The organism is Streptomyces panacea, assembly GCF_040560175.1.
Classification (GTDB): Bacteria; Actinomycetota; Actinomycetes; order Streptomycetales; family Streptomycetaceae; genus Streptomyces; species Streptomyces panacea.
In genome coordinates, this window is record NZ_JARJHW010000045.1 from 1 (window position 1) to 44846 (window position 44846).

General features: G+C 70.6%; 34 protein-coding genes. 14 read left to right on the top strand and 20 right to left on the bottom strand.

Annotation, left to right across the window (positions count from 1 at the left end; all coding sequences use genetic code 11):
• The 4 genes from P3L51_RS13710 to P3L51_RS13725 all read right to left on the bottom strand — a co-directional run.
• The coding region (locus P3L51_RS13710) for a SpoIIE family protein phosphatase (RefSeq protein WP_354605456.1) at positions 1 to 1941 on the bottom strand (1941 nt) is incomplete at its 3' end.
• Between the two features lie 78 nt (positions 1942 to 2019).
• Positions 2020 to 3267 carry a DUF6777 domain-containing protein gene (locus tag P3L51_RS13715; RefSeq protein ID WP_354605457.1) on the bottom strand — a complete coding sequence of 416 codons (1248 nt, stop codon included), beginning with the start codon at positions 3265 to 3267 and terminating at the stop codon, positions 2020 to 2022.
• A gap of 374 nt (positions 3268 to 3641) precedes the next feature.
• Positions 3642 to 3815, bottom strand: coding sequence for a hypothetical protein (locus tag P3L51_RS13720; RefSeq protein WP_354605458.1), 174 nt, complete (start codon positions 3813 to 3815; stop codon positions 3642 to 3644).
• Positions 3816 to 4128: 313 nt separating this feature from the next.
• Positions 4129 to 5610, bottom strand: a complete 1482-nt coding sequence (locus P3L51_RS13725) for an SDR family NAD(P)-dependent oxidoreductase (protein ID WP_354605459.1) — start codon at positions 5608 to 5610, stop codon at positions 4129 to 4131.
• 226 nt (positions 5611 to 5836) lie between these two features.
• On the opposite strand from P3L51_RS13725, the gene P3L51_RS13730 reads away from it, so the two are divergent.
• Positions 5837 to 6361, top strand: a complete 525-nt coding sequence (locus tag P3L51_RS13730; RefSeq protein WP_354605460.1) for an SPW repeat protein — start codon at positions 5837 to 5839, stop codon at positions 6359 to 6361.
• Between the two features lie 104 nt (positions 6362 to 6465).
• Here P3L51_RS13730 and P3L51_RS13735 read toward each other — a convergent pair whose 3' ends face one another.
• From P3L51_RS13735 to P3L51_RS13745, 3 genes are all read right to left on the bottom strand, one after another.
• Complete coding sequence (locus P3L51_RS13735; protein ID WP_354605461.1) at positions 6466 to 7212, bottom strand: GNAT family N-acetyltransferase; 747 nt, start codon at positions 7210 to 7212, stop codon at positions 6466 to 6468.
• On the bottom strand, positions 7209 to 8129 hold the full coding sequence (locus P3L51_RS13740) for an NADP-dependent oxidoreductase (protein WP_354605462.1): 921 nt from the start codon (positions 8127 to 8129) through the stop codon (positions 7209 to 7211). Before P3L51_RS13740 ends, P3L51_RS13735 begins: the two co-directional genes overlap by 4 nt.
• Positions 8130 to 8298: 169 nt before the next feature.
• Positions 8299 to 10995 (bottom strand): PA14 domain-containing protein, encoded by a 2697-nt coding sequence (locus P3L51_RS13745; protein WP_435594443.1) that lies wholly within the window; start codon positions 10993 to 10995, stop codon positions 8299 to 8301.
• Between the two features lie 119 nt (positions 10996 to 11114).
• Between P3L51_RS13745 and P3L51_RS13750 the strand changes: the two genes are divergently transcribed.
• From P3L51_RS13750 to P3L51_RS13770, 5 genes are all read left to right on the top strand, one after another.
• The gene (locus P3L51_RS13750; protein WP_354605464.1) at positions 11115 to 12149 is read left to right on the top strand and encodes a LacI family DNA-binding transcriptional regulator; all 1035 of its coding nucleotides are present in this window, start codon (positions 11115 to 11117) and stop codon (positions 12147 to 12149) included.
• A gap of 173 nt (positions 12150 to 12322) precedes the next feature.
• Entirely contained in the window at positions 12323 to 13411 is a 1089-nt protein-coding gene (locus P3L51_RS13755) for an ABC transporter substrate-binding protein (RefSeq protein ID WP_354605465.1), read from the top strand.
• A gap of 1 nt (position 13412) precedes the next feature.
• On the top strand, positions 13413 to 15074 hold the full coding sequence (locus P3L51_RS13760; protein ID WP_354605466.1) for a sugar ABC transporter ATP-binding protein: 1662 nt from the start codon (positions 13413 to 13415) through the stop codon (positions 15072 to 15074).
• Positions 15067 to 16029 (top strand): ABC transporter permease, encoded by a 963-nt coding sequence (locus P3L51_RS13765; protein WP_354605467.1) that lies wholly within the window; start codon positions 15067 to 15069, stop codon positions 16027 to 16029. The genes P3L51_RS13760 and P3L51_RS13765 overlap by 8 nt, the downstream gene beginning before the upstream one ends.
• Positions 16026 to 17087, top strand: coding sequence for an ABC transporter permease (locus P3L51_RS13770; protein WP_354605468.1), 1062 nt, complete (start codon positions 16026 to 16028; stop codon positions 17085 to 17087). The genes P3L51_RS13765 and P3L51_RS13770 overlap by 4 nt, the downstream gene beginning before the upstream one ends.
• Before the next feature lie 77 nt (positions 17088 to 17164).
• On the opposite strand, the gene glgC is transcribed toward P3L51_RS13770, so the two are convergent.
• The 3 genes from glgC to P3L51_RS13785 form a co-directional block, all read right to left on the bottom strand.
• Entirely contained in the window at positions 17165 to 18382 is a 1218-nt protein-coding gene (glgC, locus tag P3L51_RS13775) for a glucose-1-phosphate adenylyltransferase (protein ID WP_354605469.1), read from the bottom strand.
• Positions 18383 to 18465: 83 nt separating this feature from the next.
• On the bottom strand, positions 18466 to 19647 hold the full coding sequence (glgA, locus tag P3L51_RS13780; RefSeq protein ID WP_354605488.1) for a glycogen synthase: 1182 nt from the start codon (positions 19645 to 19647) through the stop codon (positions 18466 to 18468).
• Positions 19648 to 19702: 55 nt separating this feature from the next.
• Entirely contained in the window at positions 19703 to 20446 is a 744-nt protein-coding gene (locus P3L51_RS13785) for a (2Fe-2S)-binding protein (protein WP_354605470.1), read from the bottom strand.
• A gap of 224 nt (positions 20447 to 20670) precedes the next feature.
• On the opposite strand from P3L51_RS13785, the gene P3L51_RS13790 reads away from it, so the two are divergent.
• Positions 20671 to 21801, top strand: coding sequence for a DMT family transporter (locus P3L51_RS13790; protein WP_354605471.1), 1131 nt, complete (start codon positions 20671 to 20673; stop codon positions 21799 to 21801).
• Here the strand turns inward: P3L51_RS13790 and P3L51_RS13795 are convergent.
• Positions 21682 to 22965, bottom strand: coding sequence for a peptidoglycan DD-metalloendopeptidase family protein (locus tag P3L51_RS13795; RefSeq protein ID WP_354605472.1), 1284 nt, complete (start codon positions 22963 to 22965; stop codon positions 21682 to 21684). The two genes, P3L51_RS13790 and P3L51_RS13795, sit on opposite strands and share 120 nt — an antisense overlap.
• Positions 22966 to 23198: 233 nt before the next feature.
• Between P3L51_RS13795 and P3L51_RS13800 the strand changes: the two genes are divergently transcribed.
• Together P3L51_RS13800 and P3L51_RS13805 are read left to right on the top strand one after the other, a co-directional pair.
• A complete protein-coding gene (locus P3L51_RS13800; RefSeq protein ID WP_354605473.1) occupies positions 23199 to 25775 on the top strand; it encodes a glycoside hydrolase family 3 C-terminal domain-containing protein in 2577 nt (858 codons plus the stop codon).
• 16 nt (positions 25776 to 25791) lie between these two features.
• The gene (locus P3L51_RS13805; RefSeq protein ID WP_354605474.1) at positions 25792 to 26937 is read left to right on the top strand and encodes a LacI family DNA-binding transcriptional regulator; all 1146 of its coding nucleotides are present in this window, start codon (positions 25792 to 25794) and stop codon (positions 26935 to 26937) included.
• Positions 26938 to 27043: 106 nt separating this feature from the next.
• Here the strand turns inward: P3L51_RS13805 and P3L51_RS13810 are convergent, their stop codons facing one another.
• Positions 27044 to 28363, bottom strand: a complete 1320-nt coding sequence (locus tag P3L51_RS13810) for an ROK family transcriptional regulator (protein ID WP_354605475.1) — start codon at positions 28361 to 28363, stop codon at positions 27044 to 27046.
• Positions 28364 to 28502: 139 nt separating this feature from the next.
• Between P3L51_RS13810 and P3L51_RS13815 the strand changes: the two genes are divergently transcribed.
• The 4 genes from P3L51_RS13815 to P3L51_RS13830 all read left to right on the top strand — a co-directional run bounded on the left by P3L51_RS13815 (position 28503) and on the right by P3L51_RS13830 (position 33114).
• Positions 28503 to 29819 carry an ABC transporter substrate-binding protein gene (locus tag P3L51_RS13815; RefSeq protein ID WP_354605476.1) on the top strand — a complete coding sequence of 439 codons (1317 nt, stop codon included), beginning with the start codon at positions 28503 to 28505 and terminating at the stop codon, positions 29817 to 29819.
• Positions 29820 to 29829: 10 nt separating this feature from the next.
• Positions 29830 to 30840, top strand: a complete 1011-nt coding sequence (locus P3L51_RS13820; protein WP_354605477.1) for a carbohydrate ABC transporter permease — start codon at positions 29830 to 29832, stop codon at positions 30838 to 30840.
• The gene (locus P3L51_RS13825) at positions 30830 to 31696 is read left to right on the top strand and encodes a carbohydrate ABC transporter permease (RefSeq protein ID WP_354605478.1); all 867 of its coding nucleotides are present in this window, start codon (positions 30830 to 30832) and stop codon (positions 31694 to 31696) included. The genes P3L51_RS13820 and P3L51_RS13825 overlap by 11 nt, the downstream gene beginning before the upstream one ends.
• Positions 31697 to 31758: 62 nt before the next feature.
• The gene (locus tag P3L51_RS13830) at positions 31759 to 33114 is read left to right on the top strand and encodes a GH1 family beta-glucosidase (protein WP_354605479.1); all 1356 of its coding nucleotides are present in this window, start codon (positions 31759 to 31761) and stop codon (positions 33112 to 33114) included.
• A 76-nt stretch (positions 33115 to 33190) separates the two neighbouring features.
• On the opposite strand, the gene P3L51_RS13835 is transcribed toward P3L51_RS13830, so the two are convergent.
• The 8 genes from P3L51_RS13835 to P3L51_RS13870 all read right to left on the bottom strand — a co-directional run bounded on the left by P3L51_RS13835 (position 33191) and on the right by P3L51_RS13870 (position 42842).
• Positions 33191 to 34147 (bottom strand): PfkB family carbohydrate kinase, encoded by a 957-nt coding sequence (locus P3L51_RS13835; RefSeq protein ID WP_354605480.1) that lies wholly within the window; start codon positions 34145 to 34147, stop codon positions 33191 to 33193.
• On the bottom strand, positions 34144 to 35133 hold the full coding sequence (locus tag P3L51_RS13840) for a zinc-dependent alcohol dehydrogenase family protein (protein ID WP_354605481.1): 990 nt from the start codon (positions 35131 to 35133) through the stop codon (positions 34144 to 34146). The genes P3L51_RS13835 and P3L51_RS13840 overlap by 4 nt, the downstream gene beginning before the upstream one ends.
• A complete protein-coding gene (locus tag P3L51_RS13845; RefSeq protein WP_354605482.1) occupies positions 35130 to 36047 on the bottom strand; it encodes a carbohydrate ABC transporter permease in 918 nt (305 codons plus the stop codon). The genes P3L51_RS13840 and P3L51_RS13845 overlap by 4 nt, the downstream gene beginning before the upstream one ends.
• A complete protein-coding gene (locus tag P3L51_RS13850) occupies positions 36044 to 37027 on the bottom strand; it encodes a carbohydrate ABC transporter permease (protein WP_354605483.1) in 984 nt (327 codons plus the stop codon). Before P3L51_RS13850 ends, P3L51_RS13845 begins: the two co-directional genes overlap by 4 nt.
• Positions 37024 to 38382, bottom strand: a complete 1359-nt coding sequence (locus P3L51_RS13855) for an ABC transporter substrate-binding protein (RefSeq protein ID WP_354605484.1) — start codon at positions 38380 to 38382, stop codon at positions 37024 to 37026. The genes P3L51_RS13850 and P3L51_RS13855 overlap by 4 nt, the downstream gene beginning before the upstream one ends.
• 139 nt (positions 38383 to 38521) lie before the next feature.
• The gene (locus P3L51_RS13860; protein ID WP_354605485.1) at positions 38522 to 39283 is read right to left on the bottom strand and encodes a DeoR/GlpR family DNA-binding transcription regulator; all 762 of its coding nucleotides are present in this window, start codon (positions 39281 to 39283) and stop codon (positions 38522 to 38524) included.
• Positions 39284 to 39851: 568 nt separating this feature from the next.
• The gene (locus P3L51_RS13865) at positions 39852 to 41570 is read right to left on the bottom strand and encodes a discoidin domain-containing protein (protein ID WP_354605489.1); all 1719 of its coding nucleotides are present in this window, start codon (positions 41568 to 41570) and stop codon (positions 39852 to 39854) included.
• A 174-nt stretch (positions 41571 to 41744) separates the two neighbouring features.
• A complete protein-coding gene (locus P3L51_RS13870) occupies positions 41745 to 42842 on the bottom strand; it encodes a DUF1996 domain-containing protein (protein WP_354605486.1) in 1098 nt (365 codons plus the stop codon).
• Between the two features lie 366 nt (positions 42843 to 43208).
• Between P3L51_RS13870 and gnd the strand changes: the two genes are divergently transcribed.
• Entirely contained in the window at positions 43209 to 44648 is a 1440-nt protein-coding gene (gnd, locus tag P3L51_RS13875) for an NADP-dependent phosphogluconate dehydrogenase (RefSeq protein ID WP_354605487.1), read from the top strand.
• The last annotated feature ends 198 nt before the right edge of the window (positions 44649 to 44846 follow it).

The following is a 44846-nucleotide window of genomic DNA, read 5'->3' on the forward strand; positions in this document are numbered from 1 at the left end:
CGCCTCCCGGATCCGGGGCAGCGCGCTCGACCGGTCCTCGACCTCCAGCCGCAGCCGCCGCTCCACGCCCGGCAGCACCCGGGCGGTCACGATCGCGGCGCCGTCGGTGTGTGTCAGCGCGTTGGTGATCAGCTCGTCGGCCACCAGTTCGATGTCGTCCGACCGGTCCTCCGCGCCCCACGCCCGTACCGCCGCCCGGACCATGTGACGTGCCGACGACAGCGCCTCGGGCTCGTCCTGCCCCACGTGCTGCTGGAGCCGGCCGCCGGTCCTGCCCGCGTACGCGCCCCGCCTGCGCAGCAGCAGTACGGCGACGTCGTCCTCGCCGCCCCGCTCGTCCACCACCGCGCACAGCTGGTCGGCCAGCTGCTGGAGGTCGCGCGGGCCGCCCGCGATCACGCCGGCCAGTCGCTGCATGCCCTCGTCCAGATCGGCGCCGGGCATCTCCACCAGTCCGTCGGTGTAGAGGACCAGCGTCTGCCCGGGGTCCAGCTCGACGGTGTTCACGGGGTATTCGAGCCGGCCGAACTCCGCCGACAGCCCCAGCGGCAGCCCGCCATCGGCGGGCAGCCGGCGGCAACTGCCGTCGGTGTCCCGGATCATCGGGTCGACATGGCCGGCCCTGACCATCCGGACGACGCCGGTGGCCAGGTCGACCTCCGCGTAGACACAGGTCGCGAAGCGGTCGGTGTCGAGTTCGTGCAGGAAGACCGAGGCCCGCGCCATCACCGTGGCCGGGGTGTGGCCCTCGGCCGCGTACGCCCGCAGCACGATCCGCAGCTGTCCCATCACGGCCGCGGCGTCGGTGTCATGGCCCTGTACGTCGCCGATGACGGCTCCGACCCGGCCGCCGGGCAGCGGGATGACGTCGTACCAGTCACCGCCGACATCCCTGCCGAGCCGGGCCGAGCGGTAGCGCACGGCGATCTCCGCGCCGGCCACGGCCGGGATCCGGCGCGGCAGCATCGCCTGCTGGAGCCCTTCGGCGAGATCGTGCTCCTGCTCGAAGAGCACGGCGCGCTGGAGGCTCTGCGCGATGCTGCTGCCGAGGGCGACCAGCAGATTGCGGTCCTCGGCGGTGAAGCCGATCTTGTCGCCGTAGAGCAGTCCGACGGCGCCGATGGGGCGGCCCTGGGCGACCAGGGGCAGATAGGCGGCGGAGGTGATGCCGAGGTGGCTGATGTGGGGCCAGAGGCCCGAGTAGGAAGTGGCGAAGTCGTCCGCCGACTCGATGAACCGCGGGGCGAGCGTACGGATCACCTCGCTCATCGGGTACTCCTCGTCCACCCGTGTGACGCGCGTCCCCGGTACGAAGGAGCCCGCGGGCCCCTCGGCGACCAGATGGATACGCCCCGAGTCGAGGAGGCCCATGACCATGCTGGTGGCGCCGAGGTGTTCGAGGCCGTCGGACTCCTTGAGCACGTCGATGACGTCCTGGACCGTTCTGGCGTGCGCGAGGGCGGCCGTCGCGCCCTCGACGACCGTGGTCCGGCGCCGGCGCTCCTCGTCGAGTTCGAGCCGCGCCATCGAGTCGGCGAGTTCCTGGGTCGCGTCGCGGATGATGCCGATGAGACGGCGCGGACGGCCTTTCCCGTCGCGGCGGACGGAGCCCTGCGTGTGGGTCCAGCGCAGCGTGCCGTTACCGCGCCGGACGCGGAAGTAGGCACCGTAACCCTCGCTGCCGCCGCTGATCGCCTCCTCGACGACCGCGTCGAGCCGGGCACTCTCGCCGGGCGGCAGGCGCTCCATGATCTTGGCGCGCGTGCCGTCGTACTCGTCGTGGCGCAGATCGAAGATCTCCAGTGCCACCGGGTCCAGGTGGAGCAGACCGCTGGTGAGATCCCAGTCGAAGCAGCCCATGCCGTTGAGGGCCAAGCTCAGTTCCGGCTTCGCGGGCCAGTCGTCGGGGAGCGACGGGGGCCCCGCTTCCCGATCAACCATGGCGTCACTCTGTCATCATTTGTCGGATATCTCGACCGGTCAGGCATACGCGGAGGACGGCCGCCAGGTGTGGGCGGATCAGCCCTGGAAGGTGGCGGGCCCGGCCGGGTCGCCCTCGGGCGCCGCGGGGACGGAGCCGTCGCCGGGCAGCGGGCCGGGGTCGCCGTCGAGCGGCCCGTCGGAACCCGGCCGCTCCGGGGACATCGGCATCACCGGGTAGCCGGGGTCGGTGCCGCCGTCGGGATCCTCCGACGGCGCGCAGTCGCGCGGGTCCGCCATGGGCTCGGACCACTGCTCGTCGGGCGCCGGGACGTCGGGCGTGCGGCAGTCGGGCGAGGGAGCGGTCTCGGACGCGTCCGGATCCGGGACGGCCGGATCGGAACGGCCCGGGTCCGGGCTGTCCGAGCCGCCGTCGTCCGGCGCGGGCGGCTCCAGCGACGGGTCGATGATGTCGGTGTCCGGGGGGTACGGGGGCGGCACCTCGGGCTTCTTGTCCTGGTCACCGTCGGTGCCGGTCTTCCGCTCAAGCCAGGCGTGGTCGACGGCGTCGACGATCACCAGGGCCTTCACGACCTGGGTGCCGCGGTTGACCACGACGACCCGGTCGGGCCGGTAGCCGCTCCACGGCGTGCCCTGGTGGGGCGCGTCGGCGCGCAGCGCGACGGCCGGGCGCAGCGGGTTCCCGCAGGCGCAGCGGACCCTGGGCAGTCCGCGGTCGTCGACGAGGACGGCGGTGCCGCTCTGGAGTACGGCCTGGAAGGCGGCGGCCGCGCCGCCTTTGTAGCCGTGGTTCGTGACGCGTACGTCGGCGCGCAGCACGACGGGAGTGAGCCCGCGCAGGAATGTCGGGACGGCTGTGGGGCCGACGCCGACGACGCGGGCGAAGGCGGTGGCCTTGGCGCGGTCGGCGGTCAGGAGGCGGACCTGCGCGTCGACGTCGCAGCTGGGTGCCGATTTCGTACCGCCGTACAGCCCGGCGATGGCGCCGGAGACGGAACGCAGCGCCTGGGGGCTCGTGGTGGGGGCGCTCGGACCGTCCGGTTCGCCGGACGAGGCCGGTCGGCTCGGCGACGGCGGCGACGGCGGCGACGGTGGCGGCGAGGGGTCCGCGTCCGGCATCGGCGCCGCGGTCGACTCGGTGAAGGGGTGGGGACCCGGCGCGGCGAGGGGCTGGAGGGTGACCTTCATGGCGGCCGCCGCCTGTGCCGCTCTCGCCGCCCGTGCGTCCTTTCCGACACCGTCCTCGCCGCAGCCGGCCGTGATCAGGATGCCGGCCGACAGCACGGCGAGCGCGGCGTGCCGACGGCGAACGGGTAGGCGTCGCACAGGGTCTCCCAGCTGTTCGTCCTGTCCGGAATGTGACTCCATATCTGCCGGACACCGGGCCGCCCCGCAAGCGGGGGCGGCGGACGGGGGACGCACCGCTACGTCGAGCGCCGGACGGGCTGTCCGCCCGTCCGGCGCTCGACGACTTGACCGCTGACGCTCTCGGGCGCGTGCTAGGTCGGGTCTTCGAAGTAGCGCCGTCCGCCCGCAGGGCGGGGCCCGCGGCGGCTGGTGCGGTACATCGCAAGACGGAGGATCGGCCTCGTACCGGGCGTACTCGGCCGACTCCGACAACGCGGCCAGGTGCCGCCCGCCGCGGCAGCGGCTGATGTCACTGCGGCGTCGCAGGCCAGGCGGGACTTCGAAGACACGACCTAGTCGATTCCCTGCAGGATGTGCGGCTCCGCGAGGTCGTCCTCGTAGCCCGCCAGCCTGATCGGCGCGGATCTCGCCCACACCTCGATGTTCCGGAGCTTCTGGGGACCGCCGCTCCGTTCACCGCCTCGTTCCGCCGGGCTGTTCTCGTGCTGAGCCTTCTCAGGTGTCACCGCGCACTCCTTTGTGTCGCGTAACCCCGGGCGCACCGACTCCGGACTCGTCCGGGCGCCGACCGCCGACTGGGGGCAGGGGCAGGGATGGTTCGGTCGCGGTGGCGCCGGTTTTCGGGCGGGGCGGCGGCCTGGTTGCAGACCTGTCCCGGGACGGCCGAGGAACCTTCGTGGGTCCCTGGGTGACGTCCGTGCGCCTTACATTAACCAAATGAGCACGGGCGCGCTCGATGGGGCCCGAGAAGGGGGTCACTTCCGGACAGCACCCGGACGGCGGCCCGCCCTTTGCCAGTTGGCGGTGTCCGGGCGGTTTCTACCAGTTGGCCGGCGCGTAGTCCTTGAGGAAACAGCCGTACAGATCCTCGCCGCCCTGGCCGCGCACGATCGGGTCGTAGACACGCGCCGCGCCGTCGATCAGGTCGAGCGGGGCGTGGAAGCCCTCGTCGGCGAGGCGCATCTTGTCCGGGTGCGGGCGCTCGTCGGTGATCCAGCCGGTGTCGACGGCGGTCATCAGGATGCCGTCGGACTGGAACATCTCCTGCGCGCTGGTCCGGGTCAGCATGTTGAGCGCGGCCTTCGCCATGTTCGTGTGCGGGTGGCCGGCGCCCTTGTAGCCGCGGCTGAACACACCTTCCATCGCCGACACGTTCACGACGTACGTGCGCCCGGCCGCCGCTGCCGCCATCGCCGGGCGCAGTCGGCTGATCAGGATGAACGGCGCGGTGGAGTTGCACAGTTGGACTTCGAGGAGCTCCACGGGATCGACGTCGGAAACCGTCTGGATCCAGCTGTTGGTGTCGTGCAGATCGGGCACGAGCCCGCCCGCGTCGATCGCCGTACCCGCCTCGATACGGGCGAGCGTGGCCGAGCCGCCGACCAGGGCCAGACCGGTGATGTCCGACGCGCTCAGCGCCTGCCCGCCGGCGGCGGGCAAAACGGCCTGCGCACCGCTGCCGAACGCGCCGATGACGTGCGAGGAAGGGAGTTCCCCTGCGGGCAGCGGCGCGGACTCGGCCGCCAGCAGCTCGCTGTAGGCCCCCGGGGAGCGGCGTACCGTCTGCGCGGCGTTGTTGATGAGGATGTCCAGCGGACCCTCGGCGGAGACGGAGTCGGCGAGGGCGACGACCTGGGCCGGGTCGCGCAGGTCGATCCCGACGATCTTGAGGCGGTGGATCCAGTCGGCGCTGTCCTCCATCGCCTTGAAGCGGCGGATCGCGTCGCTGGGAAAGCGGGTGGTGATGGTGGTGTGCGCGCCGTCGCGCAGCAGGCGCAGCGCGATGTACATGCCGATCTTGGCGCGGCCGCCGGTCAGCAGGGCGCGCTTGCCGGTGAGATCCGTGCGCGCGTCCCGGCGGGCCCGGTTCTCGGCCGCGCACGACTGGCAGAGCTGGTGGTAGAAGGCGTCGACCTCGACGTAGCGGGACTTGCAGATGTAGCAGGAGCGCGGCCGTTGGAGGATTCCGGCGATGTCACCGGCGACCGAGGACGAGGGCAGCAGGCCCTGCGTCTCGTCGTCGATGCGCTCCGCGGAGCCGGTGGCGGTGGCCTCGGTGACCGCCTTGTCGTTGGCGGTCTTCGCCGCCCGGCGCTCCTGGCGGCGTCGCTGCTTGACGGTCCGGTAGATCCCGGCGGTGGCGCGGCGTACGGCGACGGCGTCGGGGTGGTCGACGTCGAGCTTGTCCAGCTCGTCGAGCACGGCCAGGCAGACGGCCATGCGCTCGGGGTCGATTCCGGGGCCGTGGGCGGCATCCGGTGCGCTCTCGCCGAATGTGGTCGCGTCATCTGTCAACGTCATCGCCGGTGCCGTTCCCTATCCCTCGTCACTCACCCGTCCGGGGCCCGTCAAGCCCCGCACGGATACGGCCGTCCGGCCGAGCGGCCTCGAACAGTTTGCCATGAGGTACCGGGCAATTTGTTCACGCTCAACTACACATAAAGGTGAATAAGGGGGCAGAATGGTCGTGTACCGCTCGATCCGGTGCAGCACGGTCGCACCTCTCAGACCGAAGGAGTCGAGACTCATGGCCGATGTTTCACACACCAGGGGAGATGTAGGTTCTCGCCCCGGTGTATCCGACACCAGGGGAGACATAGGCGCTCACCCTGACGTACCAGAGATGCGGGCCAGGTACGCCCGCGTGCTCGGTGGACGTGATGTGGCGCTGCTGGACGGCCCGATCTTTCTCGCCGGCCTGTTCATCGCCCTCTCACCGTGGATCCTTCACTACACGACCAACCAGCCGGGTCTCGTGGTCCACAACGTGGTCATGGGAATCGCGATCGCTGTGCTGGCCCTCGTATTCTCCGCCACACCGACCCGGACGTACGGCTTCAGCTGGGCCCTCTGCCTGATGGGCGCCTGGATGATCGCGGCACCATGGGTCGTCGGTTCCAGCCCGGACCGCGGTGTGTTCCTGAGCAATGTGATCGCCGGTGGACTCGTCGCCCTGCTGGGCCTGATCTGCGCCGGCGCGGCACTGATGGCGGGCCGCAAGCGCAGCCGGGCGGTCCGGTCGGGCCAGATGAATGAGCCGGTACGGACGTAGCCGGGTCACCCCACCGACGTGTGCGGACCCGTCCGCCCGGCCGATCGGTACGGCTCGACGCGACTCGGCTCGACGCGACTCGGTACGGCTCGACCGGGTACGGCTCAGCCGGCGGCCGTCGCCGGGACGCGCGACGGCTCCGGGACGCGGATCCCGAGGAACGGCATACGGCGGCGGAGCCGGAAGCCCAGCGCCTCGTAGAGCCGGATGGCGTTCTCGTTGTCCCCGGCCGCCTGGAGGAACGGGGTCTCGCCGCGCTCCTTGATCCCGGCGGCCACCGCCAGGACGAGCCGGGCGCCCAGCCCCTGGCCGCGGAAGTCCGGCGCCGTACAGACCGCGCTGATCTCCGTCCAGCCCGGCGGGTGCATCCGCTCCCCCGCCATCGCCACCAGCTCACCGCCGCGTCGGATGCCCAGATACGTACCCAGCTCGATGGTGCGCGGCCGGAAGGGCCCCGGCCTGGTGCGGTCCACCAGGTCCAGCATCTCCGGCACGTCGGCGGCGCCGAGCACCACCGCCTCCTCGTCGTGAACCGCGTCGACCGACTCGTCGACGAGCTGGACGCCGTCCACCTGGAAGGTGACCTCCCAGCCGTCCGGTGGCAGCACGCTCGCCCCGGCGAGCGTGGCCGTCCCGTCGACTCCGACCAGAGGCGCGGCGTCCGCCCAGTCCCGCGCGTCCGGCTCGTCGGGCAGGGCGAGCCAGGTCGACACCTCGGCCCGGTAGCCGAGCACCCGGCCGCGCCGCTCGGCGAAGTGGGCGTGCGGGCCGGTCAGTCCGGCCAGTACGGGATTGTCGAGCGGGTGGTACGTCGGGCCGCCGGGCGAGGGGACCGGCCCGGCGGCGCTCACGAGGCGACCTCGATCACGATCTTGCCGAGCGCGTGCCCGTCCTCGACGGTGCGCAGCGCCCGCGCCGCCTCGGCCAGCGGGAACGTACGCGTCACATACGGCCGCAGGGTGCCGGACACCACCAGCGCGGCCACCTGGTCGAGGACGGCGGCCGTGCGCAGCCGTACGACCGCGGCGCCGCCCAGCTCCACCACACGCGGCTTGGCCCCGGCGCTGATCAGCTTCGTCAGGTCCGGGACCAGCCCGGCGACGGCCTCCAGGTCCGCGCCGCCGACGAGGTCGAAGACCGCGTCGACGCCCTCGGGGGCGGCGGCGCGCACCCGCTCCTGGAGTCCGGGGCCCGGCGGGACATGGACCGCGCCCAGCGATTCCACGAAGTCCTTCTTGCCCGCACTCGCCGTACCGATCACGCGGAGGCCGACGGCCGTCGCGATCTGTGTCGCGGCCACGCCCACGCCGCCTCCGGCGCCGGTGATCAGCAGCGTCGACCCGGCGGGCAGGGCCAGTTGCTGGATTCCGTCGTACGCGGTCGCCCCGGCGACGGGCAGGGCCGCCGCGTCCGCGAACGACACGGCGTCCGGCTTGTGGGCGGTGACGGCGGCGGGCAGCAGGGTGTACTCGGCGTATCCGCCGGTGAGGGTGGAGCCGAACACGGCGTCCCCCACGGCGAATCCACGCACGCCCTCGCCGACCTGCTCGACCACGCCCGACGCCTCGCTGCCGAACACGGTGGGCAGCGGCTTCGGGGTCGAGCCCGGCCGGGTGTAGCCGGTGCGCAGCTTCCAGTCGACGGGGTTGACGCCCGCCGCCCGGACGGCGACGAGGAGTTCGCCGGGGCCGGGGGCCGGCCTGGGCAGGTCGACGAAGGCTTCGCCCTCCGGGCCGCCGAACCGGGTGTAGACGTACGCCTTGGGCATGTGATCCCTCGCTCTGACTGCTGACGTCGGTGGCCGGACCAGGGCCTGTCCTGGGACGGCAGCAGTGTCAAGCCCGGGTTCCGACCTGCTTATTCCCGGTGTGACGCACTGTTCATACCGCCGCCCCCGGGCGCCGGGCAAAGGCCCGGCGCCCGGGAACGGGTCCGGTTCAGGAGTTCCCGCACTCCATCGAGGCCGGGTCGGACGCGTCGCGGATCAGGGCGTCGTGTGCCGCCTTGAGCCGCTTGACGTCGGGCTTCATGACCTTGCGGTCGTAGGTGAGCAGCCCGTTGAGTTCACCTTCCACATCGGTGATCTGGGTGTAGACGGCTCCGTTGCTCCCCCGGCAGGCGAGGTCGCGTACGTTGTCGAGCTGGCCCAGGTACTCGTCCGTGTACTTCTCCTGGTCGACGCCCACATAGGTGTGCTGGACCGGCCAGGCGTGGCCGGGTACGGCGAGCCCGAGGCCGCCGTACTCGCCGCTGACCAGCGCCCGTTTCCCGTCCGGCGCGGGCAGCAGGGGCGTGGGATAGCCGTGCGCGTCGGCGATGTCGCCGTTCTTGCCGTCGACGGCCCCGCAGCAGTTGACGCCGCTCATGTTGTTGACGAGTCGGGTCGGGTCCCAGCCCTTGGCCTGGTCGGCGATCCGCGCCTGGTCGTACTGGCCCCAGCCTTCGTTGAAGGGGACCCACATGATCACCGAGGGGCTGCTGGCGTGCTGGTCGATCATCTCCTTCATCTCGTGCTCGAACTGGGCCGCGGCGGGGGCGGCCGGGGACTTCGGCATCGACGGCATGTCCTGCCAGACGAGAAGCCCCAGCTTGTCCGCCCAGTAGAACCACCGGTCCGGCTCCACCTTGATGTGCTTGCGCACCGAGTTGTAGCCGAGGTCCTTGTGCTTCTTGAGGTCGAACACGAGCGCTTCGTCGGTCGGCGCGGTGTGCAGTCCGTCCGGCCAGAAGCCCTGGTCGAGCGTGGCCATCAGGAAGACGGGCTTGCCGTTGAGCACGGTGCGCGGCACTCCGTCGACCTTCTCGACGGCGATGGAGCGCATACCGAAGTAGCTGTCGACCCGGTCGCCGGACTTCTCACCGCCGATTCTGACGTCGAGCTTGTACAGGTACGGATCCTCCGGTGACCACAGGCGCGGGTCGGGCACGGGCACGCTGAGCGGCGCTCCCGTACGGCCCCTGACCGTGCCCACCTTGCGCTTGCCCTCGTACGCGGTGGCCGTCACCGGCACCCCGTCGCGCACGCCGCGCACCTCGACCGCCAGCTTCTCGCCCGTGATGTCCGGGGTGAGCTTCAGCGAGTCCGCGTGGTCGGTGGCGACCGGCTCCATCCAGACCGTCTGCCAGATACCGGACGAGGAGGTGTAGAAAATGCCGCTCGGATCGAGGCGCTGCTTGCCCATGGGCGGGTTCTCGCCACCCGGAGCGTCGGTCGGGTCGTACACGCCGACGATCAGTTCCTGCGTACGGCCGGGCTTGAGCGCGTCGGTGATGTCGACGGAGAACCGGTCGTAGCCGCCCTTGTGTTCGGTGACCTTCTTGCCGTTGACGTAGACGGTGGACTGCCAGTCGACGGCGTCGAAGTTCAGCTTGAGGCGCTTGGCCGCCTTGCCGTGGTCGCCCTTACGGCCGTCGCCGATGTCCCAGCTCTTGGGCACGGTGAAGGTACGGCGGTACCACATCCGGTCCTCGTGCCGTTCGAGTCCGGAGAGCTGTGACTCGACGGGGTACGGGACGAGGATCTTCTCGTCCAGCTTCTTGCCCACCGGCGGGCGCTCGCCCTGCTCGGCGGCGGCGAACTGCCACTCGCCGTTGAGATTGCGCCACGCGTCGCGGGTCATCTGCGGACGGGGGTACTCGGGCAGCGCGTTGTCGGGGCCGACGTCCTTGGCCCAGGGGGTGGAGAGCTGGTACTCGGACTTGTTCGGTCCGCTGCTCCAGAACTCACCGACGGGGTCGGCGTCCCGGGAGGCGAGGCCGCCCCGGCCGTCGTAACGGATGTCGGCGGAGCCGCCCTTGCCGACCACGGGTTCCTTGAGGCCGACGAGCAGGCTGCGGGCGTTGGCGGGGTCCCTCTTGACCGAGGTCATCGGCCACTGGGCGCCGCCGATGATCGCGTCGAGGTGGCCGGCGAGACCGGCCGGGATCGCGGCGAGCTCCTGTGCGAACTCCATCCGCAGCGTGCGGCCGTCGGCGAGCACGGTGGTGGCGATGGGACCGTCGTACGCGTAACCGTCGGGCAGGCGGAACGCCGAGGTGGGCACCGGCTCTTTCGCGCCACCGGGTTCGGTCCACCGCAGATGGAGGTTCGAGCCTCCGACGTTCTCGAAGAACTCGACCTTGATGTCGTACGCCTTGCCTCCGGTGAGCTCGACCGGGTCGGCGGTCTGCTCCCTCTCCCAGTCGTCGACCCAGTGGTCGATGACGATCTCGCCGTCGACCCACAGCCGGAAGCCGTTGTCGCCGATCATCGAGAAGGTGTGCGGGCCGCTCTGTTCAGGGACGATCTTCCCGGTCCAGCGGACGGTGGCGTGGTCGGCGCTGCCGGTGGCCGTGGCGAGTCGGGATTCGAGGCTGTCGAAGTCGATCTGGGGGTCGAATCCGGTGGCCTTCAGCTCGTGGAAGTCGAAGGCGCCGGGCGCGGACGAGGAGTAGTACTCGCCCTTGAGTCCATGGGGCACGACCGGGTCGTTCGCGGCCGATGCCGACGGGACCGCCGTGAGTCCGGCGACGCCCAGGACGGCGGCGAGCAGAAGCGCGAGATTTCTTCGGATGCGCACAAATCCTCCTTGGAACTGAGGGTGGCGGCTCGTTGCGACAGTCTGTACAACGTTGGAAGGAACGGCAGTTGGCATGACAACATGCCGTTCCACTTGCTGTCCAGGGCCATGACAAAGCCCCGTCCCGCAACGTATATAACGTTGTACAGATTGGGCAGGGGCGACCTTCGGGCCGACCTCGGAGGGGAAATACGGTGACCGTCAGCCTCAAGGACGTCGCGGAGCGCGCGGGCGTCTCCATCAAGACCGTTTCGAATGTGGTGAACAACTACCGGCATGTCACCCCGGCGATGCGGGCCCGGGTCCAGCTCGCCATCGACGAGCTGGGCTACCGGCCGAATCTCACGGCCCGGCATCTGCGCAAGGGGCGCACCGGGATCATCGCGCTGGCGGTGCCGGAGCTGGGCAACCCGTACTTCGCCGAGCTGGCCGGTTCGGTCATCGACGTGGCGGCGGAGCACGAGTACACGGTGCTGCTCGACCACACAGGCGGCCGCCGTGAGCAGGAGGTCCTGGTCAGTCAGGGCTTCCGGGCACGGGTGATCGACGGGCTGATCCTGAGCCCGATCGAGCTGGAGACCGAGGACCTGCTCGGCCGGGACCAGGACGCGCCGCTGGTGCTGCTCGGCGAGCGGGAGTACGACCTGCCGTACGACCACATCGCGATCGACAACGTGGCCGCCGCCCGGATGGCGGTACGGCACCTGCTCGGTCTCGGCCGGTCGACGATCGCGTTCCTGGGCGCCAGGACCGACCGGGTCAACGAGCCGTCACATCTGCGACTGCGCGGCTGGCGCGCCGAGCTGAAGGCGGCGGGACTGCCGGCGCCGGACTCCCTGATCGCCCCGACGGGCGGCTGGGACCACGCCAACGGCGCCGACGCGATGAATCAGCTGCTCGACTCGGGCGTGACGCCCGACGCGGTCTTCGCCTACAACGACCTGATCGCCATCGGGGCGATGCGGGTGCTGTCCGAGCGGGGGCTGCGGGTCCCCGAGGACGTCGCGGTCGTCGGCTTCGACGACATCACTGAGGGCCGTTACGGAGCTGTGACCCTCACCACCATCTCGCCGGACAAACAGACCATCGCCCGGCTCGCCGTGCGCTCCGTCGTCAACCGGCTGCTGGGCACCGGAGACCCCGTCGGCAACGGCTCACGCGAACTCCGCGCCGATTTCCGGCTGGTGGAGCGGGAGAGCACACTCGGCCACCGCCGGGACCGCGACTGAGACCGCCACCGGCACCCACACGTACAGCCGTTATCGCGCGAAGGCTTTACAGCCTCCGTACAACGATGTAAAAACCGTTCCGAACGACTCACCACAAACACTCCAGCAGTCCGTACGAGCCGACCTCCCGCGAGCGTCCCGGTCGCCGGGGCCGCGCCGAGATGGGGATTCCCATGAAGCTTTCCGCCGTCCGCCGTACCACCACCACTACCGTCCTCGCGGCGAGTCTCGTCGGCGCGCTCGCGCTCAGCGGCTGCGCCAAGTCCGAGGACGACAACTCCGACAAGGGCTCATCGGCCGGCGAGAAGGACAGCGGCCAGGTCGTCGCCACGCCCGGCGCGGACGACAAGACCTGTGACATCACGCAGTTCGGCGGTGAGAAGGTCGACCTCAAGACCGCCACCGTCGGCTTCTCCCAGTCCGAGAAGGAGGCCAACCCCTTCCGGATCGCGGAGACCGCTTCCATCAAGGCCGAGGCCCAGGAGCGCGGGATCAAGCTCCTGTCCGCCAACGCCCAGACCCAGTTCTCCAAGCAGATCAGCGACGTCCAGGACCTGATAGCCAAGGGCGCCGACCTGCTGGTGATCGCGCCCCTCAACTCCGACGGCTGGGGCCCGGTGCTGCGCAGCGCCGCGGCGAAGAAGATCCCGATCGTCACCATCGACCGCAAGATCAACGCCACCGCCTGCAAGGACTACGTGTCCTTCATCGGCTCGGACTTCATCGAGCAGGGCAAGCGCGCGGCCGACCAGATGATCGAGGCGACCGGCGGCAAGGGCGAGGTCGCGATCCTGCTCGGCGCCGCGGGCAACAACGTCACCACCGAGCGCACCAAGGGCTTCAAGGACCAGATCAAGGCCAAGGCCCCCGATCTGAAGGTGGTGTTCGAGCAGACCGGTGAGTTCGCCCGCGAGAAGGGCCAGCAGGTCACCGAGCAGCTCATCCAGTCGAACCCCGGCATCAAGGGGATCTACGCCGAGAACGACGAGATGGGCCTCGGCGCCGTCAACGCCCTGAAGGGCGCGGGCAAGAAGGCCGGCGCCGTCAAGATCGTGACGGTCGACGGCACGCGTAACGCCGTCCAGGGCATCGTCGACGGCTGGATCTCCGGCGTCGTGGAGTCCAACCCGCGCTTCGGGCCGCTCGCCTTCCAGACCCTCGACGCCTTCACCAAGGGCGAGAAGGTCGCGCAGGACATCGTCATCCAGGACGGCGCCTACACCCCGGACAACGCCAAGGCCGATCTGGGCAAGGCTTTCTGACGTGCTGTCGGTCACCGGTCTGACCAAGACGTTCCCGGGCGCACGCGCGCTCGACGGCGTGGACTTCGCCGCACTGCCGGGCGAGGTGCACGCGCTCATCGGCGAGAACGGTGCCGGGAAGTCCACCCTCATCAAGGTGCTCACCGGTGTGTACCAGCCCGACGCGGGCGAGATCGTCCACGACGGGCGTCCGGTGCGCTTCCAGACTCCGCTGGAGGCGCAGCACGCCGGGATCTCCACGATCTACCAGGAGGTCAACCTCGTCCCGCTGATGAGCGTGGCGCGCAATCTGTTCCTGGGGCGCGAGCCCCGGAACAGGCTGGGGCTGATCGACTTCCGCCGGATGCACGGCGAGGCCGACGAGGCGCTGCGCTCGCTGGGGCTGCGGGTCGACGTCAAGCGTCCGCTGCGGACGCTGGGCGTCGGCGCGCAGCAGATGGTGGCGCTCGCCAGGGCGGTCTCCGTCGACGCGCGGGTGGTCATCATGGACGAGCCGACGTCGTCGCTCGAACCGCGCGAGGTACGCACCTTGTTCGGCGTGATCAGGATGCTCAAGGAGCGCGACATCGCGGTGGTGTACGTGAGCCACCGGCTGGACGAGCTGTACGAGGTCTGCGACAAGGTCACGGTGCTGCGCGACGGCAAGCTCGTGCACACCGGGCCGATCGCGGAGCTGGACCGGCTGCGGCTGGTGTCGCTGATGCTCGGCCGTGAGATGAGCGAGGTGAGCGGCGAGGGGGTCACCAAGTTCACCGGGGACCACCACGCGGGCCGTGAACCGGTGCTCAGCGCACAGGATCTGACGGTACGTCACACGCTGCACCGGGTCTCGGTCGAGGTGCGGCCCGGTGAGGTCGTGGGTCTCGGCGGGCTGCTCGGTTCGGGCCGCAGCGAGACGGCCAAGGCCATCGCGGGCGCGCTGCCGCCGGACTCGGGGAAGGTGGTGGTGGCGGGCTCCGCCGTACGTACGGGCTCCACGCCCGCCGCCATCCGGGCCGGGATCAGCCTGCTGCCCGAGGACCGCAAGGCCGAGGGCATCGTCCCCGGTCTCTCGGTCCGGGAGAACATCGCGCTGGCCGCGCTGCCGAGCCTCTCCCGGTTCGGGCTGGTGGACGACGCGAAGGTCGACAAGATCGTGGACACCTTCATGAAGCGGCTGCGGATCAAGGCGTCCGGGCCGCACCAGAAGGTCGGTGAACTGTCCGGCGGCAACCAGCAGAAGGTGCTGCTGGCCCGCTGGCTGGCGATGCAGCCGAAGGTACTGCTGCTGGACGAACCGACCCGTGGCATCGACGTCGGCGCCAAGGCCGAGGTACAGGGCCTCATCGACGAACTCGCCGACGAGGGGCTCGGGGTGCTGCTGATCTCCTCCGACATGGAGGAGCTGATCGAGGGCTCGGACCGGGTGGTGGTCCTCAAGGACGGCGCCGTGATCGCGGAGTTGACCGGGGACGACGTCACCGAGGACCGGCTGCTGCACGCCATCGCGGCGGCGCCGGAGTCGGACGCGGCGCTCAAGACGGTCGCTCCGGACGCGGCGGCGATCGTGGCACCGGTGTCGCCCGCGGCGCCGGACCCCGTCCCCGCCGCGCCTTCGGCGCCGGACCCCGCCCCCGTCCCTGTCGACACGACCTCCTCAGGAGGGGAGAGGGACCATGACTGAACTCGCCCTGAAGGGCGCCCCCGTCGACCGCGCGCGGCTGCTGCGTCTGCTCCAGGACTACGGGGTGTACGCGGGCGTCGCCGTCCTGCTGCTCGTCAACATCGCGCTCACGCCGCACTTCCTGTCCACGGAGAACTTCCGTACCCAGGCCGTCCAGGTGGCGCCGGTGCTGATCGTCGCGCTGGGCATGGCGCTCGCGATCGGCAGCGAGGGCGTCGACCTGTCGGTCGGGGCCGTGATGGCCCTGTCGACCTCCCTGCTGTCGCTGTATCTCGGCTACGGGCCATGGATCGCGCTGATCGTCGCGATGCTGGGCGGCGCCGTCATCGGCCTCGCCAACGGGTCGCTCATCGCGTTCATCGGCGTACAGCCCATCGTCGCCACACTGGCGTTGATGGTCGCGGGACGTGGCATCGCCCTCGTGCTGCTGCCGCAGCTCAAGGACGTACGCGACCCCGGTATGTCCTCGCTCGGCTCGGGCGACCTGTTCGGTGTCCCGTATCTCGTACTGATCGCCGCCGCCCTGGCGCTCGCCGTCGGATTCACCGTGAAGCGGACGACGTTCGGCCGGCAGCTCCTGGCGATCGGCGACAGCCGGCCCGCCGCGCAGCTCGCCGGGCTGCCGGTGCGCCGCGTGCTGATCCTCGTCTATGTCATCGCCGGTGTGCTCGCCGCGATAGCGGGCGTGCTCGCCACCGCGCGGCTCCAGGCCAGCGACCCGACCTCGCTCGGCACGCTGATGGAACTGTCGGCGATCACCGCGGTGGTCGTCGGCGGCACCCCGCTCAGCGGCGGCCGGATCCGTATCGGCGGCACGGTGGCCGGCGCCGTACTGATCCAGCTGCTGACGGCGACGCTCATCAAGCACGATCTGCCACCCTCCTGGACGCAGATCGCCCAGGCCGTCGTGATCGTGCTGGCGGTCTACGCGGCACGCGAACGGGGAAAGCGATGACCCACACCCACACGGAGCGTCCGGCCCGCGCCACGGGCAGCGGCCCCTCCCCCGGCAAGGGGGCCTCCGGCAAGGACACCGCCGAGGCACCGCTCGGCGCGAGCCGGGCCGAACGGCTCAGCGCGCTCGCCCAGCAGCACGGCGCGCTCGTCACGCTGCTGCTCGTCGCCGTCGGCGCGTCGATCGGCTTCGACACGTTCCTCACCGGCGACAACATGGAGAACATGGCGGTCTCGTCGGCGTTCCTGGCGATCGTCGCCCTCGGAATGACCTTCGTGATCATCACCGGCGGGATCGATCTGTCCGTCGGTTCGCTCTTCGCCCTGGGCGGGGTGCTCGGCGCGTGGGGTTCGCAGTACGGCACGCTCGTCGCGCTGCTCCTGCCGCTCGCCGTCTGCGGACTGATCGGTCTGGTCAACGGACTGCTGATCGCGAAGGCACGGCTCGCGCCGTTCATCGTCACCCTCGCGGCGATGCTCGCCGCCCGCGGCATCCTGCTGGCCATCACCGACGAGGGCTCCAACACCTATCTCGTGGACGAGAAGTCCTTCTTCGCGAGCCTCGGCCAGGAGAAGCTGCTGGGCATCGGGGTGCCGGTGTGGATCACCGTGGCACTCTTCGTCGTGGGCGCCGTGATGCTGCGGCGCAGCCGGTTCGGCCAGTACGTGTACGCGGTCGGCGGCAACGAGGACGCGGCGGCGCTGATGGGCGCGCCCGTGGCCCGTACGAAGATCGCCGTCTACACCCTCTCCGGCCTCTGCGCCGGGCTGGCCGGGGCGCTGAACGCGGCCTGGCTGGTCTCGGGCGTCACGATCCTGGGCACCGGCATGGAGCTGGAGGCGATTTCGGCCGTCGTCATCGGCGGAACACTGCTGACCGGTGGCTTCGGGTTCATCAGCGGCTCACTGGTGGGCGTGCTCCTGCTGAAGGTCATCCAGAACGTCATCAACCAGATCGGCTCGCTCGACTCGGCGTACCAACAGGTCGTCAGCGGCGCCTTCCTGGCGGTCGTGGTGATCGCCCAGACCTGGCTGGGCAGGCGGCGCCGGATGATGTGAGGGGCCGCGGTGCCCTCGGGCGCCGGACGAGCCGCTCACGCGGCCTGTCCGGCGCCCGAGGACATACCGAGTGGTCCCTAGATGACGACCTGGCCCTTGCCGAGCGCGATGACGCCGTTCTTCGAGACCGTGTACAGCTCCTCGTCCCGCCCCGGATTGACGCCGATCGTGGCGCCGGGCGGGACGTCCACGTTCTTGTCGAGGATCGAGCCGCGTACGACCGCGCCGCGGCCCACCCGTACGTTGTCGTGGAGCACCGAGCCCTGCACCACCGCACCCTCCTCGATCACCACGCCGGGAGACAGGACGGAGCGGGTCACCTGGCCCCGGATGACGCAGCCGGGGCCCACGATCGACTCGCTCGCGATACCGCCCGCCACGAACCGCGCGGGCGGGAGCTGGCCGGCGTGGGTGTAGATGGGCCAGCGTCTGTTGTCGAGGTTGAACTCGGGCTGGTGCGAGATCAGGTCCATGTGCGCGTCGTAGTAGGAGTCGAGCGTGCCCACGTCGCGCCAGTAGCCGTGTTCGCGCGGGGTCTCGCCCGGCACGTGGTTGTCGTCGAAGTCGTAGACCTGGGCCATGCCCTGCTCGGTGAGCATCGGCAGGATCGAGCCGCCCATGTCATGGACGGAGGTCTCGTCCTCGGCGTCGCGGTGCAGCGCGTCCACGAGGATCTTGGTGGTGAAGAGGTAGTTGCCCATCGAGGCGAAGACGTGCTCGGGGTCGCCCGGCAGGCCCGGCACGTCGGACGGCTTCTCCTGGAACCGGTCGACACGGGTGCCGTCCGGGCCCGGCGTGATGATCCCGAACGACGACGCCTCGGCGCGCGGCACCCTGATGCCGGCGACCGTGACCCCGGCGCCGCTCTCGATGTGCCGTTGCAGCATCTGCCGCGGGTCCATGCGGTAGACGTGGTCGGCGCCGAACACCGCGATGTAGTCCGGCTGTTCGTCGTGGACGAGATTGAGGGACTGGAGGATCGCGTCCGCGCTGCCGAGATACCAGCGCGGTCCGAGCCGCTGCTGGGCGGGCACCGGCGTGACGTAGTTGCCCAGCAGACTGGACATCCGCCAGGTGGTGCTCACATGGCGGTCCAGCGAATGCGACTTGTACTGCGTCAGCACGCAGTTGCGCATGATGTCGCCGTTGACGAGATTCGACAGGACGAAGTCGACCAGGCGGTACGTGCCGCCGAAGGTCACCGCCGGTTTGGCGCGGTCGGCCGTCAGCGGCATCAGCCGCTTGCCTTCCCCGCCCGCCAGCACGATCCCGAGCACCGAAGGTCCACCGCGCATCGCCGCTCCTTTGTTCGCGACCCTCTATACCGGCCGTCCGCATCCACCTACCCGGTACGGATCGTCCGGATCCATCTACCCGGCTAACGGGACTTGAGCAGCTCCTCGTACACCTCGTACGTACGCCGGGCCACCCGGTCCCAGCCGAACTCGCGCACCGCCCGGTCCCGTCCCGCCGCGCCCATCGCCGCCGCCGACTCCGGATCGTCCAGGACCCGGTTGAGCGTCTCGGTGAGGGCCGTCTCGAAGTTCTCGGGGTGCCGCTCGTCGTACGGCACCAGCAGGCCCGTACTGCCGTCGTCGACGACCTCCGGGATGCCGCCGACCGCCGAGGCGACGACCGCCGTGCCGCAGGCCATCGCCTCCAGGTTCACGATGCCCAGCGGTTCGTACACGGAGGGGCAGACGAACACGGCCGCGTGGCTGAGCAGTTGGACCACCTCGGGGCGCGGCAGCATCTCGGGGATCCAGAACACCCCGTCGCGGCCGGCGCTCAGCTCGTCCACCAGTTCGCGGAACTCGGCGCCGATCTCCGGTGTGTCGGGCGCGCCCGCGCAGAGCACCAGCTGTGCCTCGGGGTCGAGGGCGCGGGCCGCGCGCAGCAGGTGCGGGACGCCCTTCTGCCGGGTGATGCGGCCGACGAACAGCACGAAGGGGCGGTCGGGGTCGATGCCGATCCGGGCCAGCACGTCGGTGTCGCGGTCCGGGCGGTAGAGGCGGGTGTCGATGCCGTTGTAGATCACCCGCACGCGGTCCGGGTCGAGCGAGGGGTAGCAGTTCAGGATGTCGGCGCGCATGCCGCGTGAGACGGCGACGACGGCGTCCGCGGTCTCTATCGCGGAGCGCTCGGCCCAGCCGGACAACTCGTACCCGCCGCCGAGCTGCTCGGCCTTCCAGGGCCGCAGGGGCTCCAGCGAGTGGGCGGTCATCACGTGCGGAATGCCGTAGAGCATCTTGGAGACATGGCCGGCGAGCGCGGCGTACCAGGTGTGCGAGTGCACCAGGTCGCTGCCTTCGACGGCGGCGGCCATCGCGAGATCGACGGAGAAGGTGCGCAGCGCGTCGTTGGCGCCTTCGAGTCCGGCGGCGGCCCGGTGCCGTACGACGCCCAGGGCGCGCTCCTCGGCGCTGCCGCCGTCCTCGCCCCAGCAGTGCACGCGCAGGTCGGTCAGCTCGCGCAGCTCGCGGGCCAGGAACTCCACATGGACGCCCGCGCCTCCGTACACGTCCGGCGGGTACTCCCGGGTCAGCAGACCGACCTTCACGCCATACCCCCGTCGCCCGACGATCTCAGCCATGTCATGGTCACCCGGAAACCTCTCATGCGGAAGGGCGTGGCGGTGGCCGGTCGAATACGCAGTCCCCGCAGAGGCCGCCCGACGGGCAACGGTAGTAGAGGCAGCAGCTACGGCGCCGGAATGATCCGTCCCTTGATACGCCGGTGGTGCGCAGGTCGGGGTGGGTGAGGAGCGCCGCGCCGATGGCGTCGGCCCGCTCGCCCACCTCGGGCCGTCCGGCGCGGCGGCTCCAGACGCCCAGTTCGCGTACGGCCCCGGCGAGTGCGGAGCCGGCGTTGCCCCACAACAGGCGTGGCGAGACGGCGCCGTCGGCGCGCAGAGCCGCCGCCAGGGGGACGAGGTGGCCGTACTGGACCACCTCGCGGACCGCCTCGGCGAGGTCGGCTTCTGCGGTGCCGGTGGTCGGGAAGGCGCGTGGGTCGGGCAGCCGGAGATCGTCGGGCGAGGTGCGGTGGGGGTTCCAGTACAGGCGCGCGGGGTCCAGGTCCGGGACCTCGCCGTGCAGCGCGGCCGAGCCCAGTGCGACCGACCAGAGCCGGGCGGCGAGCCCCAGCTGCGCGACGGAGGCGGCGACCCGGCGCTCGGGCGCGCCGAGCTTCCCGGCGACGGTGTCGACGCGCGCCGACAGCGGCGCGATGTCGCCCGCGTAGATCTCCGCGAACGGGATGTACGCGCCGCCGTGCGCCCCCGGGTCCGTGAGCCCTCCGACCGCCCGCGTCCGCAGTGCGAAGAACCCGCCCACGGATCCGACCTCCGCGAGATCCATCCGCCCTCCCTCTTCGATCGGCGACGAACGTCACTGTCCGTAACGTCCGACGGTGGCGGTACGTGCCCGGACCGCCTCCGGGTGCAGACCCCCGCCTCCACCCGGAGGCGGGGGATACCGCCAGGGGAATGACTCGGGCTCGCCGGATGTACTACTACAGCAGTACGTCGTAATGCCGTCTTCAGGACGACGACTAATCGCACCTGGCGAGAGATCGTGGATATATGAGTGCACTCGCGCTGTCCGTGCTGCTGTCACTGGTCTCCGCGGTCGCCTACGCGGCCGGGGCGATCCTTCAGGAGCGCGTCGCGGCAGATACGCCCACCCGGCCCTACGCGCCCCTGCACCACGGCGTGTGGTGGGCCGCTGTGGCGTTGAACGGGGTCGGCGCGCTGTTGCACGTCGTCGCGCTGGCGTACGGCCCGCTGAGCCTCGTACAGCCTCTCGGCGCACTGACGATCGTCTTCGCGCTGCCGATGGCGGCCGTCTTCGTCCACCGCAGGGCGGGTGCCGCCGCCTGGCGCGGCGCGCTCCTGGCGACGCTCGGACTGGCCGGACTGCTCGCGCTGACCGGCTCGGCCGGTTCCCGCTCGCTGGGCTCGGGCGAACGCATGGTGGTGGCCGGCGCCGCTGTCGGCGTGGTGGCGCTGCTGTTCCTGATCGCGCAGGCCGTGCACCGTCCGGCCGTGCGCAGTGTGCTGCTGGCCGCGTCGGCCGGTGTCGCCTTCGGTATCGCCTCGGTGTTCACCAAGACCGTCGCCGTCGACTGGGCCGACGGCACGTTCGCCGGTCAGGTGCCGAGCCTGCTGGTCATCGCGATCCTGGCCGCGTCCGGTCTGCTGCTCTCGCAGGCCTCCTACCGAGGCGCGGGGCTCGCCGCTCCGCTGGCCACGGTCACGGTCGTGAATCCGGTGGTCGCCGCCGCGGTCGGCCTCACCCTCTTCGGTGAGGGATTCCGGTACGGCCTGACGGGCGGGCTGCTCGCCCTCGGCTTCGGTGTGGTGACGGCGGGCGGACTGGTCCTCCTGACGACGGAGCGCCTGGCCGCGCAGACGGCCGGTGCCGTCAAGGAGCCCGTCGAGCGCGCGACGATCCCCGGCCCCGGCCACGGGCCGGCGGGCTCCACGGCCGCGCACCACCACGCCTCCTCCGCCCGCCCGGCCTGGCACCTGACCACGTGCAAGGGGTCTCACCGGCCGGAGCACAGGCGCCACATCCTGCGGCGGACCGTCCGGTCAGATGCGGACTCCGCCCGCCCTGAGGTAGGAGACGGGGTCGATGTCGGAGCCGTAGCCGGGGCCCGTTCGCATCTCGAAGTGGAGGTGCGGTCCCGTGCTGTTTCCGGTCGATCCTGACCGGGCGATGCGCTGGCCCGCGTTCACCTTCTGACCGTCACGCACAGTGAGTGCGGACAGGTGCGCGTACTGGCTGTACTTGCCGTCGCCGTGCCGGATGACGACCTGGTAGCCGTAACTGCCCTCCCAGCCCGCAGACACGACCGTGCCGCCCGCCACGGCCTTCACCGACGTGCCGGTGGGGACGGGGAAGTCGACGCCGGTGTGGTAGCCGCTGGCCCAGGATCCGGCCTTGCGGTACGGGGTGCCGGTGCCCGCGCTGACCGGGGCGCTGAAGCCGGACGACTGCTTCGGCTTCTCCGCCTGGGGCTTCGAGACCTGCTGCTTGGGCTGTTCCTTCGGCTTCTCCGCCTGCGGCTTCGCCCTGGGCTTCTCGGCCTGCTTGGAGGGCTGCGCCTTCGCGGCGGGCTTCTTCGCCTCCTCCTTCTTGGGAGGGGCGGGCGCCTCGGCGGCCGGCTTGTCCTTCGCCGGGGCGGAGACATGCAGGACGAGCTTCTGCCCGGGGAAGATCAGATCGGGGTCGCTGCCGATGACCCGGCGGTTCTCCTCGTACAGCCGCTGCCAGCCACCCCGCATCTCCTGGGAGGCGGCGATGCCGGAGAGCGAGTCGCCTCCCGCCACGGTGTAGCCCTCGCGCTCGGTCGGCACGGACGTGGGCGAGGCGGCCTTCTTCGGATCGCTCCGGGGGGCGCCCTGCGCCGTGTCGCCCGCCTTGCGCGCGGACGCGGAGTCACGGGTGTCCTTGGTGTCGCGCGCCTTGGCCGGTGACACGTCGGGGGCGTCGCCGCCGCGCGTGAGGCCGGCCTTGACCGAGCAGTGCGGCCACGCCTGGGGCCCCTGTCCCTTGAGGACCTTCTCGGCGATGGCGATCTGCTGGTCCTTGGTGGCGAGGTCGGCGCGCGCCGCGTACTGGCCGCCGCCGAACGCCTCCCAGGTGGACTGGCTGAACTGCAGCCCGCCGAAGTAGCCGTTGCCGGTGTTGATCTGCCAGTTGTTCGTGGACTCGCAGGCGGCGACCTTCTCCCACGTGTTCACGGGGGCGGCACTGACCGTGCCCGCCCCGATGAGTGGCAGAGCGATGCCCGCGCCGCCCGCCGTGACGGTGAGCGACGCGCGGTTGATGCGGCTCGGCTGGTATCTGCGGTGGCGACCGGTTGCGGCCATGATCTCGGCTCCCCCACTGGCAGGTAAGGACGTCTGGGACACGTCGCAATCGGTCAACTTAGGGCAGTCGCATGTGCAATGACAAGGGCTCACTTCCGGAGCCCGCGCGACACGCGTGCGCCCGCTGTGCGTCGCCGCAGCCCACAGGCCGGCATTGACAGGTCCCGCACCGTCCGGCGAGTCTGGGGCGAGTCGACGGGAGAGCGCTCTCCAACAGGATTGAAGGGGGCAGTATGGCCGAGGACGAGACCGAACGACTGCTGGAGAAGCTCGACATCGGGCAGAAGGTCCGTCTGCTGACGGGCGCCAGCAACTGGCGTACGTACGAGGAACCGGCCGTCGGGCTGCGTGCTCTCACGATGTCCGACGGACCGGCCGGGGTGCGCGGTGAGGCCTGGGACGAGCGGCGGACCTCTCTCGTCCTGCCGTCGCCGACCGCTCTCGCGGCCTCCTGGGACGAGGAGTTGGTCCGCGAGCTGGGCGGGCTGCTCGCCGCCGAGGCGCGCCGCAAGGGCGTCCAGGTGCTGCTCGCGCCCACCCTGAATCTGCACCGGTCGCCGCTGGGCGGGCGGCACTTCGAGTGCTTCTCCGAGGATCCGCTGCTGACCGCGCGCACGGGCGTCGCCTTCGTCACGGGTGTGCAGGAGGGCGGGGTGGCGGCCACGGCCAAGCACTTCGTGGCCAACGACGCGGAGACCGACCGGCTGCACGTCGATGTGGGCGTGGCCGAACGGACGTTGCGCGAGCTGTATCTGGCGCCGTTCGAGGCGGCGGTGGACGCCGGTGTCTGGGCGGTGATGTCCGCGTACAACAAGGTCAACGGCGTGACGATGTCGGCGAGTCCGCTCCTCCGGTGGCCGCTGAAGGGAGACCGGGCGTGGGAGGAAGACCCGGCGCGGCGGGGAGACCGGGCGCCGCGGGAGAGCGGGCCGCTCCACGGCGGCTGGGGCTTCGACGGGCTGGTCGTCTCCGACTGGGGGGCCGTCCGTTCGCTGCTCGGCACCGCGCGCTCGGGCCAGGACCTCGCCATGCCGGGCCCGGAGAGCCCCTGGGCGGCCGGGCTGCTGGACGCCGTGACGGCGGGGCTGGTCGACGAGGCGCGGATCGACGACAAGGTACGGCGCCTGCTGCGGCTCGCCCGGCGGGTGGGCGCGCTGGGCGAACCGCCCCCGGACCGGCGGCCGCCGACCCCGCCCACCGGCCGTCGGACGCTGCTGCGGCGGGCCGTCGCCGCCGGTACGGTCCTGCTGCGCAACGAGGGGGACGTACTGCCGCTGGACGCGGCGCGGCTGGGCCGCGTCGCCGTCATCGGCCCGCACGCCGCGGCCGTCCGGATCCAGGGGGGCGGCAGCGCCGAGGTGTTCCCCTCGTCCGTGGTGACACCGCTGGAGGGGATCGAGGCGGCGCTGGGCGAGGCCGCGGGAAGCCCGGGCGGGCCGGCCGGGGTCACGTACACGTCCGGCCTGCCTCCCCACACCCGGCCGCGCCCGCTCGACCCGGCCTGGACGCGTGATCCGCGCGACGGCGAACCGGGCGTTCTCGTACGGCTGCTGGACGCCGAAGGCGCCGAACTGCACGCCGAACACCGGTTGTCGGGCCGCATCGTGGAACCGGCCCGCGTCGCGGGCGCCGTCACCGTGGAGATCCGCGCTCTCTTCCGGCCCACGGAGAGCGGCAGTTGGACGCTGGGGGTGGGCGGCTGGGGGCTCATCTCCCTGTCCGTGGACGGCCGGACGCTGCTGTCCGGGGAGTTCCCGCTCGACAGCGACGACCCGACCCGCGTACATGTCTCGCCGCCCTACCGGTGCGTGGAGGCCGAGTTGACCGAGGGCGTGGAGTCGGAGGTGGTCGCGCGGCGGCGGCTGGCCCCCGGAACGGGTATCGCGACGCTGCTGGCCGCCGCCCCTCCGCCCGGGGACGCGCCGACGGCCCTCGCCGCCGCCGTGGCCGCCGCGCGGGCCGCCGATGTCGCCGTCGTCGTGGTGGGCACAACGGAGGAGAGCGAGTCCGAGGGCCGCGACCGCGAGTCGCTGGCGCTGCCCGACGGGCAGGACGCGCTCGTACGGGCGGTGGCCCGCGCCAACCCGCGCACGGTGGTGCTGGTGAACTCGGGCGGCCCGGTCGCGCTGCCCTGGCATCTCGACGTACCCGCGCTGCTGCTCGCCTGGTTCCCCGGCCAGGAGGCCGGACACGGCCTGGCCGACGTGCTGTTCGGCCGCGCCGAGCCCGGCGGGCGGCTGCCGACGACCTGGGCGCTGGCCCAGGAGGACGTCCCCGTGCTCGACACGCGCCCGCGCGACGGCCGTCTTCCTTATGAGGAGGGCGTCCACATCGGCCACCGCGCGTGGCTGCGCGCGGGTGCGCGGCCCGCGTACTGGTTCGGACACGGGCTCGGCTACACCTCGTGGACGTACGAGGGGCTGGAGGCACCCGCCACCGTGGCGGGCGGGCCCGACGCGGGCGTCGAGGTACGCGTACGGCTGCGCAACTCCGGCCCGCGCCGGGGCCGTGAGGTCGTCCAGGTCTACGTCGCCCGGACGGACACGGCGGTCGACCGGCCGGTGCGGGCACTCGCGGGTTACGCGGCGGTGGAGGCCGGACCCGGCGAGGAGGCCGTGGCGACGGTACGGCTCGCGGCACGGGCGCTGTCGCACTGGTCGACGGAGCGTCGACGCTGGGAGACGGAGCCGGGCGAGTTCACGCTCCTGGCGGGTTCCTCGGCGGGAGAGCTGCCGCTGCGCACGGCACTCACCGTGACGGCGACGGGGCCGCTCACCGGCGGTCCGTGGATGGAGAGCGCTCTCCGCTGATGCTATAAATGCGCTCATGACGGAGGATTCACGAGCGGTCGGCGCGCCCACGCTGGAGGACGTCGCCAAGGCGGCCGGGGTCTCGCGCGCCACCGTCTCCCGTGTCATCAACGGCGTGCGCAATGTCGACCCGGTGATCCAGGCGGCCGTACGGGACGCGGTGGCCGTCACCGGGTACACGCCGAACCGCGCCGCCCGCTCACTGGTCACCCGCAAGGCCGACTCGATCGCCCTGGTGGTGTCGGGCGCCGGGGACGATCCGCCGCCGGTCGCCGCGACGGCGGGATCCGCCGCGTCCGCCGCCGACCCGGCGGGCGGGAGCCGCGACGCCGGCCGGCCGGGCGCCGGATTCGACGGCGGCGTGGGGTCCTTCATGACCGAGGTCTTCGCCGACCCGTTCTTCGGCCGGGTGGTGACGGGTGTCGTCAACTTCCTGCGCCCGCGCGGGATTCACCCGGTGCTGATGTTCGCCGAGACCTCGCGCGCGCGGGACGAGGTGGTGTCGTACCTCCGTCAGGGCAGTGCCGACGGGGCCCTGGTCGTCTCGACGCACGCCGAGGACCCGCTGCCCGCGCTGATCACGGACGCCGGTCTCCCCGCCGTGCTGTACGCGCGCCCCGCCCGTCCGGTACGGATCAGCTACGTCGACCTCGCCCACCAGGACGGCGCCCGGCTGGCCGCCGAGCGTCTGCTCGCCCGCGGCTGCCGCCGGATCGCCACGATCGCGGGGCCGCTCGACGTACCGGCGGGACAGGACAGACTGGCCGGCTTCCGGGACACGATGGCCCGGCGCGGCCATCCGTACATCCCCGTCGCCGGGGGCGAGTTCACCGAGGAGAGCGGCGCGACGGCCATGGAGCGGCTGCTCGCCGAACACCCCGACCTGGACGGGGTGTTCGCGGCGAACGACCTGATGGCCGTGGGCGCCTGCCAGGTGCTGCGCGAGCGCGGGCGGCGGGTGCCGGACGACGTCGCGGTGATCGGCTTCGACGACAGCCGCGCGGCAGCCGCCTGCCGCCCGCCGCTGACGACGGTGCGGCAGCCCGTGGAGGACATGGCGGCGGAGATGGCGCGGCTGCTGCTGGACCGGCTGTCCCGGCCCGAACGCCCGGTGACGTCGGTCATCTTCGAACCCACGCTGGTCCTTCGCGCCTCGGCCTGACGGACCGGCCGGGTCCGTCCTCGATGGCCGGACGGGCCGATGTCGCCCACCCGGCGGGCACCACACGGGCCGGTCCTCGAACGCCCCACGGGCCGAACGGGGCCGGCTATGTCGCGCTGGGCGCCCAGCGCGGTGGGGGGCCTTGGCCCTGGGCGCTCGTCGGGGCCGCCGGTGGCATGGGGCGGGCGCCGCCGCGGGCCAGGAAGTCGGACAGCGGCAGCGTCGCCGCGCCGACCGTGACCGCGTCGGGGCCCAGGCGTCCCATCTCGACGGTCGCCCGCGCCGCGGTGTGCTTCAGCGCGTACTCGCGGGCGTAGCGGCGGATGTCCGGCAGCAGGTGCGGGCCGATCTGGAGGCCGGCCCAGCCGCCGAGCAGTACCCGTTCGGGCAGGAACAGGTTGATCAGGTCGGCGACGGCCGCGCCGAGGCATTCCGCCGTCTCGTCGAGCAGTGCCACGGCGACCGGGTCGGGCGCGGGTCCGCCGGGCGGCGGGAAGGCGGCGGCCAGCAGGGCCGCGAGGGCGGTCTCGTCGTCCGCGTCGGCGGGCAGCGGCCCTCCCGCCTCCTGCCAGCGTTCGCGCATCGCCTCGGCGCCCGCGTACGCCTCCAGACAGCCGATGGAGCCGCAGCGGCAGCGGCGACCGCGCATCTGCACGGTGGTGTGGCCCCATTCGAGGGCGCTGCTTCGGTGGTTCTCGTCGAGCGTGCCGCCTTCGCCACCGTGAATCACGCTGGCACCGACCCCGGAGCCGATGAGCGCGATCGCCGCGGTTCCGGCGCCCCGGCCGCCGCCGAACCACATCTCGGCCTGGCCCAGCGTCTTGGCGCCGTTGTCGATGAAGATCGGGACCTGGGCGGGTACGTCGACGGCGGCGCGCAGCAGTTTCTCGAAGGGCACGGCGGCCCAGCCCATGGTCTGCCCGTGCACGACCGCGCCGTCCGGGCCGCCGCGCTCGATGATGCCGGGAACGCCGACGCCGATGCCGAGGAGTTCGCGCGGGTCGGCCCCGGCGTCCCGCAGGACGTGGGCGACGCCGGTGCGCACGTGCGCGACGATGCGTTCGACGTCGTGGCCGTGCTGGGCCAGCAGCCTTTCGGTGCGGGCGAGTTCGGTCAGGGACAGGTCGAAGAGTTCGACGCGGACGCGGGTCTCCCCGATGTCGATGCCGATGAGGAGCGCGCCGCCGGGGGCGACGCGCAGCAGCGTGCGGGGCCGGCCGCCGTCGGAGTCGACCACTCCGGCCTCCTCCAGGAGGCGTTCGGCGGCGAGTTCGGTGACGACGTTGCTGATGGAACCTGAACTCAGTCCGGTGGCGGGACCGAGCTCCTGACGGCTCAGGGGACCGTCGAAATACAACCGTTGCAACACCCTCGCCCGGTTGCCCCTGCGCAGGTCACGCACTGTTCTTCTGTCCCGTTCGGCCATGGTGCTCCTTCCCAGCAGGGAACATACCCCGGTCCCAGACCTTGACGCGACCTTCCCTCACCTCTTAAATCACGACATAAATTAAGCCGTGAGGCCGCGTTCGACTCTCGAACGCGGCCACCCCGGAAAGGGGCCGTCCATGCACACCGTCAGAGCCGCAGCAATCGTCACCCTCGCCACCGCCCTCGCCGCCACCGTCACCGGATGCGGCGGCGGTACGTCCGGCGACGAGGGCGGCAGCAACGACTCACCGAAGACGCTCACCTACTGGGCGTCCAACCAGGGCCCCAACATCGAGGCCGACAAGAAGATCCTCACTCCCGAGCTGAAGAAGTTCGAGAAGGAGACCGGGATCAAGGTCAAGCTCGAAGTGGTGCCGTGGTCCGACCTGCTCACCCGGATCCTGGCCGCCACCACCTCCGGGCAGGGCCCCGACGTACTGAACATCGGCAACACCTGGTCGGCCTCGCTCCAGGCGACCGGCGCGCTGCTGCCGTGGGACGACAAGAACTTCGAGGCGATAGGCGGCCGGGACCGCTTCGTCGGCTCGGCGGTCGCCTCGGCCGGCGCGGAGGGGCAGCCTCCGGCGGCCGTACCGCTGTACTCGCTCGCGTACGCGCTCTATTACAACAAGCAGATGTTCGCGGACGCCGGGATCGACGGACCGCCCGCCACCTGGGACGAGTTGGTCGCCGACGGCAAGAAGCTGTCCAAGGACGGCAAGTGGGCGCTGGGCGCCGAGGGTGGCAACCTGTCGAACAACATCCACCAGGTCTTCGCGCTCGGCCAACAGCACGGCGCGGACTTCTTCGACGCGTCGGGCAAGCCGACGTTCACCACCGACGGCGCGGTGGCCGCGGTGAAGCAGTACGTCGACTTCATGGCCAAGGACAAGATCATCGCGCCGGGCAACGCGGAGTACGCCCAGAACCAGTCGCTGACCGACTTCGCCAAGGGCAAGACGGCGATGGTGCTGTGGCAGGCCGCCGCCTCGACGTTCGCCTCCCAGGGCATGAAGCCCGAGGACTGGGGCGCGGCGCCGGTGCCCGTGCCGTCCGGCGCGCCCGGCGCCGACAAGCAGGTGAACTCCATGGTCGCCGGCATCAACATCGCCGTCTTCAAGAACACCAAGAACGTCGACGGCGCCAAGAAGTTCGTCAAGTTCATGACGAGCGACGCCGAGCAGAAGCTCCTCAACAAGACCTACGGCTCCATCCCGCCCGTCGCCGCGGCCCAGGCCGACCCGGCGTTCGCCGCGCCGGACCTGAAGGTTCTGCGGGACACGCTCGCGGGCAGCGCCGCGCCGCTCCCCCAGGTGCCCGAGGAGTCGCAGTTCGAGACCGCCGTCGGCACCGCCGTGAAGGACCTGTGGGCGGACGCCGCCTCAGGGACCCCCGTGACGACCGAATCCGTCAAGAAGCGGCTGGACAAGGCCCAACAGCAGATGCAGCAGTGAGGCACCGCCCATGACGTCCACCGTGACTCCCCCCGTCGCCACGTCGGGCAGCGGTGCGGACCAGGGCGACGGGGGTGCGCGGCGGCGACGTCTGCCGCGTATCCCCGACCGGATCCGCCACGGCGGGCTGCCCTACCTGCTGCTGCTCCCGGCCGTCCTGCTCGAACTGCTCGTGCACATCGTCCCGATGGTGATCGGGATCGTCATGAGCTTCCGCGAACTGACGCAGTTCTACATCAACAACTGGGACAAGGCGCCGTGGCGGGCGCTCGACAACTACAAGATCGCCGTCGACTTCGACGCCCCGCTCGGCGAGGCGCTGCTCCACTCGTTCTACGTCACCTGTGTCTTCACGGTCATCACGGTCGGCCTGTCCTGGCTGTTCGGCATGGCCGCGGCGATCATGCTCCAGGAGAACTTCCGCGGCCGGGGTCTGCTGCGGGCCATCTTCCTCACGCCGTACGCCCTGCCGGTGTACGCCGCCGTCATCACCTGGGCGTTCATGTTCCAGCGGGACAACGGCATGATCAACCACGTCCTGCACGACCAGCTCGGCCTCACCGACGAGCCGTCCTTCTGGCTGATCGGCGACAACAGCTTCATCGCGCTCGTCGTGGTGGCCGTCTGGAAGTCCTGGCCGTTCGCCTTCCTCATGCTGATGGCGGGGCTCCAGAACATCCCGCGCGAGCTGTACGAGGCGGCGTCCATCGACGGCGCGGGCATCTGGCAGCAGATCCGCAAGATCACCCTGCCGTCGCTGCGGCCGGTCAACCAGGTGCTGGTGCTGGTGCTGTTCCTGTGGACGTTCAACGACTTCAACACGCCGTACGTCCTGTTCGGCGACTCGGCGCCCGAGGCGGCCGACCTCATCTCGATCCATATCTACCAGTCGTCGTTCGTCACCTGGAACTTCGGTACGGGCTCCGCGATGTCCGTCCTGCTGCTGCTCTTCCTGCTGCTGGTGACGGCGGTCTATCTGGTGGCCACCTCGCGCGGAAGGAAGGGCTCCGGTGACGCGTAAACCCCAGGCCGGCGTGGTAAGAATTCCCCCGTCCTTCCTCTGGACCCGCCGGATCATCCTGGCGTTCCTCACCGCTTTCGCCCTGCTGCCCGTCTATGTGATGGTCAGCAGCTCGCTGAAGCCGCTGGAGGATGTGACGGGCAAGTTCCAGTGGATCCCGTCCGAGATCACGATCCGCCCGTACTTCGACATCTGGGACACCGTCCCGCTCGCGCACTACTTCATGAACTCGCTGATGGTGGCGGGCGCGGCGACCGTGCTGTCGGTGACGATCGCGGTGTTCTCCGCGTACGCCGTGAGCCGCTACCGGTTCAAGGGCAAGCGCGTCTTCACCGTCACGGTGCTCTCCACGCAGATGTTCCCGGGCATCCTCTTCCTGCTCCCGCTGTTCCTGATCTTCGTCAACATCGGCAACAGCACGGGCGTCGCCCTGTACGGGTCCAGGGGCGGGCTCATCCTCACCTATCTGACCTTCTCGCTGCCCTTCTCCATCTGGATGCTGATCGGGTACTTCGACTCCATCCCGAGGGATCTGGACGAGGCGGCGATGGTCGACGGCTGCGGCCCGTTCGGCGCCCTGTTCCGGGTGGTCGTGCCGGCCGCGATCCCGGGCATCGTGGCCGTCTCCGTCTACGCGTTCATGACAGCCTGGGGAGAAGTGCTCTTCGCGTCCGTGATGACGAACGACGAGACCCGCACGCTCGCCGTCGGTCTCCAGGGCTACGCCACCCAGAACGACGTGTACTGGAACCAGATCATGGCCGCCTCGCTCGTCGTCAGCGTCCCCGTCGTCGCCGGATTCCTGCTCCTCCAGCGCTACCTGGTGGCCGGTCTGACGGCGGGAGCGGTCAAGTGACGCATCGTCAGGTGATACATCGTCAGCCCGTTCCCCAAGTGCCCTCTCCGGAAAGGCAGTCAGTGAACGACCTCAACGCCCTCCCCCACGATTTCGTCTGGGGCGTCGCCACCGCCGCCTACCAGATCGAGGGCGCCGTCGCGGAAGACGGCCGCTCACCCTCGATCTGGGACACCTTCTCCCACACCCCCGGCGCCGTCGACAACGGTGACACCGGGGACATCGCCTGCGACCACTACCACCGGGTGCCCGAGGACATCGCCCTGATGAAGCGCCTCGGGGCCGGCTCGTACCGCTTCTCGCTGGCCTGGCCGCGCGTGGTGCCCGGCGGCGACGGACCGGTCAACGAGGCCGGGATCGGCTTCTACGACCGGCTGGTGGACAGCCTGCTGGAGGCGGGCATCACCCCCTTCGCCACGCTCTACCACTGGGACCTCCCGCAGACGCTCCAGGACCGCGGCGGCTGGCCGGCCCGCGAGACGGCCGAGCACTTCGCCGCCTACGCCTCCGTCGTCGCCGAGCGCCTGGGCGACCGCGTGAAGGACTGGGCGACCCTCAACGAGCCGCTGTGCTCGGCGTGGATCGGCCATCTGGAAGGCCGGATGGCGCCGGGGCTCACCGACCTCAAGGCCGCCGTGCACGCCTCGTACCATCTGCACCTCGGTCACGGACTCGCCGTCCAGGCCATCCGCGCGGCCTCCTCCGACGCCCGGATCGGCATCGTCAACAACCTCAGCCCGATCGAGGCGGCCACCGACCGCGAGGCGGACCGGGCGGCGGCCGTACGGGCCGACGGCCACATCAACCGCTGGTGGCTCGACCCGATCCACGGCCGCGGCTACCCGCAGGACATGCTCGACCTGTACGGGGTGGAGCTGCCGGAGCGCCCCGGTGATCTGGAGACCATCGCCGCGCCGCTGGACTGGCTGGGGCTGAACTACTACTTCCGCCAGGTCGTCGCCGACGACCCGGCCGGGCCCGCGCCGTACGCCAAGCAGGTCTATCTGCCCGGCGTACGCCACACCGCGATGGACTGGGAGGTGCACGCGGACGGCCTGGAGGAGCTGCTGCTGCGGCTCACCGGGGAGTACGGCGCGCAGCGCCTCTACGTCACCGAGAACGGGTCGGCCTACCCGGACGTCCTGCGGGACGACGGCACGGTCGACGACCCGGAGCGCACCCGCTATCTGGAGGAGCACCTGGAGGCCTGCGCGCGGGCCGTACGCAAGGGGGTGCCGCTCGCCGGGTACTTCGCGTGGTCGCTGCTGGACAACTTCGAATGGGCCTACGGCTACGACAAGCGATTCGGCCTCGTCCATGTCGACTACGCGTCGCAGCGGCGGACGATCAAGTCGAGCGGGCACCGGTACGCCGAGATCATCCGGCAGTTGGCGGACCGGGACCGCAAAGCCGCCTGAGGCGGACGCACTTGTCCCCGGCAGCGGTCGATACCGCTGCCGGGGACAGGTTTCGCCGCGCCGATCCGACGGAGCGTCAGACCGGTGCCGGAAGTGACGGCTCGGTGCCCGCCTGGGCGACCACGGAGGCCGCCACCCGTGAGGCGAAGCCCAGCATGTCCCGGAGCAGCTCGGGGGTGAACTCCGGTACGTGGCCGGTGTGGGCACCGCGCGAGACCAGCCAGGTGATCACGGCCGCCATGAAGGCGTCACCCGCGCCGATGGTGTTGACCACCTCGACCGGCTCGGCGGGTACGGACACCGGCTCGGCGGAGCCCCGCGAATAGGCCGTACTCCCCCGCGATCCCCTGGTCAGCACGACCAGCCGGCCACCGGCGGCGAGCCTGCGGCAGGTCTCGTCCGGTGTCGAGTCCGGCCACAGCCGCGCCAGGTCCTCGTCACTGGCCTTGACGACCTGTCCCAGCTCGCACAGTTCGCGCAGCTGACGCCGCCCGCTCTCCGCGTCGAGCGTGCGGTCCTCGCGCACGTTCGGGTCCACCACCAGCAGCGGACTCCCGGCCGCCGCCGCCCGCGCCGTCGCCGCCACGGCCGAGGCCGCGGGCTCGACGACGGCGGCGAGGCCGCCCACGTACACGGCGGCGAAGCGCTCGACGTCCGTGCGTCCGGGCAGTTGGAAGGTGGCCGTGGACTGGAGGTGGAAGTGGTAGCCGGTGCCCTCGGGGCCCGGGTCGGCGACGGCCAGCGCCGTGGGGAGGTCCGGCCGGGCGCAGAGGCCGAGTTCGACCCCCGCCGAGACCAGCCGCCGCTCGATCGACCGGGCGAACCCGTCGTTCCCGAGGGCGCCGGCGAACCAGCTCGGCGTGGCCAGCCGGGCCAGTCCGGTGGCCACGTTCGCGGGGGCGCCGCCGGGCTGGGCCAGGTGCGCCTCCGCGTCGTCGGCCGTGGGCACCAGGTCGATCAGCGCCTCACCCAGCACCAGGACGGCGCCGGGCCCCGGTACGGGGTCCGGTGCCGCGCCGGGAGCGTCGGTCACGGCTCCACCACGATCTTGCGGCCCTGTCCCGCCTTGAACCGCTCGATGGCCTGCGGGTACTGCTCCAGCGGCAGCCGGTCGCTGATGAACACCGCGGGGTCCAGGACCCCGGTGGCGAACAGCGCGGCGGCCCGCTCGTAGCTGTGCAGCACAGCCATCGAGCCGGTGATGGTGATCTCCTGGTTGTAGATCTTGTACGGCTCGATGACCGCGGTCGTCGCGTAGTCGGAGACCCCGAACTGAAGAAACGTTCCACCCTTGGCCACCCGGCCGAGGCCGTCCTGGATGGCGCCGGCGTTGCCGGTCGCGTCGATGACGACGTCCCAGCCGCCGGGCCGCTCGAACTCCTCGGCCGAGGCGCCCGCCCGGGAACAGCCGAGCTTGGACGCGGTGGCCAGGCGCTCGGGGTTGATGTCCAGCACGTCGACGCCCGCGGCGCCGGTGCGCTTGGCCAGCTCCAGCATCATCAGGCCCATCGTGCCCGAGCCGTAGATCAGCACCTCGGCGCCGAGCGTGCTGCTCAGCACGTCGTAGCCGCGTACGGCACAGGACAGCGGCTCGATGAGCGCCGCGTCCCGTACGTCCACATGGTCGGGCAGCTTGACGCAGTTGGCCACGGGCGCCACGGCGAACTCGGCGGCGCCACCGGGGACGGTGACCCCGATCGCGTTCCACCGGTCGCAGAGGTTGCCGCGACCGGCCCGGCAGTAGCGGCACTCGTGACAGTGCAGGGACGGGTCGACGGCGACCTTGTCGCCCACCACCAGCTCCGTGACCTCGGAACCGATACCCACGACCTCGCCGGCGAACTCGTGGCCGGGCAGGATCGGCAGGGTCGGCGCGAACTCGCCCTGGAGGATGTGCAGATCGGTGCCACAGATGCCGCAGGAAGCGACGGACACGACGACGTCGCGCGGGCCCGGGGTCGGGTCGGGGACCGTGGTGACGGTCACCTTGCCGGGGGCTTCGACGATCGCTGCCCTCATTTGACGGCTCCAAGAGAAAGGCCCTGGACGAGCTTGTCCTGGGCGGCGAAGCCGGCGGCGAGCACCGGCAGTGACACGACGACGGAAGCGGCGCACAGCTGGGCGAGGAAGAGGCCCTGGCTGGTGACGAATCCGGTCAGGAAGACGGGCGCTGTCTGCGCTGTCACGCCGGTGAGAACCCGGGCGAAGAGCAGCTCGTTCCAGCTGAAGATGAAGCAGATCAGCGCCGTGGCCGCGATGCCGGGCGCGGCGACGGGCGCCACCACCCGGATCAGGACGGTGGGCAGGCGGGCGCCGTCCACCTGCGCGGCCTCGATGATGGAGACCGGCACGTCCGCGAGGAAGGACTGCATCATCCAGACCGCGATCGGCAGATTCATCGAGGTGTAGAGGATGACGAGCAGCCAGATGTTGTCGAGCATCCCCACGTTCTTGGCGAAGAGATACACCGGCAGCAGTCCGGCGACGACCGGCAGCATCTTCGTGGAGAGGAAGAAGAACATCACGTCCGTCCATTTACGGACGGGCTTGATGGACAGCGCGTACGCCGCCGGCAGCGCCAGCACGAGGACGAACAGGGTCGAGAACAGGGACGCCGTCACCGAGTTGATGAGCGGCGGCCAGGGGCTCGCCCCGCCGTCGGTGCCGAAGAACGAGCTGTAGTTGTCGAAGGTGAGCGGCGCGGTGAGGGACGGCGGGTTGGTCGCCGCGTCCGACTCCGAGTGCAGGGAGGTGAGGAACATCCACAGCGCGGGGAAGCAGAAGACGATCCCGACCACCCAGGCCAGCAGACCGAGCGCGGTGGACCGCCGCTTGGCGCGCCGGGCCTCGGGGCCGTACTTGTCCTGGTGCTGTACGGGCTTGGCCGCCTTGGCGGGGGCGCCGTCGGTCTTCGGTGCGGAGAGTGTGCTCATGCGCGCTTCGCCTCCTCACTGAAGAGGGACGAGACGACGCGCAGGGCGAAGGTCGCGATCACGATGGTGCCGATCACGACGACCACGCCTGCCGCGGAGGCCAGTCCGTACTCGTGAGCCTGGTAGAAGGTCTGGTAGATGGTGTACGGGAGGTTGGCGGTGCCGAGTCCGCCCGCCGTGATGGTGAACACGGCGTCGAAGTTCTGCACGATGTAGATCGAGCCGAGCAGGACACCGAGTTCGAGGTAGCGGCGCAGATGCGGCAGGGTCAGGAAGGCGAACATCTGCCAGGCGTTCGCGCCGTCCAGGCGCGCTGCCTCCATCATGTCGATGGGCCTGCTCTGGAGCCCGGCCAGCAGGATGAGCATCATGAACGGCGTCCACTGCCAGACGAGTGACGCCTCGACGGCGAGCAGCGGCATGTCCGAGATCCAGTCGGGCTGCGACGCGTTCTCCACGCCGAACAGTCCGGTGAACCAGGCCCAACCACCGTTCAGCAAGCCGTACTCGGGGTTGTAGAGCACGTGCTTCCACAGCAGCGCGGCCGAGACGGGCACCAGCAGGAACGGTGTGATGAGCAGCGTACGGACCAGGCCGCGGCCCATGAACTTGCGGTCGAGCAGCAGCGCGAGCAGCAGTCCGAACACGACGCTGGCGATCACCACGGTCGCGGTGAGCAGCATCGTCGTGATGACCGACTCACGCAGGTCCGCGTCGGTGAACACGGAGCCGTAGTTGGCGAGTCCGGAGAAGCTCCGGGCATCCGGGTTGAGCGAGTTCCAGTCGAACAACGAGATGAACAGCGTTGCCACGAACGGGAGTTGGGTGACGGCGATCAGGAAGATAAGAGCCGGCAGCAGGGGGGCCCGGGTGGCCCAGGCGCGGGCCCGGCCGGACCGGGGTCCCGCCGGGGGGCGGGACTTTGCCGGTGGGGACGAGTCCGGCGGGGCCGCCGGCGCGTCGCTGACAGAAGTGCTCACCGGTACTCCTCGGCTACCTTCTCGGCCAGCTTCTGCGAGGCTTCGAGGGCCTCGTCGACCGACTGGCGGCCGGCGATGGCCTCGCTGATCTCCTGGGAGACCTTCGTGCCGAGGTCGGTGAACTCGGGGATGCCGACGAACTGGATGCCGACGGTCGGACGGGGCTGGGTGCCGGGGTCACGCGGGTTGGCACTGGAGATCGCCTCCGACGTGACGTCGGCGAACGCGGCGGCCTCCTTGCGGTACTCGGCGTTCATGTAGGTCGAAGCGCGCTTGCCCGCCGGGACGTTGGCCCAGCCGATCTCCTTGCCGACGAGCTCCTCGTACTCCTTGCTGGACGCCCAGGAGATGAACTTCCAGGCGCTCTCGGTGTTCTTGGACGCCTTCTGCATGCCCCAGGCCCAGGTGTAGAGCCAGCCGGAGCTGTCCGTTTTGTCGACGGGCGCCGGCACGTAGCCGATCTTGCCCTTGACCGGGGAGTCCTTGGCCTCCAGCGAGCCGGCGCCCGCCGTGGCGTCGTACCACATGGACGTCTTGCCCTGCGTCATGTTGTTGAGGCACTCGGCGTAGCCGGCCTGCGGGGCACCCGCCTCGCCGTGCTCACGCACCAGGTCGACGTAGAACTTGGTGGCCTTCTTGAACTCGGGAGAGGTCAGCTGCGCCTTCCAGTCCTCGGTGAACCAGGTGCCGCCCATGGTGTTGACGACGGTCGTGAGCGGGGCGATGACCTCGCCCCAGCCCGGCAGACCGCGCAGACAGATCCCCTTCATGCCCTTCTCGGCGCCGTCGGTCTTCGCGGCGAGATCGGCGACCTCCTGCCAGGTGGGGTTGTCGGGCATCTCCAGCTTCTCCTTCGCGAAGACGTCCTTGCGGTACATCAGGAAGGAGGACTCGCCGTAGAACGGCTGACCGTAGAGCTTGCCGTCCTCGGCCGTCAGCGACTCCTGGAGCGGCTTGAGGATGTCGCCCTGGTCGAACGCCTTGTCCTTCTGCGCGTACTCGTCGAGCGTGTGCAGCCAGCCGTTCTTCGCGAAGAAGGGCACCTCGAAGTTGCTGATGGTCGCGACGTCGTACTGGCCGGCCTGGTTGGAGAAGTCCTGGCTGATCTTGTCGCGTACGTCGTTCTCCGGCAGCACCGAGAAGTTGACCTTGATGCCGGTGTCCTTGGTGAAGTTCGCGGCGGTCAGCTTCTGGAGTTCGACCATCTGCGGGTTGTTGACCATCAGTACGTTGATGGTGTCACCGCCGTCGGAGGCGGTGCCTCCCGCGCCGCTGCACCCGGCGAGGAGTGCCGTCAAGGCCGCTCCCGCGCCCACACGTACGCCTATTCCACGTCGTCGCTGCTGGAGGGGCATGAGAATCTCCTGATCATTCGGTTGCGGTAACTGCCGGTGGTGGTTGTGAGGGGTGGAAAGGATCTCGGGGGTGTCTCGGGGCCGTACGGGTCCCGCCCCCTGGCCGCTGCGGCGGGGGTCCGGGAAGACGTGAGGCCGGTCAGACGCGGATGACCTGGGGGCCGAGCAGCGAATAGCGCTGCGCCTCCGCCGACGGGAGTCCGACGTCGGTGACGATCGTCTCGAAGTCACCGACATCGGCGAACCGGCAGAAGCTCACGGCGCCGAACTTGGTGTGGATTCCGGCGAACACCTTGCGGCGCGCGCTGCGCATGGCCTGGGCCTTCACCTCGCTGACGGCCGGGTCAGGGGTGGTCAGCCCGTACTCGCGCGAGATGCCGTTCGCGCCGACGTACGCCAGGTCGATGACGAAGTCGGAGAGCATCCGGGTCGCCCAGTGGTCGACGGTCGCCAGGGTGCCGCCGCGCACCCGGCCGCCGAGCAGCAGGACGGCGATCTTGTCCGCGTCGGCGAGTCCGGTGGCGACCGCCAGTGACGCGGTGACGACGGTCAACGGCCGGTCCCTGGGCAGGGCCTCGGCGACGAGCTGGGGGGTGAAGCCCTCGTCGATGAAGACCGTTTCGGCGTCGCCGATGAGGTCGGCGGCGGCTGTCGCGATGCGTGACTTCTGCGGTACGAGGCGGGTGGTCCGCACCGCGAGGGTCGTCTCGTAGCCGGCGCTCTCGACGGGGTAGGCGCCGCCGTGGGTGCGCCGTACCAGGCCGTGCTCCTCCAGGGCGTGCAGGTCACGCCGGACGGTCTCCTTGGCGACGCTCAACTTCGTGGCCAGCGAGGTGACTTCCACCGACCCGTCACGTCGGGCTATCTCAAGGATCTCTCGTCGGCGCTCGTCCGTGTCCACGACACACTTCCCTGCTCTGCTGCGGCTCAGCACCCGTTCGGGCTCATGGGTCGTTTGTACAAGCAAGAACCCCGGCTCGACCAGGCTCTACGCAGCTTTGAGTGTGCCCGTTCATGCCCGTTTGCTCAGCAGCGTACGTGCTGGTCGTACGGGGGGTAACCCCCTTCGGCGCCCGGTTCGTTGACCGATTGACGCTGATCGATGCCCGAACGGCGCCCGAAGCGGTGGGCGGGCTTCCGTGAATCGGCCGTCTAAACGTGAGCTGCGTCCCGTCCGACCCCCCAAAACGGTCAGCGAAACGGGCACCGAAACATGTACGGACCACGTACGAATCACGCGCGAATCGCGGCGGAAGTACCGCCGAATCGCGCCCGTCATACGGGCGCGTGATCGAGGGAAACGGGCGCGGGCGAGCACGGGCGGGCGCGGACGGGCGCGCGAAAGCCCGCGGCGGGCCACGGATCTTCCGTGACCCGCCGCGGGACCACCGCGCCGCCGGCGGGGAGAGCACGGCGCGGCAGGAGCGATCAGCCGCCGGTTCCGACCGGATCGGTCCGGGCGGGCCCGGTCAGCTGTAGACCCCGAACTCGTAGAGCGAGTAGCCCCACGCGGTGCCGCGTTCGGTCGCGTTCACCCGTACGTACCGGCCCGCGCCGGTGACCTCGATGTCGTCGATGCCCCCGTTGCCCCCCGTGACGGTCTTCAGGGTGCTCCAGTCCTGCCCGTTGTCGGACGTCTGGACGGTGTAGCTCTTGGCGTACGCGGCCTCCCAGGCGAGTTGTACGTGCTTGAAGCCGGTGCGCGCGCCCAGGTCGACCTGGATCCACTGCGGATCGGCCCAGTCGCTGGCCCACCGGCTGCCGAAGTCACCGTCGACGGCGTTGGACGCCGGGCAGGGGCAGCCGACACTGCCGGGCTGGAAGGACGACGCCGAGGCCGGCTTCCCCCGGGCGACGTTGGTGCCGCCGACGGGCGGCGGCACGACCTTGAAGGACTTGGTCTCGATCCCCACGTTGCCCTTGCCGTCGGACGCCTTGATGTACACCTTCCACACACCGAGCTTGTCCGGCGCGGTCACGGTGAAGTCCCCGTTGCCCTGGGCGGTGAACTGCGCCGGGGTCAACTGGCCGCCGTTGTCTATGTACTTGCTGTTGACCAGGACCTCGTAGCTCAGGGCGTCGCCGTTCGGGTCCGTCACGTCCGACGTGACCTTGAACGGACGTCCGGCGGGTACGGCGGTGGCGCCGTCGACGGCCATGTTCGTGATCACCGGCGGCTTGTTGTCGCCGGCGGTGCTCCTGCCGTACGCCTCCTTCACCGCGTAGTACGAGAGGCGCTTCTGGCCCGCGGGCAGCAGGTTGAACCAGACGCCGCCGAAGTCGTACTCGGTGCCGTAGTGGAAGAGTGTCGCCCCGAGCGCGACGCCCCGGTGGCCGGTGACGCAGTTCCACGCGTCCTTGTAGCCCTGGGCCTTCGCCACGTCGGTGGGCTCCGACGCGACGCCGTTGACGTCGTCGTCGACCTCCCACTCACCGGCCGGGCCGCCCTCGGTGACGAGGTAGGGCTTCGTGTAGCGGCCGGCGTTCCAGGTCTCCTCGATGTTGCACACGTCGGCGTAGGAGTTGACCGAATACAGGTCGAGGTCGGGCGAGTTGCGCTGGTAGTACGGCCAGGCCCCGGTCCACGCGTCGGTGGAGGTCACCGGGTGGTTCGGGTCGACGGAGTGGATCTTCTTGGCGATGTCGTTGACGAAGGTCGTGTAGGCGTTGCGCTGTTGCTCCAGGGCGTCGCCGCTGTAGCAGTTCTGCAGGCCGAGTACGGACTCGTTGCCGACGTTCCACATCAGCACGCCCGCGTGGTCCTTGTAGGTCTGCACCCACCTGGGGAACTCGGCGAGCATGTCGTTCTTGTACTGCGTGTCGGTGAGGTAGTTGACGCAGCCACCGCTTCCGGGGCCGCCGCCGGGCTGGAGCCAGAAGCCGGCGATGACCTTGACGCCGTTGGCGGCGGCCGAGTCGAGGAGGGGCTTGGTGGTGCCGTCGGTGCCCCAGGTCCGGATGGTGTTGACGCCCATGGAGGCCACGTCGGGCAGGTATCTGCCCGCGTCGGCGACGGACGGCCCCCAGGTCAGGCCCTTGACCTGGTACGGCGCGCCGTCGACGGTCAACTGCCAGGCGCCCTGGGATCCGGTGACCTTGACGACGCTGCCGGCCGCCTGCGCGGGGGCGGCGGCCGGGACGGTCACGGCGAAGGCGGCGAGGAGCGTGGTGGCGGCGACCGACGCCATCGCGCGGAGACGGCCGGGGGCGAGTCTTGGGAGGAGTTTCGTATCGCTCATGAGTCACCTGTGGGGAGAGTGCGGGCGGGGAGAGGGAGGGCGGAAGCGAGCAGCACGGCGAAGCTGATGGGAGAGCGCTCTCCCATCAGGGCGGAGTACACCCCGACGGGAGAGCGGTCCCGGTTACGGCAGTTCGTAGTCCTGGTTCAGGGCCGCACCGGCCCCGGGGTTGTTCTGGTCGTAGCCGCGCGCGTCGCACTGGAGGCCACCGACGACGCAGTGGTTGACCATGGCGCGCAGCGTGGCGTTGTCCCAGGCGTTGAAGAAGTCGTAGTGGAAGGAGTGCCCCGTCCCACTCGCGAGCCTCACCTTGGACATGTCTCCGTTCACCGGCCATGCCATCTTGAACTCGACCATCGGCAGCGCCACCGGGTGCGACGTCGGGCAGACGTCCTGGTTGGCGCCCTGGACGAGCGGATAGGCCATGTGGCTCTTGTGGTCCGGGGTGTCCAGATACTTTCCGTCCCAGCAACTGGGGGCCTGGAAGCGGAGGTTGAGCTGGACGTCACGGGTGGCCGGGCAACTGGCCGGGATCTCGGTGTTGTTGAAGGAGTTACCGCACTCCCAGCCCTCCACCCAGCCCGGATGGTTGCGGAACTGCTCGGCCGTCTGGGTGGGACTGCCGACGACGAACCGCAGGCCCTTCGGGAACGGCCGGACGGTCCGGTAGTCGGTGACTCCCGCCTTGTAGTAGATGACCTGCGGGCCGATGGGCCGTACCGGCACGTCCCCGTTGAGCAGGGTCGGCATCCAGTACGCGGACCGGTCGCCCGGCGCCTTGCACGCCGTGGTGCCGGCGTCCAGCGACGCCGTCGTGCTGTTGGCGTTGGTGGTCCTGTTGCCCATGAAGGTGTGGTCGTGCGAAGCGCCCGACTGGCCGGGGTAGACGATCGGGTCGTCCGGCCTGGTGTGGGTGACCTCGCAGTTCGCCTGGAACTCGTGGAAGTAGCGGTGCGGCGGTATCTCGGCCGACGGTACGACGCCGGTGACCGGCGGGTTCGCCGGTATGTAGCCGTCGCCGTCGGGGTCGTCGCCCGAGGGCACGGGAACGGCCGGGGGCATCTTGTGTCCCGTGTGGGACGCGGCCGCGGTGGAGCGGTCGTTCTTGGGGTCGGCGGTAGCGGTGTCCGTGATCGCGGTCAGACCCATGGCCACCAGGGCCAGGGCGGTGAATACGAGCAACGCGGACACCAGGGTGGTTCTGCGGAGTCTTTCGGCCATGCGGACCTCCATGCCGCTCTTCGTCCGCATACGGGGCGTATGCGGTGGGGGGAGAGAGTGGTACTGGACGGTGCACCGCGGAGAGCGGCTCCTGGATCCGGGACCGTCAGGAACACCGGGATCACTGCGGGAGAGCGCTCTCCAAAGCCAGGCCAGTGTTACGCCGACGCTGAGAGAGTGTCAAGAGTTGGTGAACGATGGTCCGTACGGACGCCACCTCTGACCAAGAAATGAACGGACCCGACGCGACCGACCCGGAATGCGGAAGAATGCGGGCGGCTTGAAGATCGATGAACCGCCTTGTCCGACGGTACGTATCCCTACCGCCGGACGAGGTACATCCGACGGAGACCCAGGAGCACACGCATGAGTGGTACTGCCCAGATCGGTGTCACCGGGCTCGCGGTGATGGGCCGCAATCTCGCCCGCAACTTCGCCCGCAACGGCTTCGCCGTCGCCCTGCACAACCGCACCGCGTCGAAGACCCACGCGCTGGTGGAGGAGTTCGGCGAGGAGGGTGTCTTCGTTCCCGCGGACTCCGCGGAGGAGTTCGTCGCCGCGCTGGAGCGCCCGCGCCGACTCGTCATCATGGTGAAGGCCGGCGACGCGACCGACGCCGTGATCCAGGAGTTCGCCCCGCTGCTCGAAGAGGGCGACGTCATCATCGACGGCGGCAACGCGCACTTCGCCGACACCAGGCGCCGCGAGAAGGAGCTGCGCGAGCGCGGCATCCACTTCGTCGGCGTGGGCATCTCCGGCGGCGAGGAGGGCGCGCTGCACGGACCGAGCATCATGCCGGGCGGCTCGAAGGAGAGTTACGAATCGCTCGGCCCGCTGCTGGAGCGCATCGCCGCGAAGGCCCCGGACGGTACCCCGACGGTGGCCCACATCGGCCCCGACGGCGCCGGGCACTTCGTGAAGATGGTGCACAACGGCATCGAGTACGCCGACATGCAGCTGATCGCGGAGGCGTACCACCTGCTGCGCTCGGTCGCCGGCTACTCCCCCGAGAAGATCGCCGAGACGTTCCGGACGTGGAACACCGGGCGGCTCGACTCGTACCTGATCGAGATCACGGCCGAAGTGCTGGCCCACCAGGACGCCGCGACGGGCAAGCCCTTCGTCGACGTCGTCGTCGACCAGGCCGAGCAGAAGGGCACCGGCCGCTGGACGGTGCAGATCGCCCTCGATCTCGGTGTGCCGGTCTCCGGTATCGCCGAGGCGGTCTTCGCGCGCTCACTGTCCGGGCACGCCGCGCTGCGGGACGTCTCGCAGACGCTGCCGGGCCCGACGGCGACGGCGCTGAGCGAGGACGAGGCGGCGCGCTTCGCGGACCAGGTCGAGCAGGCGCTGTACGCGTCGAAGATCGTGTCGTACACGCAGGGCTTCCACCAGATCCAGGCGGGCAGCGAGGAGTACGGCTGGAACATCGACCTCGGGTCCGTCGCCGCGATCTGGCGTGCGGGCTGCATCATCCGGGCGGCGTTCCTGGACCGGATCCGGGGCGCGTACGACGCGCAGCGCGATCTGCCGAGCCTGCTGGCCGACAAGCAGTTCGCCGAGGAGATCGGCGCGGCGCAGGACGACTGGCGCGAGGTGATCGCGACGGCGGTGCGGCAGGGTGTGCCGACACCGGGCTTCGCGGCGGCGCTCTCGTACTACGACGCGCTGCGCGCGGAGCGGCTGCCGGCCGCGCTCACGCAGGGCCAGCGGGACTTCTTCGGTGCGCACACCTACCGGCGTACGGACCGCGAGGGCTCGTTCCACACCCTGTGGGGCGGCGACCGCTCAGAGGTCTCCGGCTGACCGGGGCTCGCTGAACGACCGGACGCCGACGGGTCGACCGACCGTCGGCGTCCGGCCGTTCATGCCTGTCGCCTCACCCGAGCGGCCCCGGCTGGGGCTCCGGGTCCGGGACCGGGTCGGGGCCCGGCGGGCTGGGGATCGGGTCCGGTGACGGCGCGGGCGGCGGCGCGGGGACGGGCGCCGGGCCGGGCCGCGGTC

Bases quoted from the DNA above. Each gene is read 5' to 3' on its own strand.
- P3L51_RS13725 (WP_354605459.1), bottom strand. From the start codon at position 5,610: ATGACGTTGACAGATGACGCGACCACATTCGGCGAGAGCGCACCGGAT.
- P3L51_RS13730 (WP_354605460.1), top strand. From the start codon at position 5,837: ATGGCCGATGTTTCACACACCAGGGGAGATGTAGGTTCTCGCCCCGGT.
- P3L51_RS13740 (WP_354605462.1), bottom strand. From the start codon at position 8,129: ATGCCCAAGGCGTACGTCTACACCCGGTTCGGCGGCCCGGAGGGCGAA.
- P3L51_RS13745 (WP_435594443.1), bottom strand. From the start codon at position 10,995: ATGCCAACTGCCGTTCCTTCCAACGTTGTACAGACTGTCGCAACGAGC.
- P3L51_RS13755 (WP_354605465.1), top strand. From the start codon at position 12,323: ATGAAGCTTTCCGCCGTCCGCCGTACCACCACCACTACCGTCCTCGCG.
- P3L51_RS13765 (WP_354605467.1), top strand. From the start codon at position 15,067: ATGACTGAACTCGCCCTGAAGGGCGCCCCCGTCGACCGCGCGCGGCTG.
- P3L51_RS13770 (WP_354605468.1), top strand. From the start codon at position 16,026: ATGACCCACACCCACACGGAGCGTCCGGCCCGCGCCACGGGCAGCGGC.
- glgC (WP_354605469.1), bottom strand. From the start codon at position 18,382: ATGCGCGGTGGACCTTCGGTGCTCGGGATCGTGCTGGCGGGCGGGGAA.
- P3L51_RS13785 (WP_354605470.1), bottom strand. From the start codon at position 20,446: ATGGATCTCGCGGAGGTCGGATCCGTGGGCGGGTTCTTCGCACTGCGG.
- P3L51_RS13790 (WP_354605471.1), top strand. From the start codon at position 20,671: ATGAGTGCACTCGCGCTGTCCGTGCTGCTGTCACTGGTCTCCGCGGTC.
- P3L51_RS13795 (WP_354605472.1), bottom strand. From the start codon at position 22,965: ATGGCCGCAACCGGTCGCCACCGCAGATACCAGCCGAGCCGCATCAAC.
- P3L51_RS13800 (WP_354605473.1), top strand. From the start codon at position 23,199: ATGGCCGAGGACGAGACCGAACGACTGCTGGAGAAGCTCGACATCGGG.
- P3L51_RS13805 (WP_354605474.1), top strand. From the start codon at position 25,792: ATGACGGAGGATTCACGAGCGGTCGGCGCGCCCACGCTGGAGGACGTC.
- P3L51_RS13810 (WP_354605475.1), bottom strand. From the start codon at position 28,363: ATGGCCGAACGGGACAGAAGAACAGTGCGTGACCTGCGCAGGGGCAAC.
- P3L51_RS13815 (WP_354605476.1), top strand. From the start codon at position 28,503: ATGCACACCGTCAGAGCCGCAGCAATCGTCACCCTCGCCACCGCCCTC.
- P3L51_RS13820 (WP_354605477.1), top strand. From the start codon at position 29,830: ATGACGTCCACCGTGACTCCCCCCGTCGCCACGTCGGGCAGCGGTGCG.
- P3L51_RS13840 (WP_354605481.1), bottom strand. From the start codon at position 35,133: ATGAGGGCAGCGATCGTCGAAGCCCCCGGCAAGGTGACCGTCACCACG.
- P3L51_RS13845 (WP_354605482.1), bottom strand. From the start codon at position 36,047: ATGAGCACACTCTCCGCACCGAAGACCGACGGCGCCCCCGCCAAGGCG.
- P3L51_RS13855 (WP_354605484.1), bottom strand. From the start codon at position 38,382: ATGCCCCTCCAGCAGCGACGACGTGGAATAGGCGTACGTGTGGGCGCG.
- P3L51_RS13865 (WP_354605489.1), bottom strand. From the start codon at position 41,570: ATGGCGTCGGTCGCCGCCACCACGCTCCTCGCCGCCTTCGCCGTGACC.
- P3L51_RS13870 (WP_354605486.1), bottom strand. From the start codon at position 42,842: ATGGCCGAAAGACTCCGCAGAACCACCCTGGTGTCCGCGTTGCTCGTA.
- gnd (WP_354605487.1), top strand. From the start codon at position 43,209: ATGAGTGGTACTGCCCAGATCGGTGTCACCGGGCTCGCGGTGATGGGC.